Annotated in this window: 50 protein-coding genes (1 of these 50 running past the window's edge); 43 read left to right on the top strand and 7 right to left on the bottom strand. The window is 34.8% G+C overall.

The features are described from left to right. Nucleotides 1-1,986: the 5' portion of a glycine--tRNA ligase subunit beta gene (gene glyS, locus Q0358_RS03755; RefSeq protein WP_299547416.1), read on the bottom strand. 66 nt of this gene lie to the left of the window's left edge; the window shows 1,986 of its 2,052 coding nt (coding positions 1-1,986); the start codon lies at nucleotides 1,984-1,986; the stop codon falls past the left edge of the window. Between the two features lie 123 nt (nucleotides 1,987-2,109). On the opposite strand from glyS, the gene Q0358_RS03750 reads away from it, so the two are divergent. The 24 genes from Q0358_RS03750 to Q0358_RS03635 all read left to right on the top strand — a co-directional run bounded on the left by Q0358_RS03750 (nucleotide 2,110) and on the right by Q0358_RS03635 (nucleotide 34,092). Further along, nucleotides 2,110-3,492: a PAS domain-containing sensor histidine kinase gene (locus Q0358_RS03750; protein WP_299547413.1), complete on the top strand. Its 1,383-nt coding sequence runs from the start codon at nucleotides 2,110-2,112 to the stop codon at nucleotides 3,490-3,492. A gap of 86 nt (nucleotides 3,493-3,578) precedes the next feature. Further along, nucleotides 3,579-5,168, top strand: coding sequence for a methyl-accepting chemotaxis protein (locus Q0358_RS03745; RefSeq protein ID WP_299547410.1), 1,590 nt, complete (start codon nucleotides 3,579-3,581; stop codon nucleotides 5,166-5,168). Nucleotides 5,169-5,304: 136 nt separating this feature from the next. Next, entirely contained in the window at nucleotides 5,305-6,429 is a 1,125-nt protein-coding gene (locus tag Q0358_RS03740) for an efflux RND transporter periplasmic adaptor subunit (protein ID WP_299547407.1), read from the top strand. A 10-nt stretch (nucleotides 6,430-6,439) separates the two neighbouring features. Further along, nucleotides 6,440-9,568 carry a multidrug efflux RND transporter permease subunit gene (locus tag Q0358_RS03735; RefSeq protein ID WP_299547404.1) on the top strand — a complete coding sequence of 1,043 codons (3,129 nt, stop codon included), beginning with the start codon at nucleotides 6,440-6,442 and terminating at the stop codon, nucleotides 9,566-9,568. Next, nucleotides 9,558-10,982 (top strand): efflux transporter outer membrane subunit, encoded by a 1,425-nt coding sequence (locus Q0358_RS03730; protein ID WP_299547401.1) that lies wholly within the window; start codon nucleotides 9,558-9,560, stop codon nucleotides 10,980-10,982. Before Q0358_RS03735 ends, Q0358_RS03730 begins: the two co-directional genes overlap by 11 nt. A gap of 100 nt (nucleotides 10,983-11,082) precedes the next feature. Continuing rightward, the gene (gene fumC, locus Q0358_RS03725) at nucleotides 11,083-12,480 is read left to right on the top strand and encodes a class II fumarate hydratase (RefSeq protein WP_299547398.1); all 1,398 of its coding nucleotides are present in this window, start codon (nucleotides 11,083-11,085) and stop codon (nucleotides 12,478-12,480) included. A gap of 221 nt (nucleotides 12,481-12,701) precedes the next feature. Continuing rightward, nucleotides 12,702-14,042, top strand: coding sequence for an Asp-tRNA(Asn)/Glu-tRNA(Gln) amidotransferase subunit GatA (gene gatA / locus Q0358_RS03720; RefSeq protein WP_299548184.1), 1,341 nt, complete (start codon nucleotides 12,702-12,704; stop codon nucleotides 14,040-14,042). Nucleotides 14,043-14,051: 9 nt separating this feature from the next. Beyond that, nucleotides 14,052-15,503, top strand: a complete 1,452-nt coding sequence (gene guaB / locus Q0358_RS03715) for an IMP dehydrogenase (protein WP_299547395.1) — start codon at nucleotides 14,052-14,054, stop codon at nucleotides 15,501-15,503. Nucleotides 15,504-15,522: 19 nt separating this feature from the next. Next, nucleotides 15,523-16,959: a type I glutamate--ammonia ligase gene (glnA, locus tag Q0358_RS03710; protein ID WP_299547391.1), complete on the top strand. Its 1,437-nt coding sequence runs from the start codon at nucleotides 15,523-15,525 to the stop codon at nucleotides 16,957-16,959. A gap of 128 nt (nucleotides 16,960-17,087) precedes the next feature. Next, complete coding sequence (yajC, locus tag Q0358_RS03705; RefSeq protein WP_299547388.1) at nucleotides 17,088-17,360, top strand: preprotein translocase subunit YajC; 273 nt, start codon at nucleotides 17,088-17,090, stop codon at nucleotides 17,358-17,360. Between the two features lie 5 nt (nucleotides 17,361-17,365). Continuing rightward, on the top strand, nucleotides 17,366-18,943 hold the full coding sequence (secD, locus tag Q0358_RS03700; protein ID WP_299547385.1) for a protein translocase subunit SecD: 1,578 nt from the start codon (nucleotides 17,366-17,368) through the stop codon (nucleotides 18,941-18,943). Nucleotides 18,944-18,951: 8 nt separating this feature from the next. Beyond that, nucleotides 18,952-19,923 carry a protein translocase subunit SecF gene (gene secF / locus Q0358_RS03695; protein WP_299547382.1) on the top strand — a complete coding sequence of 324 codons (972 nt, stop codon included), beginning with the start codon at nucleotides 18,952-18,954 and terminating at the stop codon, nucleotides 19,921-19,923. Further along, nucleotides 19,923-20,264, top strand: coding sequence for a DUF6394 family protein (locus Q0358_RS03690; RefSeq protein WP_299547379.1), 342 nt, complete (start codon nucleotides 19,923-19,925; stop codon nucleotides 20,262-20,264). Before secF ends, Q0358_RS03690 begins: the two co-directional genes overlap by 1 nt. Before the next feature lie 9 nt (nucleotides 20,265-20,273). Next, nucleotides 20,274-22,718: a leucine--tRNA ligase gene (leuS, locus tag Q0358_RS03685; RefSeq protein ID WP_299547376.1), complete on the top strand. Its 2,445-nt coding sequence runs from the start codon at nucleotides 20,274-20,276 to the stop codon at nucleotides 22,716-22,718. Next, nucleotides 22,718-23,218, top strand: coding sequence for an LPS assembly lipoprotein LptE (lptE, locus tag Q0358_RS03680; protein ID WP_299547373.1), 501 nt, complete (start codon nucleotides 22,718-22,720; stop codon nucleotides 23,216-23,218). Before leuS ends, lptE begins: the two co-directional genes overlap by 1 nt. After that, nucleotides 23,218-24,426, top strand: coding sequence for a diguanylate cyclase (locus Q0358_RS03675; protein WP_299547370.1), 1,209 nt, complete (start codon nucleotides 23,218-23,220; stop codon nucleotides 24,424-24,426). The genes lptE and Q0358_RS03675 overlap by 1 nt, the downstream gene beginning before the upstream one ends. Nucleotides 24,427-24,433: 7 nt before the next feature. After that, nucleotides 24,434-25,624, top strand: coding sequence for a Mur ligase family protein (locus Q0358_RS03670; protein ID WP_299547367.1), 1,191 nt, complete (start codon nucleotides 24,434-24,436; stop codon nucleotides 25,622-25,624). After that, nucleotides 25,625-26,557 (top strand): M23 family metallopeptidase, encoded by a 933-nt coding sequence (locus Q0358_RS03665; protein WP_299547364.1) that lies wholly within the window; start codon nucleotides 25,625-25,627, stop codon nucleotides 26,555-26,557. A gap of 8 nt (nucleotides 26,558-26,565) precedes the next feature. Continuing rightward, nucleotides 26,566-26,922, top strand: coding sequence for a polymer-forming cytoskeletal protein (locus Q0358_RS03660; RefSeq protein ID WP_299547361.1), 357 nt, complete (start codon nucleotides 26,566-26,568; stop codon nucleotides 26,920-26,922). Continuing rightward, on the top strand, nucleotides 26,909-29,953 hold the full coding sequence (gene mfd / locus Q0358_RS03655) for a transcription-repair coupling factor (RefSeq protein WP_299547358.1): 3,045 nt from the start codon (nucleotides 26,909-26,911) through the stop codon (nucleotides 29,951-29,953). The genes Q0358_RS03660 and mfd overlap by 14 nt, the downstream gene beginning before the upstream one ends. Then, the gene (locus tag Q0358_RS03650; protein WP_299547355.1) at nucleotides 29,953-30,768 is read left to right on the top strand and encodes a TIGR00282 family metallophosphoesterase; all 816 of its coding nucleotides are present in this window, start codon (nucleotides 29,953-29,955) and stop codon (nucleotides 30,766-30,768) included. The genes mfd and Q0358_RS03650 overlap by 1 nt, the downstream gene beginning before the upstream one ends. Nucleotides 30,769-30,777: 9 nt before the next feature. Continuing rightward, entirely contained in the window at nucleotides 30,778-32,658 is a 1,881-nt protein-coding gene (locus Q0358_RS03645; RefSeq protein WP_299547352.1) for a menaquinone biosynthesis decarboxylase, read from the top strand. 55 nt (nucleotides 32,659-32,713) lie between these two features. Beyond that, nucleotides 32,714-33,265 (top strand): hypothetical protein, encoded by a 552-nt coding sequence (locus Q0358_RS03640; RefSeq protein WP_299547349.1) that lies wholly within the window; start codon nucleotides 32,714-32,716, stop codon nucleotides 33,263-33,265. Beyond that, a complete protein-coding gene (locus tag Q0358_RS03635) occupies nucleotides 33,262-34,092 on the top strand; it encodes a S1-like domain-containing RNA-binding protein (RefSeq protein WP_299547346.1) in 831 nt (276 codons plus the stop codon). Before Q0358_RS03640 ends, Q0358_RS03635 begins: the two co-directional genes overlap by 4 nt. Here Q0358_RS03635 and Q0358_RS03630 read toward each other — a convergent pair whose 3' ends face one another. Further along, a complete protein-coding gene (locus tag Q0358_RS03630) occupies nucleotides 34,093-36,231 on the bottom strand; it encodes a WD40 repeat domain-containing protein (RefSeq protein ID WP_299547341.1) in 2,139 nt (712 codons plus the stop codon). A 203-nt stretch (nucleotides 36,232-36,434) separates the two neighbouring features. On the opposite strand from Q0358_RS03630, the gene Q0358_RS03625 reads away from it, so the two are divergent. From Q0358_RS03625 to Q0358_RS03580, 10 genes are read left to right on the top strand one after another with little or no spacing between them, the layout of a single operon-like run. Then, the gene (locus Q0358_RS03625) at nucleotides 36,435-37,250 is read left to right on the top strand and encodes a peptidyl-prolyl cis-trans isomerase (protein WP_299547337.1); all 816 of its coding nucleotides are present in this window, start codon (nucleotides 36,435-36,437) and stop codon (nucleotides 37,248-37,250) included. Between the two features lie 9 nt (nucleotides 37,251-37,259). Then, the gene (locus tag Q0358_RS03620; RefSeq protein WP_299547334.1) at nucleotides 37,260-38,183 is read left to right on the top strand and encodes a class II fructose-bisphosphate aldolase; all 924 of its coding nucleotides are present in this window, start codon (nucleotides 37,260-37,262) and stop codon (nucleotides 38,181-38,183) included. 12 nt (nucleotides 38,184-38,195) lie between these two features. Further along, nucleotides 38,196-38,759 (top strand): elongation factor P, encoded by a 564-nt coding sequence (gene efp / locus Q0358_RS03615; protein ID WP_299547331.1) that lies wholly within the window; start codon nucleotides 38,196-38,198, stop codon nucleotides 38,757-38,759. Nucleotides 38,760-38,766: 7 nt separating this feature from the next. Further along, on the top strand, nucleotides 38,767-39,354 hold the full coding sequence (locus Q0358_RS03610) for a DJ-1 family glyoxalase III (protein ID WP_299547329.1): 588 nt from the start codon (nucleotides 38,767-38,769) through the stop codon (nucleotides 39,352-39,354). After that, nucleotides 39,351-40,583: a murein transglycosylase domain-containing protein gene (locus Q0358_RS03605; protein WP_299547326.1), complete on the top strand. Its 1,233-nt coding sequence runs from the start codon at nucleotides 39,351-39,353 to the stop codon at nucleotides 40,581-40,583. The genes Q0358_RS03610 and Q0358_RS03605 overlap by 4 nt, the downstream gene beginning before the upstream one ends. Further along, the gene (locus tag Q0358_RS03600) at nucleotides 40,583-41,296 is read left to right on the top strand and encodes an arginyltransferase (protein WP_299547323.1); all 714 of its coding nucleotides are present in this window, start codon (nucleotides 40,583-40,585) and stop codon (nucleotides 41,294-41,296) included. The genes Q0358_RS03605 and Q0358_RS03600 overlap by 1 nt, the downstream gene beginning before the upstream one ends. Nucleotides 41,297-41,298: 2 nt before the next feature. Further along, nucleotides 41,299-42,129 (top strand): phosphatidylserine decarboxylase, encoded by an 831-nt coding sequence (locus tag Q0358_RS03595; protein ID WP_299547320.1) that lies wholly within the window; start codon nucleotides 41,299-41,301, stop codon nucleotides 42,127-42,129. Further along, nucleotides 42,113-43,108 carry a quinolinate synthase NadA gene (gene nadA, locus Q0358_RS03590; RefSeq protein ID WP_299548181.1) on the top strand — a complete coding sequence of 332 codons (996 nt, stop codon included), beginning with the start codon at nucleotides 42,113-42,115 and terminating at the stop codon, nucleotides 43,106-43,108. The genes Q0358_RS03595 and nadA overlap by 17 nt, the downstream gene beginning before the upstream one ends. A 13-nt stretch (nucleotides 43,109-43,121) precedes the next feature. Next, nucleotides 43,122-43,949 carry a carboxylating nicotinate-nucleotide diphosphorylase gene (gene nadC, locus Q0358_RS03585; protein WP_299547317.1) on the top strand — a complete coding sequence of 276 codons (828 nt, stop codon included), beginning with the start codon at nucleotides 43,122-43,124 and terminating at the stop codon, nucleotides 43,947-43,949. Further along, a complete protein-coding gene (locus tag Q0358_RS03580; protein ID WP_299547314.1) occupies nucleotides 43,949-44,830 on the top strand; it encodes a thiamine-phosphate kinase in 882 nt (293 codons plus the stop codon). The genes nadC and Q0358_RS03580 overlap by 1 nt, the downstream gene beginning before the upstream one ends. A gap of 17 nt (nucleotides 44,831-44,847) precedes the next feature. On the opposite strand, the gene Q0358_RS03575 is transcribed toward Q0358_RS03580, so the two are convergent. From Q0358_RS03575 to folD, 5 genes are read right to left on the bottom strand one after another with little or no spacing between them, the layout of a single operon-like run. Next, nucleotides 44,848-45,186, bottom strand: coding sequence for a hypothetical protein (locus Q0358_RS03575; protein ID WP_006803200.1), 339 nt, complete (start codon nucleotides 45,184-45,186; stop codon nucleotides 44,848-44,850). Between the two features lie 9 nt (nucleotides 45,187-45,195). Further along, complete coding sequence (gene rpiB, locus Q0358_RS03570) at nucleotides 45,196-45,621, bottom strand: ribose 5-phosphate isomerase B (RefSeq protein WP_299547306.1); 426 nt, start codon at nucleotides 45,619-45,621, stop codon at nucleotides 45,196-45,198. A gap of 8 nt (nucleotides 45,622-45,629) precedes the next feature. After that, nucleotides 45,630-46,307, bottom strand: a complete 678-nt coding sequence (locus Q0358_RS03565) for a site-2 protease family protein (RefSeq protein ID WP_299547303.1) — start codon at nucleotides 46,305-46,307, stop codon at nucleotides 45,630-45,632. Continuing rightward, nucleotides 46,308-47,123, bottom strand: a complete 816-nt coding sequence (gene lepB, locus Q0358_RS03560; protein WP_299547300.1) for a signal peptidase I — start codon at nucleotides 47,121-47,123, stop codon at nucleotides 46,308-46,310. Nucleotides 47,124-47,126: 3 nt separating this feature from the next. Further along, on the bottom strand, nucleotides 47,127-47,981 hold the full coding sequence (folD, locus tag Q0358_RS03555; RefSeq protein WP_299547297.1) for a bifunctional methylenetetrahydrofolate dehydrogenase/methenyltetrahydrofolate cyclohydrolase FolD: 855 nt from the start codon (nucleotides 47,979-47,981) through the stop codon (nucleotides 47,127-47,129). A gap of 145 nt (nucleotides 47,982-48,126) precedes the next feature. Here folD and Q0358_RS03550 point away from each other — a divergent pair, with 145 nt between their 5' ends. The 9 genes from Q0358_RS03550 to Q0358_RS03510 all read left to right on the top strand — a co-directional run. Next, complete coding sequence (locus Q0358_RS03550; RefSeq protein WP_299547294.1) at nucleotides 48,127-48,462, top strand: cytochrome c; 336 nt, start codon at nucleotides 48,127-48,129, stop codon at nucleotides 48,460-48,462. A 168-nt stretch (nucleotides 48,463-48,630) separates the two neighbouring features. Beyond that, on the top strand, nucleotides 48,631-50,199 hold the full coding sequence (locus Q0358_RS03545) for a 4Fe-4S binding protein (RefSeq protein WP_299547291.1): 1,569 nt from the start codon (nucleotides 48,631-48,633) through the stop codon (nucleotides 50,197-50,199). Continuing rightward, entirely contained in the window at nucleotides 50,192-50,794 is a 603-nt protein-coding gene (locus tag Q0358_RS03540) for a molecular chaperone TorD family protein (protein ID WP_299547288.1), read from the top strand. The genes Q0358_RS03545 and Q0358_RS03540 overlap by 8 nt, the downstream gene beginning before the upstream one ends. A 69-nt stretch (nucleotides 50,795-50,863) precedes the next feature. Further along, nucleotides 50,864-51,058 (top strand): twin-arginine translocation signal domain-containing protein, encoded by a 195-nt coding sequence (locus tag Q0358_RS03535; RefSeq protein ID WP_299547285.1) that lies wholly within the window; start codon nucleotides 50,864-50,866, stop codon nucleotides 51,056-51,058. A gap of 18 nt (nucleotides 51,059-51,076) precedes the next feature. Then, nucleotides 51,077-53,914: a molybdopterin-dependent oxidoreductase gene (locus tag Q0358_RS03530; RefSeq protein WP_299547282.1), complete on the top strand. Its 2,838-nt coding sequence runs from the start codon at nucleotides 51,077-51,079 to the stop codon at nucleotides 53,912-53,914. 10 nt (nucleotides 53,915-53,924) lie between these two features. Further along, nucleotides 53,925-54,554 carry a formate dehydrogenase FDH3 subunit beta gene (gene fdh3B, locus Q0358_RS03525; RefSeq protein WP_299547279.1) on the top strand — a complete coding sequence of 210 codons (630 nt, stop codon included), beginning with the start codon at nucleotides 53,925-53,927 and terminating at the stop codon, nucleotides 54,552-54,554. 10 nt (nucleotides 54,555-54,564) lie between these two features. Then, nucleotides 54,565-55,518 carry a formate dehydrogenase subunit gamma gene (locus tag Q0358_RS03520; protein WP_299547276.1) on the top strand — a complete coding sequence of 318 codons (954 nt, stop codon included), beginning with the start codon at nucleotides 54,565-54,567 and terminating at the stop codon, nucleotides 55,516-55,518. After that, nucleotides 55,518-56,306: a formate dehydrogenase accessory sulfurtransferase FdhD gene (fdhD, locus tag Q0358_RS03515; protein ID WP_299547273.1), complete on the top strand. Its 789-nt coding sequence runs from the start codon at nucleotides 55,518-55,520 to the stop codon at nucleotides 56,304-56,306. Before Q0358_RS03520 ends, fdhD begins: the two co-directional genes overlap by 1 nt. Nucleotides 56,307-56,529: 223 nt before the next feature. After that, on the top strand, nucleotides 56,530-57,671 hold a 1,142-nt coding region (locus Q0358_RS03510; protein ID WP_299547271.1), incomplete at its 3' end, for a Cache 3/Cache 2 fusion domain-containing protein.

Here is a 57,671-nt window from a genome sequence, read left to right as displayed (position 1 = left end):
TTTGCGGTTATTTTTAAAATCTTCGTCAGGAGCATTTACAAGCACTTTATCGAAAAAGCGTTCTAAAATTGGACTTAAGCTTAGAAGAGATTCTAAGTGTTTTGTATAATCATTGCTTTTGCAGAGTTTAAAACTATTGTAGAGTTCTATTTCTTCACTAGCTAGAAGTTTGTCTTCTTTGATGGGGAGTTCTCCTGTTAAATCAACTTCTTTTGTAATGTTGGCTAGGCGTTTAAAAGTTTGCGTTAAAAGTTGTTTATCTTGATTTTTTAATGCAGAATCTAAAGCTACTAATTTTTGAAAAATCTGCACTAAATCGCGTTCATTTGTGGCTAAAACAGCACGCAAGAGTGATGGATTGAATTCTAATGTGGAATCTAAACGCTCTAAAATAAAGTTTTCTAGCGTGTCTATATCAAAATCTTTGTAAGATTTTTTAAGGGTTTGTAAAACTTCTCTTAAGTGAAAAGGCAAACGGAAATGCAAGACGATTTTAATGATTCCATTTGCGGCACGGCGCAAAGCAAAAGGATCGCGTGAGCCACTTGGGATTTTGCCAACGCTAAAGAGTCCTAAAAGATTATCAAGCTTATAAGCAAGCGCGATAATGGCACTTGTGAGATTTGATGGCAAAGCACTTTCTTCAGAGTTTGGTAGATATTGTTCTTTGATTGCAAGTGCAACGCGATCTTCATAGCGCAGTGCTTTAGCATAGTAATATCCCATAATTCCTTGTAATTCTGTAAATTCATAGACCATTTCACTCATTAAATCGGCTTTGCTAAGTAAGCTTGCTTGATCTAAGATCTCAAAAGTTAATCCTAGATTTTGCTCTTCTTTTTGTAGATTCTCTTTAAATAAATCTCCTAAAACCCTAACAATTAAGCGTTCTCTCTCAGTTTTATCCCACATTGAGCCTAAGCCCTCTACAAAAGTTACTTCTTTTAATTTTTCTGGCATAAAACCATTTTTTAAGTCATTGTGGTAGAAAAATAGTGCATCTTCTAAGCGTGCGCGTAAAACTTTAATATTGCCTGCGATGATTTCTTTTGGGTTTTTGCTCAAAGTGTTTGAAACTAGGATAAATCCGTGGTGAAGCTTGTTGTTTTTATAGGTTGCAAAATAGCGTTGATTGACTTTCATTGAAGTGATAATGCAAGGAGCCGGGAGCTCTAAGAAGTGTGCGCTAAACTCTCCAAAAAGTGCAGTAGGATATTCTGTAATTGCTACAACTTCATTGAGTAAATCTTGATCAATTTCTACTTGGAGATTTTGGGTTTTTTCAATTTCTGTGATCGCCTTTAAAATTCTATTTTTGCGTGCATTTTGATCTAAAATAACTCCATTGTCTTCTAAGGTTTGTAAATAAGACTCTAAAGAGCTTACATCAAAAGGTTCAAAGCTTATATTGCGATGCACATAAGTTTGTGCTTTTGCTTCTATGCCATAGAGTTTTAAGGGGGTGAGTTTGGAATCTAAAAGACATAAAATCCAAGAAATAGGGCGAATGAAAGATTCTTTTAGGCTTCCCCATCGCATTGTTTTTCCGAAATTTAGCGATTCTAAAAATTCTTTCACGATTGCTTCTAATAGTGCGCTAGAAGAGAGTTGTTCTGCGTTTTTTTGGCAATAAAGAATTTCCTTTCCGTCTTTTTGTATAATTTGTGCATTCTTAGGATCTATCCCACATTTTTTAAAAAATCCTAATGCAGCTTGTGTTGGTGCATTATCTTTGTAAGCAATACTTAAAGGCGGTCCGAAAAACTCTAAAGTTTCAGCACTTTGAAGATTTGGAAATTCTTTTGCAATAATAACCAAGCGGCGCGGCGTGTAATAAAACTCAAATGCGCAATTTAAGCGGTTCGCTTCTAAAATTTTTTGAAATTTATTTTTAATATTTGGCAATTCTGCTAAAAATGGAATTGCTGGTAATTCTTCTGTGCCAATTTCAAGCAAAAGTGGGCAAGTCTGTAACGCAGTTGTCATTTTCTACCTTCTAAAAAAATTCCAAAATTGTAACAAAACAAAAGCTAAAAAACCCTAAAAGTGATTAAAAACTGCATTTGGTGTTGTATAATTTTAAAGAAGTGAAAATAGGGGGGGGTATCAATGGAGTGGCTGACACAATGGAATGAGAATTACTCTCTTGGAGTATTGTTTTTTGGCGTGTTGATTTGTTTAGTTTGGGGGGTGATTTATTTTGCAAGTCAGTACAGACAATTAAGAGGTGCGTTAAATAAAAGTCAAAAACTTGTCAGCGAACTTCAAAGTAAAAGAGAAGCGGTTGAGATTTTAAGTAAAGAACTTGCATTTCAAATTGAACAAGAAGTAGCACAGCGTTTAAAGAGTGATTATACATATGATTATTTGTTTGAGAGTAGCTTAAATGCTATCATTATTGCTGAAGATGAAGATTTAAAAATCATTAAATATAATGGTTCTGCATCTAATCTTTTTGGGATTGAGATGCTAAATTATAATGTTTTAGAGCTTTTTAAAGAAGCAGAATGTAAGCGTTTTATTTTAGAAAAAATTGATCGATTAAAACAGAGTAAGGGACGTCAAAATTTTCGTATGCATTTGCAGACAATCAATGCGATAATACCAGTGATGATATCAATCAATTTCTTAGAGTTTGCGCAAAAGACAACTTTGTATTTTACTTTTATTGACATCTCGGATATAGAAAAATTAGAAGAAGAGTTACAAAATAAACATTTAATGCTTGCACAAAAAACCAAAGATGAAGAAATGGGCAGAATGTTAGGTAATGTTGCTCATCAGTGGAAGCAGCCGTTAAATGCGCTTTATTTAGTGTGTCAAAACTTAAAAGAAATGCGTTCTTTAGGAATGCTTAATGATGTTGAGTTTGAGAAGTATTTGCAAATTATGATAGAACAAATCAAATTTATGTCAAATACTATTGATGCATTTCGCTCCTTCTATATTCCTTCTAAAGAGAAAGAAGAGTTTGAAGTCTGTTCTGTGATTCAAAATACTTTAGATTTATTTTATAGTATTTTGGATAATAATATTTCTATAAAATTTTTATCCTGTAAGGATAAAAAACATTTAAAGGTTAATATTATTAAAAGCGAATTTCAAAATATCATTATTATATTAATAGATAATGCAATTGAAGCAATTAAGGATAGGTTAAAGAAAAAAGAGATTAAAGAAGGAAAGATTACAATCCGTTGTGCATTGGAAGAAAATATCGCTGGTTCAAAGGTTTGTGTGCTTTATATAAAGGATAATGGTGGTGGAATCCATACGGATATTGCAAGAAAAGTGTTTGATAAGTTTTTTACAACAAAGAAGAGCGGAACAGGGATTGGACTTTATATGGTGCAAATGTTTTTAGATTCTATGCAAGGCAGAATCTCTTTTATTAATGAAAAAGATGGAGCAGAGTTTAAGGTGGAACTACCATTAAATTATAAAAATAAGAAAGATAAAGCTTACAAAAACGATAGAAATGATGTTTTTTAACAAGCATTTTAGTGGAGTTAATTTACAATCTCATAATTGTTTAGAGACGATATTGTAATTTTCAGATTTCAAATCAGGAGAGAATAATGCTAAAGACTATCCATTCTAAAATTATTGTGATGATTGTTGGTTTTTTGTTGGTTTTGCTAGCAATGGTTTATTACAATTTACAAAATGGATTTAGTAGTATTGCAAAAAGTAGCTCTACAAGGGAATTACATCAGCTCAATGCAATGCTGACAGAGGGACTAAAGGTTGCAATGAATACAGGAGATCCAGTTGTGATTGGAGATTTTATTCAGGGCTCTAAAAAGGTTAATGGAATCGCAAATTTAGAAATTTTTCCAGCACAAAATGTGATTGAATTAATGGGGTTACAAAAAGAATTAACAACAAGGACGGAAATTTTAAAGGTTTTTGAAAGCAAAAAGGAGCTCATTAGAACCTACAAAAAAAATGATGATGAGGGTTTTTTGATGGCAAAGCCGATTTTGGCAGAAGAGGCGTGTGTGATGTGTCACGCGACTTCACAAGTTGGTGATGTGCTTGGAGTATCAGAAATGCAAATTTCAACAAAGGAGTTAATGCAAGATTCTAATACTGTGCGTAATAACATCATTTTTTTAATGGCAGGAGTTGGAGTTGTTGCGTTATTTTTGCTACTTTTATTGTTTAATCGTTGGGTATTTTATCCCATTTCAAATCTAACAAAAGTTGCATTTGATTTAGCGCAAGGAGATGGAGATTTAACGAAGCGTTTGCCTGTAAAAAATGAAGATGAAATTGCAAAAGCAAGTGCATATATTAATCGCTTTATTCAAAAAATTGGAAGCACAGTGTGTAGCGCAAAGGATATTAGTCATCAAAATATTACACAATCTCATCAGCTTTTTAGTGCTTCAAATGAGATTGATTTACGCATTAATCGTTCTGTTGAAGTTGCAAGAGATAGTGCACATCTCGGTAAAGAAATAGAAGAAATGCTAAATGCTGCAAAAGATTTAGTGCAACTTAGTGCAAAAGATATTCAAGAATCTTCTATACAACTTGCTGAGACGAAAAAGCTTTTATTGAAAGTGGCAAATAATGTGCAAGAAAATGTGAGTGTTGAGCATAATATTGCAGAACATTTGGAGCAAAGTGCGCAAGAAACAGATAAAATTAAAGATGTTTTAACTATTATTGCAGAAATTGCCGATCAAACAAGTTTGCTAGCTCTTAATGCAAATATTGAAGCAGCGCGTGCAGGTGAGGCTGGTCGTGGTTTTGCTGTGGTGGCTGATGAAGTAAGAAAGCTTGCTGAACGCACACAAAAAAGTTTAGGAGAAATTAATGCTGTGGTTAATATGATTATTCAATCTATCACAGATGCAAATAATGCAATGCGCGCAAATATTCAGAAAATCGTTAGTGTTGCTGATGATTCAATAGAGGGGACAGAAATTTTAGAAACTAGTACACAATCTCTTGAAGCAGCAGTAAAAGCTTCTGTTGAAGCTTTAGAAAAGACAAATACGCTTTTTAATGCAATGCAAACCGTGCTAAAACAAATCGGTGAGGTTGATAAACTTACAAATGATAATAGTGAGGCTGTGCATATGATTAGTGCAATTTCAAAAGAAATGGCAGAAAAAGCAAAATTATTAAATACACAGCTTGATTCTTTTAAGTGCTGATTGAATATTTGTGTAATTTTGCTTATGTGGCTTAATTTTAAGTTAATGTTAGTTAGAATTTCACACTTTTATGTGTAATTATAATTACAACTTTGTAATTATTGATTAAAAAGCTGATTTTTAGATAAGGAAAACAATGAAAAAAACACATGCAATATTTTCTAAAACACTTTTAGGTTTAATGTGTGGTGCATTGCTTCTAACAGCTTGTTCTAAAGAAGAAAACGCACAAGCAATGCAGAAAAATGTAGTAATTCCAGTTAGCACCTATAACGTTAAAACTGCTGATATTCCTGTAAGTTTTGAGTTTCCAGCAAAACTTGAAAGTTTGCAAAGTGTGGATATTTATGCGCGAGTAGAAGGGACATTGCTTGAACAGCATTTTATAGAAGGTGGGATTGTGAAGCAGGGAGATAAACTTTTTAAAATTGATCCTTCTAAGTATCAAGCAACTTATAATATGGCGCAAGCGCAACTTCTCTCTGCGCAAGCAACTTTTAGAGCAGCAAGTCGTGATTGGAAGCGTGCGCAAAAACTCTTTAAAGAAAAAGCACTTAGCCCCAAAGAATACGATTCTGCACAATCTGCATTTGAAAATGCAAATGCAGCAGTTGCAAACGCAAGAGCAAGTTTAAATATAGCTAAGATTGATCTAGACTACACAGATGTGCTAGCAACTGCTAGTGGAAAAATTAGTATGAAACGCTATGATATTGGGGATTTAGTAGGAGTGGTTGGTAGTAATAATGTGCTAACAACTATTACACAGCTTGATCCAATTCACGCGGAATTCTCAATTCCAAGCAATGATTATTATTTTGTGCGCACGCTTAATCAAGAAAATGTAAGTGTGCATTATATTTTACCTGATGGGAGCAAATATGCAAAAGAAGGCAAAATTGACTTTATTGATAGTGTGATCGACTCTACAACTGCTACAATTAAGGCGCGTGCATTAGTGGAGAATCCAGATCATTTATTAATCCCCGGAGAGTTTTCGCGCATTAAGCTAGAAGGATTTGTTTTGGAGGATTCTATTGTGATTCCACAAAATGCTTTAATGCAAGATGCTAAGGGAAGTTATGTATTTAAAATTGTTGAAGGTAAAGCGCAGACAGCTTATATTACTATTGGACATACTATAGGAAATAATGTGGTGGTTAAAAGTGGATTAAGTGATAATGATGTGATAATTACAAGTCAACTTATTAAATTGCGTCCGGGTGCATTAGTTGCGCCAATGCAGCAAAATGTTCAATAAGGAATTGTAAATGTTTTCAAAATTCTTTATTAATCGTCCTGTTTTAGCGATGGTAATGTCTATTATTATTGTAATTGCAGGCTCGCTGTCAATTTTCTCTCTTGCAGTAGAAGAATATCCACAAGTTACTCCACCACAAGTTGTTGTGCAAGCAACTTATCCCGGAGCTAGCGCAGAGGTGATTTCAACAGGTGTAGCAAGTGTTTTAGAGAATAGCATTAATGGAGTTGAAGGAATGTTGTATATGCAATCTACCGCAACTTCTAGTGGTGCATTATCCATTAATATTTATTTTACAAACGAAACAGATCCTGATCAAGCAACGATTAATGTTAATAACAGAGTACAAGGAGTTTTAAGTCAGTTACCCCAAGAAGTGCAGAGAATGGGAGTTACTGTTGAGAAGCGTTCTTCCACAATTCTTGCAGTGTATTCACTCTCATCAGATACTCCAAGTCACGATGCAATCTTTATTGCGAATTATGCAATGATTAATATTTTGGACGAGTTGAAGAGAATCCCAGGTGTTGGTGATGCATCGCTTTTTAGTCGTTCAGAATATTCTATGCGTATTTGGCTTGCTCCTGATAAACTTACGAAGTATAATTTGACTCCTGCTGAAGTGATTGCTACAATCCAAGAACAAAACTCTCAATTTGCAGTGGGTGCATTTGGACAAGAACCTACAAGAAAAGATTTGGATTTTACTTATTCTGTAACAACACAAGGACGTTTTACGAGCGCGGAAGAATTTGGGGAGATTTTAATTCGCACAAATCCCGATGGTTCATCGTTGCGCTTAAAGGATGTCGCTAAGGTATCTTTGGGTGCGGAGGATTATAGTGTCAATGCTTTTTATAATGGCAAGCCAGCAGTTGCTTTTGGTGTGTTTTTGCAACCTGGAGCAAATGCGCTTAATGTTGCAGAAAATGTGAGTGCAAAACTAGAAGAATTGTCTAAAAACTTCCCTGATGGATTGGAATATGCAATCCCTTATGATACAACGGCATTTGTTGATGTTTCTGTAAAAGAAGTGATTAAGACTTTTATTGAAGCCATTGTTTTAGTTGTAATTGTAATTTATTTCTTTTTGCAAAATTTTAGGGCGACAATTATCCCAGTGTTAGCTGTACCCGTATCTATTATTGGTGCATTTGCGGGAATGTATCTTTTGGGATTTTCTATTAATCTTTTAACGCTTTTTGGTTTGATTCTTGCTATTGGAATTGTTGTTGATGATGCGATTATTGTGATTGAAAATGTTGAGCGGTTAATTCACGATGAAAAACTCTCTGTGAAAGAAGCAACAACAAAGGCTATGGAAGAGATTGCAAGTCCTGTAATTGCAATTGTTTTGGTATTATCAGCAGTATTTATTCCTGTGGCATTTATTGGTGGATTTGCAGGAGAAATTTATAAACAATTTGCAATTACGATTGTCATTTCCGTTGTGATTTCTGGTTTTGTAGCATTAACGCTTACTCCGGCTTTGTGTGTTTCTTTGCTTGAAGCACGAGAACCTAAGCCATTTTGGCTTGTAAAAAAATTTAATGTTTTCTTTGATTGGCTAACTTATCAATTTACTCAAAAAGTTGCACACGCAATTCGTCGTGGGACATTATATGTTATTTTATTTGTAGGTCTTATTGGAATTACCTATGGATTATTTACACGTGTTCCAACTGGTCTTGTTCCTTCAGAGGATAAGGGAGTTTTATTGATTTCTATGAAACTTCCACCAGCAACAGCGCTTAGCAAGACAACAGATGTTGCTTCTTTTATGGAACAAACGGTCAGAAATCATCCTGATACTGAAGCAATTATGGCTCTTGCAGGATATGATTTGCTTTCAAGTGCAGTTAGAACATTTGGGGGAGCAGCTTTTGTGAAGTTAAAAGATTGGGATTTGCGCAAAGAAGACAATCAACATTCACAAGAAATTGCAAATTCGCTAACAGGGCAATTAATGCGGAATCCTAATGCAATTATTTTTGCCCTTAATCCTCCGCCTATTATGGGGCTTAGCCTAACAGATGGTTTTGAGATGTATGTGCAAGATAGAACGGGAGGTTCTATTGAAAATTTACAAAAATATACGCAAGAGATTTTACAAAAAGCATCGCAAAGGCAAGAGCTAACAAGTATTAGAACAACGCTAAGTGCTGATGTGCCACAATATAATGTGCAACTTGATAGAGAAAAAGCTAAGTCTTTAGGGGTTAATATTAATGATGTATTTTCAACGCTACAAGCAACCTTTGGTTCTTATTATGTTAATGATTTTAATCTTTATGGGAGAACTTATAAGGTTAATGTGCAATCTGATGGTGCTTTTAGAGAGAGTCCAGAGGATTTGCGTAATGTCTATGTGCGTTCAGAAAATGGAGAGTTGGTGCCAATTAGTGCGCTTGTAACCTTCAAGAGAATTGTTGCCCCAGATATTTTAGAACGTTTTAATCTCTTTCCAGCGGCGAAATTAATGGGAGATGCAGCACCTGGATATTCTTCAGGAGATGCTTTAAAAGCGATTGAAGAAGTGGCAAAAGAAGTTTTACCAGAGGGTTATACGATTGCTTGGTCTGGAACTTCTTATCAAGAAAAAGCAAGTAGCAATACAGGTTCTCTTGCCTTTATTTTTGGCTTGATTTTTGTCTTTTTGATTTTAGCAGCACAATATGAGAGATGGCTTATGCCTATGGCTGTTTTAACGGCTGTTCCTTTTGCAGTTTTTGGAGCGATTTTAGCAACTTGGCTTAGGGGTTTAAGTGCAGATATTTATTTTAATATCGGACTTGTAATGCTAATTGCACTTGCTGCGAAAAATGCAATTTTAATTATTGAATTTGCAATGCAAGCTAGAGAAGTGGAGGGTAAAGATATTTATGATTCTGCTATTGAAGCGGCGCGTCTTAGATTTCGCCCTATTGTGATGACTTCTTTGGCATTTACCATTGGAGTATTACCGCTCGCTGTTAGCACAGGTGCAGGAGCAGCGAGTCGCCACGCCATAGGTACAGGCGTGATTGGAGGAATGCTTGCAGCAACCTTTATTGCAACTTTCTTTATCCCTTTGTTTTATACTTATTTTGCGCGTTTTAGTGAATTTATTGCAAATTTAAGGAGAAAAAATGCATCCTAAAATTTACAAAATTGGTTTAAGTTTTGTTGCACTTTTAGCGTTAGGTTTTAGCGGTTGTTCGCTGTCTCCTAAATATTCACAGCCTATTACAAATCTCCCAGATTCCAAAGAATCCTTACAAAAATCTCAAAATTTTGAGATTAAAGAGAAGTGGTGGGAAGATTTTGGGGATACGCAGTTAAATGCTTTTGTAGAAGAAGCGTTGGTAAATAATTATGATTTACTTATTGCAATGGAGCGTATAGAGCAAGCACGCGCACAATGGGGGTATGCAAGAAGTGATCGTTATCCTAGTTTAGATGTTAAAGGGGAGGCAACACGGAATCGTAAAAATTTAAATTTAGGACAAAGAGAAAATTATAATAATTTTTCTTTAAGTGCAGTGCTTAGTTTTGAGCTTGATTTGTGGGGAAGAGCTAGAGATGCAGATAGAAGTGCTTTGGCGAAATTGCTTGCAATTAAGGCAAATGGAGATATGGTGCGTTTAAGCTTGATTGCAAATGTAATGCAGAGCTATTTTGGTGTTTTAACGCTTAATAATCAGGTGCAAATTTCTCAAAATACATTAAAGAGTCGCACGCAAAATTATGAATACCGCAAAAAAGAATTTGAAGCAGGAAAGATTTCAGAGATTGATATGCAGCAAGCAAAATCTGAAATGGCAAGTGTTCAAGCGCAATTACAGAGCCTTTTAATGGAGCAAAATTCTGCACAAAGTGCATTTTTAATCCTTTTAGGACGCGATGGTAAAGGGGTGTTTGAAAATGCGATTCCAACTTCACCGCAAACTTTAGTAGATACTCCAAGCATACAAGCAGGTTTGCCATCAAGTATTTTGCAAAAACGCCCGGATATTGAAGCAGCAGAGCAGAATCTAAAGGCGGCAAATTTTTCTATTGGTGTTGCGCGTAGTGCGTATTTCCCAACGATTTCTTTAACGGGACTTCTAGGTTATGCAAGCCCAGAATTAAATGAGCTTGTAAGAACTTCAAATTCTACTTGGAATTTTGGTGGGAATTTCATAGGGAATCTTTTGGATTTTGGTAGAACAAGATCAAATGTAAAACTGGCAAAATCACAATATAAAGAGATGTTATTTATTTATGGAAAGACCTTACAGACAGCATTTGGAGAAGTTAGGGAAAGTTTGTTTAATGTGCAAATGACACGGGAGCGATTAAATAGCTTAAAGGATCAGGTTGAAGCATTAAGACGCACGCTAGAGCTTGCAAGCTTGCGTTATGAGGAAGGTTATACAAATTATCTTGAAGTTTTAAGCACGCAAAGTGCGTTGTTTGCTGCAGAACTAGAACAAGAGGGAGCAAGATTGGAATCTCTAAGCGCAACGATTGGTTTATATAAGGCATTTGGCGGAGGATGGGATAAAAGGAAATTTGAAGAATCCAAAAATTGATCGTGGATTAAAACAGAATCCAAGATCTATTATAAGCAAAAATTATAGATTTTTAGGTTAAATTTCTACCTCTCAAATCTCAAAGAGAAAGGATGAAGTTATGGAGCAAAAGTTTAGGATTGAACACGATACAATGGGTGAAGTCAAAGTCCCTGATGAGAGATATTGGGGTGCGCAAACAGAGCGAAGTTTTGAGAATTTTAAGATTGGGATTGAAAAAATGCCAAGAGTTTTAATCTATGCTTTTGCAAATCTTAAGAAATCTCTAGCAATCGTTAATCATAGTCTAGGCAAGCTTGATGAAGCGCGCAAAAATGCAATTGTGCAAGCTTGCGATGAGATTGTAGCAGGCAAGTTTGATGATAATTTCCCTCTTGCAATTTGGCAGACAGGTTCTGGCACGCAAAGCAATATGAATATGAACGAAGTTATTGCAAATCGCGCCACAGAGATTGCAGGATATGATTTTAGAAAAGAGAAGTTTATTCATCCAAACGATCATGTTAATATGTCACAAAGCTCTAATGATACATTTCCAACGGCAATGAGTATTGTTGCAGTAGAGCAGGTTGTTAATAAGTTGATTCCATCACTTGAAAAATTAAGTGCAACTTTAGGTAAAAAAGCACAAGACTTTAGAGAAATTATTAAAATTGGACGCACACATTTACAAGATGCAACACCTTTGACGCTAGGGCAGGAGTTTAGTGGATACCATTCTATGTTAGAACATTCCAAAGAGCAAATTTTAGCAAGTTTGCCTACATTAAGGGAGTTGGCTATTGGTGGAACAGCGGTAGGAACAGGCTTAAATGCGCATCCGCAACTTAGTGAGAAAGTGAGTGCAGAATTAACAAAAATGCTAGGCATTGAATTTGTTTCAAGTCCTAATAAATTCCACGCATTAACAAGCCACGATGCTATTACTTTTACGCACGGAGCAATGAAAGGTTTGGCGGCAAATTTAATGAAAATTGCAAATGATATTAGATGGCTTGCAAGTGGTCCTAGATGTGGTCTTGGTGAGCTTAGGATTCCAGAAAATGAACCTGGAAGTTCTATTATGCCCGGCAAGGTTAATCCTACGCAATGTGAAGCTTTGACAATGGTAGCTGTGCAGGTTATGGGAAATGATACAGCAATTGGAATTGCTGCAAGTCAAGGAAATTTTGAATTAAATGTTTTTAAGCCAGTAATTATTTATAACTTTTTGCAAAGTTTAGATTTACTTGCTGATGCAATGCATTCTTTTAATATCCATTGCGCAGAAGGTATTGAGCCAGAGTTGGAAAAAATTGATTATAATTTACATCATTCATTAATGCTTGTAACTGCTTTAAATCCGCATATTGGCTATGAAAATGCTGCAAAAATTGCTAAAAACGCACACAAAAAGAAAATCTCTCTAAAAGAAAGTGCATTGGAGTTAGGCTTAGTTAGTGAAGAAGACTATAATAAGTGGATTGATCCTAGTAAAATGATTGGACCAAAAGCTTAAAAGTAGAATCCAAAAGGGTTTTTGCCCTTTTGTTAAAATCCGATTCCAACTTTTAAAATTAATCTAAAAATTTTCTTAAAGTTGGAATCCATTTTTAGGTTGTTTTTAGAAAGTTTCTTTAAATTTTATAAAAACTACAAAAATACAATTTTTTTAACCCTTCTATTAATAAAACTTCCTTATAATTTCAAAATTTTTAAACATTTGGAGTTTTTATGTCTATTCCAACATTGCAAGAAGCACTCAAATTTGATAAAGATGGTATTCAAGCATTAAAAAATACATTAAGAGAAAATATTGAAGCAAGCGATTTAAACGCTTATGTAGGCACACTAGAAGATAGTGATACTAGTCTTTTACCTATTGCTATTAAGGATAATATTAATGTTAAAGATTGGGAAATCACTTGTGGAAGCAAAATTTTAAAAGGATACATCGCACCTTATGATGCCACAGTTGTTGAAAATCTAAAGTGCAAGGGCTTTGCGCCTTTTGGACGCACAAATATGGACGAATTTGCAATGGGTAGCACAACAGCTAGTAGTTGCTATGGCAAAACGCTAAATCCTAGAAATAAAGACAAAGTTCCAGGTGGCAGTAGTGGTGGAAGTGCAGCAGCAGTCGCAGGTGGAATTGCGCTTGCAGCACTTGGAAGTGATACAGGTGGGAGCATTAGACAGCCTGCTAGTTTTTGTGGTTGTGTGGGTTTAAAGCCAACTTATGGAAGAGTGAGTCGTTATGGGCTTGTTGCATATAGCTCAAGTTTAGATCAAATTGGACCTATCACACAAAATGTAACGGATTGCGCATTGCTTTTTGACGCAATTGCAGGTTATGATAAAATGGATTCCACAAGCGCAAATTTGGAATCTCCAAAAACTTTTTCGAATTTAAATCCACAAAGAAAACTGAAAATTGCAATTTTGCCGGAGTTTTTAAAAGATGCAGATTCTAATATTCAAAATACCTATCAAAAAACCATTAGCGTGTTAAGTCAAAATGGGCATACAATCCTTGAAAAACAAATGTTAGATACTAGTTATATGATCGCTGCATATTATGTGATTTGTACGGCTGAAGCAAGTTCAAACTTGGCGCGTTTTGATGGGGTGCGTTATGGAAGAAGAGCAAAGGATTTAAGCAATCTTAAAGAATTATATCTTAAAACGCGCTCAGAAGGTTTTGGAGATGAAGTTAAGCGCAGAATTTTGCTTGGTTCTTTTGTGCTAAGTAGCGGATATTATGATGCTTATTACATTAAAGCACAAAAGGTGCGCACACTAATTGCTAAACAATACAATGCAATTTTACAAGATTGCGATGTGATTTTATCTCCTGTTGCGCCAAGTGTTGCTTTTGGATTTGATGCGTGCAAGACGCCATTGCAAATGTATCTAGAAGATATTTATACCATTGGTGTAAATTTAGCTGGTTTGCCTGCAATCTCTTTGCCTGTGGATAGTGATGCGGGCTTGCCTATTGGAATGCAATTGATTGGAAAGGCTTTTGATGAGCAGACACTTTTGGATATTGCATTGCATTTAGAAAATACATTAAAATAAGGAGTTTTTATGAGAATTAGAGCGCGCGCATTAACTTTTGAAGATGTTTTATTGGTCCCTGCATATTCTGAAATTCTACCTAAAGAAGTTTCTTTGCAAACAAAATTTTCGCGTAATATTACCTTAAATGCCCCTCTTGTTTCTGCAGCAATGGATACAGTAACAGAAGAAAGAACTGCTATTGCAATGGCGAGACTTGGAGGGATTGGAATTATCCATAAAAATATGGATATTCAAACACAAGTGGCACTCATTAAAAAAGTGAAAAAAAGTGAAAGTGGAGTGATCATTGATCCAATTTATATTTCGCCAAATTCCACTCTTGCCGATGCAAAAGAAATTACAGATAATTATAAAATTTCAGGTGTTCCAGTTGTTGATGAACACGGGAGTTTAATTGGAATCCTAACAAATCGCGATATGCGTTTTGAAACAGATTTAACGCGTCCTGTTAAAGATGTGATGACAAAAGCTCCATTAATCACAGGGCAAGTTGGAACGAGTTTAGAAGAAGCTCGCAATATTATGAATAAAAATAAAATTGAAAAGCTTCCTATTGTTAATGAAAAAGGAATCTTAAAAGGACTAATTACAATTAAAGATATTCAAAAACGCATTGAGTATCCAAACTCTAATAAAGATGATTTTGGGCGTTTGCGTGTGGGTGCTGCTATTGGAGTGTTTCAATATGATCGCGCTAGAGCTCTTGTGGATGCTGGAGTTGATGTTTTGGTTTTGGATTCTGCACACGGGCATAGTAAGGGGATTTTAGAGACAATTAAAACAATTAAAAAGGATTTAGTCGTGGATATTGTTGCAGGAAATGTTGCAACAGGAGAAGGAGCGCAAGCACTTATTGAAGCAGGAGCAGATGGTGTTAAAGTTGGCATTGGTCCTGGAAGTATTTGCACAACAAGAATTGTTGCAGGTGTGGGTGTGCCTCAAATTACAGCTATTGATGACGTAGCAAAAGTGTGCCAAAAAGCTAAGATTCCAGTGATTGCTGATGGTGGGATTAAATATTCTGGGGATATTGCAAAGGCTTTAGCTGTGGGTGCTTCTAGTGTGATGATAGGAAGTATGCTAGCAGGGACAGAAGAATCTCCTGGAGAAACAATTATTTATCAAGGTAGGCAATATAAAACTTATCGTGGAATGGGAAGCTTAGGGGCGATGAATCGCGGAAGTGCAGATCGGTATTTCCAAGAAGGAACAGCACAAGAAAAACTTGTCCCAGAAGGCATTGAGGGACGTGTCCCATATCGTGGAAGAATTGTTGATGTGATTCACCAAATGCTTGGTGGATTACGCTCATCAATGGGATATTTAGGGGCAAAAGATATTCCAGCACTTTGGGAGAGAGCGGAATTTGTTGAAATTACACAAAGTGGCTTAAGAGAATCTCATGTGCATGATGTGATGATTACTAAAGAAGCACCAAACTATCATATTAATCATTAATTTTTGAAAAGGAATTAAAATGCAAAGACCGGTGGCAGATAAAAAAGCAGTTGAAGGGTTTTTTAACTATTGCAAAGAAAATGAAGTAGAATTTGTTGATTTTCGTTTTACGGACATTAAAGGGGTTTGGCATCATTTTTCATTTGATGCTAATGTGATTGATGAAAGTAGCTTTGAGGGGATTCCTTTTGATGGAAGTTCGCTTCCTGCGTGGCAACCTGTTGATAAATCTGATATGGTGTTAATCCCAGATCCTGTGCGTTATTTCATTGATCCTTTTACAGCAGATACAACAATTGTTGTGTTTTGTGATGTGTGGGATATTTATAAAGATGAGCCTTATGAAAAATGTCCGCGTTCTATTATTAAGCGTGCTATGCATTATCTTAAAGAAACAGGAATCGGAGATGTGGCGTATTTTGGACCAGAAAATGAATTTTTCGTGTTTGATTCTATTAAGATTAAGGATTCTGTGAATTGTCAATATTATGAGCTTGATACAGAAGAGGGAGAATGGAACCGCAATAAAGAATTTGAGGGTGTAAATTTTGGACATCGCCCTGGAACTAAAGGAGGATATTTCCCTGTTGCTCCTGTAGATTCTATGGTGGATTTACGCGCAGAGATGGTTAAGGTGCTAAAGCAAGTAGGATTAGAAACTTTTGTCGTGCATCACGAGGTAGCGCAAGGACAGGGAGAAATTGGTGTGAAATTTGGGGATATGCTTGAAGCGGCGGACAATGTGCAAAAATTGAAATATATTGTGAAAATGGTTGCACATTTAAATGGTAAAACAGCGACTTTTATGCCAAAACCTTTGTATGGTGATAATGGAAGTGGGATGCATGTGCATATTAGCATTTGGAAGGATAATAAGAATCTTTTTGCAGGGAATTCCTATCAAGGATTAAGTCAAATGGCATTACATTTTTTAGGAGGGGTGTTAAAACACGCAAGGGCATTAGCAGCTTTTACAAATCCTAGTACAAATTCTTATAAACGCTTAATTCCTGGCTTTGAAGCACCTAGCATTTTAACTTATTCTGCGCAAAATAGAAGTGCTAGTATTAGGATTCCTTATAATAGTGGAGAAAAGGCAAAAAGAATGGAGTTTAGATTTCCAGACAGCTCAAGTAATCCATATTTAGCGTTTTCATCGCTTCTTATGGCGGGAATTGATGGGATTAAAAATGCTATTGAACCAGGTGAGCCTATGGAGATTAATCTTTTTGAATTACATTTAGATGAAATTCGCGAAAAAGGTATCAAGCAACTTCCGCATACACTTCGTCATGCTATTGAAGAAATGTTGTTAGATCGTGCTTACTTAAAAGAAGGTGGAGTGTTTAGTGAAGAGTTTATTCAAGCTTATAAAACATATAAGTTTGAAACTGAAATTTGGCCTTGGGAAGCGCGCCCACATCCTTTTGAATTTATTACAACTTATAGTTGTTAATACGTTTGGATTCCATATTTTAGACAGATATGGAATCTCATTGAAGTTTTAGAATCCATATTTAAACATTTAATTAGTAAAGCAGTGGTAGAATCCGCAAATTTATTTCACTTCAAAAGGGTTTAACTATGGAAAATGCTGGAAATATCTTTACGCAACTGCTTCCATTGATTGTATTAATTGCGATTTTTTATTTTTTAATTATTCGTCCGCAACAAACACAAGCAAAACGCCACAGAGAGATGATTGCTAGCCTTGATAAAGGGGACAAAGTTGTAACAAGTGGCGGATTTATCGTAGAAATTGTCAAAAGAGAAGAAGGGTTTTTTATGGTGCGTTTAAATGATGATACGCTTGTAAAGCTTTCTAAAGATTATGTTGCTAAAAAAATTGAACAATAATTCCTATGAAAAAAACCTTTAACACAAAGTTGCTGTTTTTTATTTTTGCAACACTTTTTGGGATTGTTTTATCTGTGCCATCAATCTTTCAAACACAGGGTCCTAAGATTACTTTAGGATTGGATTTGCAAGGTGGGTTGAATTTGTTGTTGGGCGTTAAAACAGAAGATGCAATAAAAACGCGTTATGGCTCTCTTGCAGCGCAGATTAACTATTACGCACTTGATGAACAAATTTTGTTAGATGGATTAAATGCGCGCGAAGATAGTGTGAATTTTGAGCTTTTAGATTCCAATGAAAAAGCGAAGGTGGATGCGTATTTAAAAACAATTGTTGGTTTAAATGTTGCAGAGAATAATTTACACTATACAATTTCTTTTACAGAGACTGAAATCATTAATCTTAAGAATTTTGCTATTGAGCAAGCTATTGGAAATATTAGAAATCGCTTGGATCAGTTTGGATTATCTGAACCCAGTGTAACTAAGCAAGGAGAAGACGCAATTTTGGTGCAATTGCCCGGTATTAAAACGCAAGAAGATGAGCAGCGTGCCTTAGAGCTTATCTCAAAAGGTGGGCATTTACAAATGATGGCAGTTGATGAGGCGCGCAATGCTAGAGTTTCATCAATGACAGAATTAGAAGCAGAATCTTATGGTGATGTGATTTTGCCTTTTGTAGAAGATGAAAAGCAAAAGATTTTATTAAAAGCAATCCCGATTTTAGATGGTGCAATGCTCACAGATGCAAGAGCGGCGTATGATCAAAATGGACAGCCAGTAATTAATTTCACGCTTAATGCACAAGGTGGCAAGATTTTTGGTGATTTTTCAGGCAAAAATGTTGGCAATCGTATGGCAATCGTGCTAGATGGCAAAGTGTATTCTGCTCCTGTAATTAGAGAGAGAATTGGTGGTGGCAGTGGGCAAATTAGCGGTGGTTTTAGCGTGCAACAAGCAAGTGATATTGCAATTGCTCTAAGAAGTGGTGCATTGCCAGCTCCTATAACTTTACTAGAAAAACGCAGTGTTGGTCCATCACTTGGTGCTGATAGTATTAAAGCTTCAATGATTGCACTGATTACAGGTGCGATTTTGGTTGTTGTGTTTATGGTGTTTTACTATGGAATCGCAGGTATTATTGCAGATATTGCAATGATTGTGAATATCTTGCTAGTGATTGCAGTAATGGCTCTTTTTGGTGCTACTTTAACACTTCCGGGTATGGCTGGGATTATCTTAACTGTTGGTATGGCAGTAGATGCAAATGTGATTATAAATGAGCGTATTCGCGAAGGATTCCGCGCAAAAGAGAGCTTTATAAAATCAATGGAAAACGGATATGCAAATGCTTCTAGGGCAATTTTTGATTCTAACTTGACTTCTTTGATTGCCGCGGTATTGCTTTATATGTGTGGGACTGGAGCAATTAAGGGTTTTGCAATTACAATGAGTATTGGAATCTTAGCGTCTATTATTACGGCAATTGTTGGAACACACGGCGTGTTTAGAATGTTTCAGAATCGTATTATAAAATCAGGAAATTACGCGCTGTGGTTTGGTTACAAAAATAGAAGCAAATAAGGATTAAGATGGATTTTTTTAAACACAATAGAGTTTATGATTTTGTAAAAATGTCTAGTTATGGAATCATATTTTCTTTGATTTTATTTATAGGTTCTTTGATTTTATTTATCAAGCCCGGTTTTAGCCTTGGTGTGGATTTTGCAGGTGGAACGATTGTTCAAGTGCAGTATGAAAAGCCAGCACCTTTGGCGTTGATTAGAAAAACACTAGAGGAAATGCAAACATATAATGGAGTGCAAGTGAGTGAGTTTGGCTCACCAGAAGAGATTTTGATTAAGCTTCCAACTGCTTCATCAAGTGTAAATCAAGATGTAGGGCAAGAAGTTGCAAATGTGTTAAAAAATACCGGAAACCTTAGTGTGCGTCGTGTGGATATTGTAGGTCCAAAAGTGGGTGATGAACTTAAAGAAAAAGGCACTCTAGCTTTAATTTTAGCTTTAATAAGCATTATGATTTATGTTTCTTATCGTTATGAGTGGAGATTTGCACTTGCGGCGGTTCTTGCTTTGTTGCATGATATTGTGATTGCAACAGGGGCTGTTATTCTATTTGATATTGATTTAAGTTTGGAAGTGATTGCCGCACTTTTAACGCTCATTGGTTATTCTATTAATGATACGATTATCATTTTTGATAGAATTCGTGAAACGATTGGAATCCGTGTTAATGATACTTTAGAAAATGTCGTTAATGAAGCATTATCAGCCACTTTATCAAGAACTGTTTTAACTTCTCTTACCGTGTTTTTTACGGTTTTTACACTTTATGCTTTTGGTGGGGAAATCATTAAAGGCTTTAGTTTGCCGATGTTAGTTGGATCTATTGTCGGAAGTTATAGTTCAATTTTTGTAGCAAGCAAACTTGTAATTTTATTTAAATTTGATTTGAAAAAATATTATCAAAAGGTTGTAGAGGCGGAGCGGAAGGCATTAGAAAAGAAAAAATTGCGCGAAATGTACGAGAGAGGGAGAATGTAATGGATTGGGGAAAGGTAACTTTTGTATTTTTTATTTTAATGAGTTTAACTTCTACAGTTGGTTTTTTATATGAACAAAATTTGATAATGCTTTTTATAGCAGGAGGTGTTAATCTTCTTTCTACAATTTTAAAAATTGGAGTGAGAAGTTTTATGTCAGCAGAGCTTATGGCGGCATCTTTAGTGGCAGATTTACATCTGATTCCTTCGTTTATTTATATGCAAGTTTTTAATAATGTAAATGTTGCAGTAGCATTAGCACTCGGTGCATTGGTTGCAAATATTGTATCTATTGTGTTTATTGCTATTGAAAGTATTAAGAGCTATAACAACTATAATTAGGGGTAGGGTATGGAATACAATCCTAAGGTTATTGAGAAAAAATGGCAGAAGTTTTGGGAAGAAAGTGGTGCTTATGAGCCAAAAGAAGATAAGAATCTCCTTAAAAAATACATTTTAAGTATGTTTCCTTATCCTAGTGGAAATATTCATATGGGACATGTTAGAAATTATTGTATTAGTGATGCAATTGCTAGAAAATTTCGCAAAGAAGGCTATAATGTTTTACATCCTATTGGCTGGGACGCTTTTGGAATGCCAGCAGAAAATGCAGCAATTAAACATAAAACTCACCCAAAAAAATGGACTTATTCTAATATTGAAAATATGAAATCCCAGCTTTATAGTCTTGGATTTTCTTTTTCAAAAACGCGTGAGTTTGCTACTTGTGATGCAGTTTATTCTAAATGGGAGCAAAGTTTTTTTATTGCAATGTGGGAAAAAGGGCTAATTTATCGTAAGAAAGGATTGCTAAATTGGTGTCCAAACGATCAGACTGTGCTTGCAAATGAACAGGTTATTGAGGGAAAATGTTGGCGTTGTGATACGCCTGTTGTGCAAAAAGAAATGTATCAATATTATATTAAAATCACAGATTATGCAGAAGAACTATTAAAAGACTTAAAGATATTAGAAGGGAAGTGGCCAAATCAAGTTTTAACAATGCAGAAAAATTGGATTGGCAAATCAGAGGGTTTGAGTTTTGCCTTTGATTTAGAAAAAAATATTGGTGAGATTTCTAATTTAGAAGTTTTTACAACACGCCCTGATACGATTTTTGGAGTAAGTTATTGTGCGCTTGCTCCTGAACATCCATTAGTTAAAGCAGTGTTAGAAAATGCAGAAATTTATGGAATCTCAAAAGATGCAATAAAACAAATTCAAACAATGCAAAACACAAGCGAAAGAGAACGCTCTCAACAAGAAAAACTTGGGATTCCGCTTGGGATTTATGCAATACACCCATTGAGCCAAAAAAAGATTCCATTATGGGTAGCAAATTTTGTTTTAATGGGATATGGGAGTGGTGCTGTAATGAGCGTCCCAGCACACGATGAAAGAGATTTTGATTTTGCTAAAAAATATAATTTGCCCATCATTCCTGTGATTCAGCCAAAAGATTCTATTCCCCAAGAGCTTTATACAGAAGATGGAGTGTTAATGAATTCTGAAGAATATGATGGCTTAGATAATGAAGAGGCAAAGAAAAAAATCATTGCGTATTTTGAACGTCATCAAAAAGGCAAGGCTGTTGTAAATTACAAACTTCGTGATTGGGGAATCTCAAGACAGAGATATTGGGGGACCCCGATTCCTTTGATTCATTGTGAGTTTTGTGGAATTGTGCCTGAATCTTTAGATAAATTACCTGTTGCATTGCCTGAAGATGTAAGTATTAATGGGGAGGGAAATCCATTGGATAAGCACCCTAGCTGGAAGCATTGTGCTTGTCCAAAATGTGGAAAAAATGCCCTTAGAGAAACAGATACCCTAGATACTTTTATGGAATCTAGCTGGTATTTTTTGCGCTATACGACTCCACAAAATTTACGTGATGATGAAGCAATTAGTGCAAAAGAAGCGCAATATTGGATGGATGTAGATGAATATGTTGGCGGGATTGAACACGCAATTTTGCATTTATTGTATGCACGCTTTTTTACAAAAGTTCTAAAAACGCTAGGCTACACGGAATCTAATGAACCTTTTTCTCATCTTCTAACACAAGGAATGGTTACAAAAGATGGTGCTAAGATGAGTAAATCTAAGGGCAATGTTGTAGATCCTAGTGAAATTATTGAGAAATTTGGTGCAGACACTGCAAGACTTTTTATTCTCTTTGCTGCTCCGCCTATGCGTGAGCTAGAGTGGAATGATTCTGCGGTGGAAGGTTCTTTTCGCTTTATTAAACGCTTATGTGCAAAAATTGAAAAAGCGCAGAAAATTACAGCCTTGCCAAAAATTACAGCAGAAAATTTAAGTGAAGCGGAAAAATATGCACGCAAAAAAGTCTATGAAGCACTTAAAAAATCTTATGAAACCTTTACTCACGAGAGTGGGTATGCTTTTAACACATTAATTGCAGCTTGTATGGAGGCGTTAAATGCGCTTAATGAGCAAGAAAATATAGAAGTATGGAGTGAGGGTTATTTTATTTTGCTAAATATCTTGGAACCGATTATTCCTCATATTTGTTGGGAGTTAAGTAAAGAGTATTTTGAACTTGCAAATTTTGCTTCAATTTGTGTAGATGAAAATGCGTTAAAAGAAGATTCTATTACGATGGCAATTACAATAAATGGTAAGCGTAGAGGGGAGATTAAAGTGGCTACAAATGCAAACAATGCAGAAGTTTTAGCTCTTGCAAAAGTGGCTGTTGAAAAGTGGATTGCGGATTTGACAATTCTTAAAGAAATTGTTGTGCCAAATAAACTTGTAAATTTTGTGGTGAAATAATGTATAATTTTTTTTTAATTGCTTTTTTAATCTTTAGTCTTAGTGCTTGTGGCTATAAGCCTTTGGCGCACAACACACAAAAAACACTTGGCGATAAAATCTACATAGAAGTAAAGATTGATCCTAGAGATCCCCAAAATAGTGTCACGCTAAAGGATGAACTCTCCAAGAGTATTTTTGAACGCCTACACGCAAATGTTGTCAGCAAAGAAGAAGCAACTTCTATTGTAGAAGTGCAACTGCGTTCAGTAGATTTTAATTCTCTTGCAGAGAATCGCACAGGTTTTGCAACATTTTATCGTTGTGAAGTGATTGTAGAGTTTAAATATATTAATAATTTAAATCAAAAAATGCGTGTGTTTAATAAAAAAGGATTTTATAATTTTTCACTAAATGAGAGTTCTATCATCACAGATTCTATTCGCCTTGAAGCGATTAATCGTGCAACGATGCAAGCATTAGATGGGTTTATCTCTCAAGCAGGAATTGATGGGTATTAATGCAAAATACGCAAAATATCGCTAGAGAAGCATTAAGAGAATTATTAAAAGAAGGAAAAGATCCAACTCCAGAGGCTTATACGCAAGCTTATTATGCAGCAGCTAAAAAAATGGGTGTTAAGGTGGAAGTAGAGTTTAGCACTGAAAAAGTTCTTGAAATGTTAGAAGCTGAAGCAAAAGAAAATTTGCCTAACAAAAAATTTAAGCATAAAAATGAGCTTTTTGTGGCATTAACAAAAGCAATCAATCACTTAAACTTTTCTAAAAAAAATTTCAGCACTTCATTGGAAACATTAAAATTGCTCTTACGCTTGCTTGCAACACACCCACAAAAAGAAGTCAGCACACTTGCAAAAGGACATTTAATAGAGATTGATAAATTAAACTCTAAGTCAATGCAAAATTGGCGTGAGCGTTGGATGGAGCAGATTAAAAAAATCCCAGAATTTGATTTTTTAGATTCTTTAAAGGTATTAGAGATTTTAAGTAATTTTAAGATTCCATATCTTGGAATTCAAAAATGGCAGGATAATGTTAGAGATTTACTTAAAACACAAAAACCCAATAAAGAAGCACAGGTAAAATTACTAAAAAGTTTGGAATTAGAGATTTTAGCTTTACAAAAACCTACACAAGAAATCCCACCAAGCAAACAAGAAAAAAAGGGTTCCATAATAGTAAATCCCCCTAAAAAGCCATTAGAGTTTAAAGATACAATGGCATTGCCTATTGATGCAGCTACTAGTTTAATGACTAAGGCAGGAATGCAAGAAGTGTTGAATTATGCAGAAGATGCGTTTGTGCATCAAGGAGACAATTATGCAGTGATTGTTTTTGGGATTGCAAATTATGAAAACATCAAATCTCACTATGGAATAGAAGCCGCAAAACGTATTTTAGCGACACTTGGAAGATTATTAAAACAATATAGCAATACAAAAGATTTAATTGCTTATTATGGAGATGAAGAGTTTTTGGCTTGCTTGCTTGGAAGAGAAAAAAAAGAAGCAATCGCTTTTATTTGTAATTTAGATAAAATTGTAAGCAATAGCAAATTTATGTTTCAGCAAACGCGTATTGCAATTTCTTTAAGCGCACAGGCTTCACATCGTGTGGAAACAAAAGATTTAGAAACAATGCTTAAGATGAGTATTGAAGAGTTTATTAAGCATAAAGATTCACAAGGAATCATTAAATATGAATCTTAAGGATTTTTTGGAACAAAAAGGAGCAGAATATGCAGCCTTTGATCCAAGTCGCGCTCCAGAACTTTTAAAAAAATTAAATTTAAATTTTAATAAAAATCAAGTAATTATTCAAGTTATAGGAACAAATGGAAAGGGTAGCACAGGCAGATTCTTAGCTTTAATGCTTAAGTTTTTAGGTGTAAAAGTTGGACATTTTACTTCTCCGCATTTACTTTCTTTGTGTGAGAGATTTTGGATTGATGGTGAAAATATTGCAGAATCTGTGCTAGAAAGTGCCTTTATGAGTTTAAATAGAGAAATTTTAAACAAAGCAAGTTATTTTGAAATTTTGACATTTTTAGCATTTAGGATTTTTAAAGATTGTGAAGTGGTAGTTTTAGAAGCAGGGCTTGGTGGGGAATATGATTCCACAACAACTTGTTGTGTTTCACAACTCACGCTTTTTACAAGCATTGGAATAGATCATAAAGAGTTCCTTGGTGCAAATCTTAAAGAAATTGCCACAACAAAACTAAAAGCTATGGCAAAACTTGCTGTGATAGGGCTTCAAAGAGAAGGAGAAGTCATAAAGTTTGCAGAGCAGATTGCTAAAGAAAAAGGCGCAGAGTTGGTGCAGGTAAAAGCTATCCCACAAGAAATTGCAAAAATAATTAAAAAGCGTGATTATCCAAACTATCAAGCACAAAATTTAGCACTTGCTTGGCAGGGATTGATTGTGGCGATAAAAAAGATTCCAAATTTAAAAAAAATAGAATCCAAAATTGCATTAGATTTTAATCTTGCTCTAAAATCCATTTTACAAGCACTCCCTCCTATTGATTTACAAGGAAGATTTCAGCGGCTAACGCCAAAGATTACTTTAGATGTGTTGCATAATGCAGATGGTGCAAGGGCATTATTGGAGCATTATGTAAGTGAGAATAAAACTATTTTTATTTATAATTCCTATTTTGATAAGGATATTCGAGCGATTTTATCACTTTTAAAGCCTATAATCCAGCGTGTGGAGATTTTTGAAGTTAGGAATTCGCGTGTGGTTGCAAAGAGCAAACTAGAACAGATTTTGCGAGAACTTTTGATTCCTTATTGTGATTTTACTTGTTTAAATAAGGAATCGCAATATCTTGTTTGTGGTTCTTTTAGCGTGGTGGAGAAATTTTTAAGAGATTTTAAAGTGGGAAAAATAAAAGAAAAATAGATGAAAAATCGTTTTGTAGTTACAATTACCGATGTTAATGGTTCTAAGCAGTATAACATTCATCAATATGTGAAACAAATTGTGTTGTATGTGATTTTACTTGTTGTTGTGATTTTTTTCTTTAGTTTTATTTCTATTCAGTTATTATTAAAAGAAGTGCGTCAAATTGAAGTTAAACGTGATTTAATGCAAGAAGAATATCTAAAAATTAATGAAAAAAATGAAGAATTACAAGCACTCATTGATGAAAAAACAGAAGAGCTTGTTAAGGTGTCCGATAGAATTGAAGACTTAGAAGGGATTGTAGGATTAAGCGATCAAATTGTGGAATCTCAGGATTTAAGTTTGATTGAAAGGGTGGATTTAGCGAGTATTACAGGAGCGCAAAAAGCCTTTGTTATGCAGCTAATTCCAAATGGTGTGCCTTTACGTGGAAATTATCGTATTACATCTGAATGGGGGACGAGGGTTAATCCTGTATTGCGTCGCACGCACTTACATACTGGAATTGATTTTGGTATACCTGTTGGAACTCCTATTTATGCTCCAGCTGATGGTGTGGCATATTTTGCAAATAATAGCTATAATGGCGGTTATGGAATTATGGTCAAACTTGAACATTCCTTTGGCTTTAGCACTTTTTATGCGCATTTAAGTAAAATTGTCGTTCAAAAAGGGGATTTTGTAAAGCGCGGACAATTGATTGCTTATTCTGGTAATAGTGGAAGAAGCACAGGTCCGCATTTGCATTATGAAATCCGCTATTTAAGCCAAGATTTAAATCCACGCCCATTTATTGAATGGACAATGCGGGATTACACCAAAATTTTTGAAAAGGAGAAAAGTGTCAAATGGCAATCTTTGCTAACAATGATAAATCAACTAGTGGAAATTCGGGAAACACCAGCATTATCGCGCAGGGAACAAAAATAAAGGGTGATATGTATAGTGAGTGTAGCTTACATATTGATGGGGATTTGGAAGGAAATATTGTTGCAAAAACAAATGTTGTAATTGGTAAAACAGGAAATATAGATGGCAGCATTGACGCGGAGCATTTAGTTGTTAGTGGAAAACTTATGGGAAATTGCACTTGTAGTATTGTTGAGATTTTGCCACAAGGTAGAATTGATGGTAGCATTGTCGCAAAAGAACTAATTATTGAAAAAGGTGGTGAATTTGTGGGACAAAGTGTTGTGCATAAAAATAATGAATACAAAACAAATCAAGCAGATTTAAAAGCACCAAAATCCATTTCATTAAACCAAAAAACAGAGGAAGGCGTTGCATCAAAGTAGTGTTTATACATTTTTAAAAGCGCACAAGGGGGGGGTTAAAGCGCGCTTTAAAGATGGGCTTATTATTCTTTGTGAAGATAGGCAAAAATCTCTATCGTGTGGAGATGTAGCGAAATTTTTAGGATTTAAAACATTTGTATTGCCAGATTTTAGGGCAACTTTTGGCGATGATTTACGTAGTTATCAAGAAGAGTTGAGTGTGTTATTTCAGGCTTTAAGAGAGTTTTATGCGTGCAGGGAAAATAAAATTTTATTATCACCATTACACACACTTTTGCATTGTATGCCAGATGCGCAATCTCTTTGTGCAATCCAGTTAAAAGTGGGAGATGTTTTAGATCTTAAAAGTTTTAAAGAGAAGTTGTTTTACTTTGGTTATGAATTTGTGGATTTAGTTGAGCTTGGCGGAGAAGTTTCAATGCGTGGGGATATTATTGACCTATTAACTCCAAATAGTGAAAAACCCTATCGTATTACGCTTTTTGACAATGAAGTTGAAAGTGTACGTTGCTTTGATCTCCAAACACAATTATGCTCTAAAGAATTTTTGGAATCTTTAGAAATTCCTCCAGCATTTTTAAATCTTGATATGCAAACTTACGCAGCATTAGAAAATGCTATTAAAGAGTTACCACAAAAGCAGAGTATTTTGGACTTAAATGGTAGTGGAGAGATTTTAGGGCTTGGATTTTGGTGTTTGGAAAAAGTTGGAATTGCAAAAAATTTCTTAAAGGAGTTTCCTTTTGTTGTTCTCCCAAGTGTTAAGGAATTAGCGCAAGAAATCCTAGAGTTTAAAGAGTATAACACAGAGCAGTTACAATGTGTGATTAATGGAGAGATTTTAGAACTCACAAAAGAATATGAGGATTTTAATTATAATTTTAATCATTTGCAAGATTTCTTAGAATTTCACAAACAAAAAGCTATCACAATCATTGCTAAAAGTGAAGCACAAGTACGTCAAGCTGGGATTGCATTGGATGCTCCTTATACATTTAGGCTTGGTGTGGATTATGCGATTAATATTTTAGGGAAAGAAAGCTTAATTCTTTCTCTTAATGCTCCACAAAAATCAACAAAGCGCACTAAGGCAAAAATTTTGCTTGATGAATTAAATGTAGGTGATTATGTTGTGCATAGTGATTATGGAATCGCAATTTTTAGTGGAATCACGCAGACAAATATTTTTGGAGCAACACGCGATTTTATTACATTGCGCTATTTGGGGGAAGATAAGCTTCTTTTGCCAGTAGAAAATTTAGATAGAATAGATCGTTATATTGCAGATAGTGGTGGGATTCCATTATTGGATCGTTTAGGTAAAGGTTCTTTTGCGAAACTTAAAGAGAAAGTCAAAGAAAAGCTTTTTGTGATTGCGAATGCTATTGTTGCACTTGCTGCAAAGCGTGAATTGCTTGATGGAGCAGTGCTTGATGTGCAAAAAGAAGAAATATTAGTTTTTCAAAACAAAAGTGGATTCCATTATACAGAGGATCAACAGCAGGCAGTTTCTGCTATTTTTAAAGATTTGAGCAGTGGGCGTGTAATGGATAGACTGCTTAGTGGGGATGTGGGATTTGGAAAAACTGAGATTGCAATGAATGCAATGTTTGTTGCGTTTTTAAGCGGATTTCAATCTGCGATGATTGCACCAACAACTTTGCTAACCTATCAGCATTTTAACACGCTTAAAAAGAGATTTGCACCTTTTGGGCTTAAACTTGCGCGTTTAGATAGATATGTTAGCACAAAAGAAAAAAAGCAGATTTTAAGCGATTTAAAAAGTGGAGCATTAAATGCAGTTGTTGGCACACACGCACTTTTAGGGGTGGAGTTTAAAAATCTTGCGTTAATAATTGTTGATGAAGAGCATAAATTTGGAGTCAAGCAAAAAGAAAAAATTAAGGATTTAAGTCAAAATATCCATCTACTCTCAATGTCAGCCACTCCGATACCAAGAACACTAAATATGGCACTTTCACATATTAAAGGGTTAAGTGAGCTAAAAACTCCGCCAAGTGAGCGTCAAGCAACGCGAACTTTTATTAAAAGCCTTGATGATACACTTTTAAAAGAAGTGATTATGCGTGAAATGCGTCGCGGTGGGCAAGTGTTTTATATTCATAATAATATTGCTACAATTTGTCAAAAAAAAGAAGAGATTTTGCGTGTTTTGCCTAATCTTAGAATTGCAATCTTGCATTCACAAGTCCCAGCACAACAAGCAGAAGATATTGTGCTAGATTTTGCTAAGGGAGCTTATGAGATTTTGCTTTGCACAAGCATTGTGGAATCTGGTATTCATTTGCCAAATGCAAACACCATTTTAGTAGATCACGCAAATTGCTTTGGAATTGCAGATTTACATCAGTTGCGTGGGCGTGTTGGGAGAGGGAGTAGAGAAGGGTTTTGTTATTTATTAGTAGAAGATTTTAATTCTATTACAGAAGACGCTAAAAAGCGTTTATTAGCTTTAGAAAAAAATTCTTTTTTAGGTAGTGGTGGGGCATTAGCCTATCATGATTTAGAAATTAGAGGTGGAGGAAATTTATTAGGAGAAGCGCAAAGTGGGCATATTAAAAACATCGGCTATTCACTTTATCTTAGAATGCTTGAAGATGCAATTTTTACTCTAAGTGGCGATGTGCAGCAAAAAGAAGCGAATATAGAGGTTAAGCTTGGTATCACAGCATTCTTAAATGCAGAGTTGATAGAATCAGAACGCTTGCGTTTAGAGATTTATCGAAGATTATCTAAGTGCAAAGAAGAAAAGGCTGCATTTGGGATTGAGAGTGAGATTGAAGAAAGATTTGGGCGTTTAGATGTTTATACAAGACAGTTTTTAGATTTAATCCGCATTAAAATTATTGCAAGGGAATGTGGGATTGTTAATATTATGAATTATCAGCAAAACATTACTTTCACAAAACTAAGTGGAGAAAAAATTAATATTAAAGCAAGCAGTAAAGATGAAGATGATGTGCTAAAGGCTGTTTTTGGGTTTCTAAGCAAATTACAAAAAGGGCAATAATGCGCTTTGGATTTATTGGTGATATTGTAGGGAAGATTGGGAGATCGCAGGTTGCGCACTATGTAAAAGAAGCAAAAAGTTTTTATCATCTAGATAGAGTGATTGCAAATGGAGAAAATGCAAGCCACGGATTTGGGCTTGGGGCAAAAAGCATACAAGAGTTACAAGTATCAGGGGTGGATATTTTTACGGGCGGAAATCACACTTGGGATAAGAGAGAAATTACTGCATTTTTAGCACTTGAAAATTCTAATGTATTGCGTCCGCATAATTATCCTAAGGGAGTTGTTGGCAGTGGGATTTATCGAGGAAATGTGGAGGGAGAAACATTTGCTGTGGTAAATTTAATGGGGCATTTTGGAATGCCACAATGTGATAATGCCTTTATTTGCGCAAAAGATACAATAGAGATGCTACATAATGAAGGGATAAAAAATATTATTGTGGATTTTCATGCAGAAGCCACAAGTGAAAAGCGGGCAATGTTTATGATGTTAAAAGGGAGAATTGCCGCAATATTTGGCACGCATACACATATAGGAACAGATGATTTGGAGATTTTTGAAGACACATTTGGGGTAAGTGATGTAGGAATGAGTGGAGCTAGAGAGAGTGTTATAGGGATGGAATGTGAAGAACCAATTCATCGCTTTTTAACAGGAGTTCCTAATCGCTTAAGTGTGCCAGAAAAAGTTGGAATTCCTAGTATTTTTCAAATGATTGTGTGTGAAGTTAAAGACGGAAAGTGTGTGGAAGCCTTCAAGCTAAAGGCAATAGATAATGGAGTTTTGAAAAAAACATTGATTGCAAAATAAGGAGTTTAAATGCGACAGACTATTGACAAACTAAAAGCAAATAATGCCCTAAGAGTAATTAGTGAGCCTTTAGATGTGGAATTAGAGATTCCACATTTGGCGTATTTAGAAGTCAAGCGTAAAGATTCTAAGGCTTTATTATTTATAAATCCCGTGGATAAAAAACGCGGGATCCATTATGAAACACCGGTGTTAATGAATGTATTTGGAAATTTTAAGCTTGTAGAATTACTAGTTGGAGATGTAGAAAAACAAGCAAGTGAGATTGTAAAACTTCTTAAATTAAAACCTCCTAGAAGCTTTAAAGAAGTTTTAGTATTACTTCCAAATCTTTTAAATTTGCGCTATTTATCCCCTAAAGTTTTTAAAGGAAAGGGATTGTGCCAAGAAGTGATTAAGCAAGGGAGTGCAGTGGATTTAGGTGAAATACCTGTGCTTAAAACTTGGAGTGAAGATGGAGGAAGATTTATTACAATGGGGCAGTGTTATACACAGAGCCTTGATGGAAGTGTGCGCAATCTTGGAATGTATCGCTTGCAAGTGTATGATAAAAATCATTTAGGTGTGCATTGGCAAATCCATAAAGATAGTATGCATTTACTAGAAGAATACCAAAAAACAGGGCAAAAAATGCCTGTTAGCATTGCTATTGGTGGAGATCCGCTTTATACTTGGTGTGCAACTGCACCTTTGCCTTATGGACTTTATGAGTTAATGCTTTATGGTTTTATTAAAAAGCAAAAACCAAAGCTTGTGCGTTGTATAAGCAATACATTATGTGTGCCTTATGATGCGGATTTTGTGATTGAAGGATTTGTGGATCCTAAAGTTATGCGCGATGAAGGGAGATTTGGAGATCACACGGGATTTTATACTCCTATTGAACCTTATCCTGTGATGGAAGTTAGCGCAATCACTTCTAAAAAAAATCCTGTGTATCTAGCAACTGTTGTGGGTAAGCCACCTTTAGAAGATAAATATTTAGGTTATCCCACAGAAAGAATTTTTCTTCCACTTTTACAAACAACAACGCCAGATTTAGTAGATTATTATATGCCAGAAAATGGAGTGTTTCATAATTTGATTTTAGCAAAAATTAAAGCGCGTTTTCCTAGCATTGCAAAACAGAGTATGCACGCATTTTGGGGAGTTGGACAAATGAGTTTTGTTAAGCACGCGATTTTTGTTGATGAAAATGCTCCAAGATTGCAAGATTTAGAAATTATCCCTTATGTGTTAAATCGTTTTAGCCCTAAGGCTTGCTTGCTAAGTGATGGAGTGTGTGATGCATTAGATCACGCTTCGCCTGAATTTGCGCAAGGTGGGAAGCTTGGAGTGGATTGCACACAAGATTACGCAAAGGATTTACAAGAGTGTGATATCTTAGATGATGAAGCATTACAAGAAATTTTGGCAAATGTTTTTCAAAGTGAAGTAAAATGTATCAGACAGATTTACACACAAACAAAAAACCCTATTACACTAATAGGGATTCACAAAAAAGATTCCATAACTAAAGAGATTTTAGAGACAAAGTTGGAATCTCACAATAATCTAGCATTTGATGCTATCCAAAAACTTCAAAAACACGCACGCATTGTGGTGATTGTAGATAGTGCAAAAAATGATTTAGAAAATTTATATATGCTACTTTGGCGCGTGGTGAATAATATTGATGCAAAACGCGATGTGGTGATTTTGGATTCTATTGTTTTTATTGATGCGACAGATAAAGATAAACGCGATGGGTATTTAAGGGAATGGCCTAAAGAAACGGATTGTTCTTTAGAAGTCTTAAAAGATTTAGAAGTAAAAGGACTTTTAAAGGATTTTGGAGATTTAAAGAAATTTTATAAAGCATTTCATATTGATAAATCTTATAATTGTTAAGAAGATTTTGACAAATTTAAGGCAGAATTTTAGCATTTTATTAAAAGGGGCTTATATGAAAAATAAACCTAAAACGCGTAAAATTTGGCTTAAAGATCTAAGATCTGAAATTATGGAATTGCGTCATCAAAATTTAAGTGATCAAGAAATTAAACGAAAAATGCGTCTAGAATTACACAATCATTCCACTAAGTTAGAAGTGGCGATGGGTTTTGTGTTTTGGTTTATTGTTTTGGCATTGGTTGGATTTGGAATACATATTGGATATGCAATATTGATGTGGGAAGCACATTTATATGAATTTAGTGTGTATTTTTCACCTTATACTTCAATGCTTATTTTTATGCTTTTGTGTGTTGTGCTATGTGGAGTTTTGATTGTGTGGTTTGGATACTTTGTAGATTGTTTTAGATTCCATAAAGTCCTTGATAATACTTTAGAAGAGCAGTTTTATTTAAAGCTTTTTAAAATGCTGTTATTACTAGGACTAGTTGGATTTGTGGTGTTTATGGTAGTGGTGTTTTTTGTTGCTCTTCAAATTTCAGAGTTTTATGGAATTCCACTTGGCAGAAGTTTATTTGAAACATTAATGGAGATAATTGATTGAGTGGTATAGGATTGATTAAAACATTAAAAATTGTGCGTTTTGCAAATCCAGGAGCATATTTGCTTGAAGGGATGAGTGAAGTGTTGTTGCCTAATGCTTATGTGCCAAAGGAAGCAAAAATTGGTGATGTATTAGAAGTATTTTTATATACAGATTCTAGTGATAGACCTGTGGCAACAACACTTCAACCAAAAGCGCAAAGAGGAGAAATTGCACTTTTAAAAGTAGTGGATAAAAATTCATTGGGTTGTTTTTTGGACTTAGGGATTGCAAAAGATATTTTTATGCCAACAAAGATTCCACAAAATTATCCTATTGGGAGTGAAGTTGCGGTATTTTTGACACTAGATAGAGAAAATCGCTTGCTTGCAAAAGAGAATATCAAACCATATCTATGTAATTTTCAAACAAATTTACAAAATGCTAAGGTTGGAGATAAGGTTAAGATTATACCCTTTAGAAAGACTCCATTAGGCTTTGAATGTGTGATTAATGGAGAGAATTTAGGTTTGCTTTATCATAATGAAATTTTTGAAAAATTTACTCTTTATGAAGAAAAAGAAGCCTATATTAAAAGGCTTTACAAAAATGGAAAATGTGATTTAAGTCTTAAAAATCCTTTCTTAAAAAAGGACAAAAAGTTGGAATCTAAAATGCTTTTAGAGTTTTTAGAACACCAAAAAGTGTTAGAGTTAAACTATGATAGTGAGCCTAGTGCAATCTATCAGCAATGTAATATGAGCAAAAAGGCTTTTAAGCGTGCCTTGAGTGAATTAATCACTCAGGGTAAAGTGGTGCTTGAAAAAGGAAGGATTAAAAGAATATAATTAATCCTTTAAGATCAGCAAGGATTTTGCCATAGGTTCTATTAATGAGCATTGCAATCCGTCATTAAAATGCTCCAAGATATGTTCTAAAAGTTCGTTTAAGCCTAATTCTTTAGCGACTTTTGCAAGATCTTCATCTCTCCCATAACGCTTAATGTATTGATTAAAACTGCTAATCCAGTCAATGTTTTTGACGACTTTTTTAGGATTGTTAAATTGAAATTCTCTTAAATACGCAGCTTTTAGAATTGTAGAAATTTTTGTTTTTAAGCTACTAATAGTTGTGTAATCTTTTAAAAGTTCTAATACAACTTTTGGCTCTCCTTTTGTTGCTGCTTTAAATGCTTGTTCAAAGATTGCTAAGAACTGATTATAAAGGATTCTAAATTCTTTGGAATTTTTTAATACAATGCTTTCTTCTGCTAAGTTAAAGGCTTCTTTAATATTGTTGCTCTCACAAGCTGTTAGAAATTGTTTTTTGAGTTTTAAATAAGAGAGTTTAATCTTTGAAGTTTCCTTAAAAAGTGGAATATTAATAAGGTATTCACATAGTTTTAATGCCTGATCTATATTGTTTTCTTTTTCAAGCAAGTTAATTTGTTTAAGCAGATTTTTGCTTGCATAAAGTGCTTTTTTGTAAGTGTTTGTTTCTTTTAAAAAATGAAATTTTTCACACAAAGAAAAATAGGCAACTATATTTTTATCTTTATAAGCTTTTTCTGCTTCTAAAAAAATATTCGCATTATCCAGTAAAGATTGTATGTCTTCTTTTTTGGAATCCACATTATTAAAGGCTCTTAAAAGATCTTTTGCTTTTTTAATGTTTAGTGCAGCATCTTCCATAAGAAGAGTTTGGCAGGTTTGAAAAACTTTTTGCCAAAATTTTTCCATATTTTCATAGGCGAAGGTGTTTTTGACAAAAGAATGTTTTTCTGTAATTGCATAAGCTTTGACGTAGTTTTTTTCTTCGGCAGCATCAATAAATTCTGCAATAAAGTGGATTTGTTCTAAGCAAGTGTTAAACTCCTGCTTTTTTTCTATATCACGCATAAAAGGAGCAGTTAAGTTGATTGCTTCTTTGATGGAGTTTTTGGACAATAAAATAACAGCCTCCTTTAAAGCATCCTTCCAAAGTATATCAAGTTTTTCTTTGTAAGTTTTTAGAGTGCATAAAAAAATATTGTGTTCATAAAACATTGCAGTAATTTCATTTAAGTTACCAGTTTCTAGAATTTTTAAAAAAGATTCCATTTGAAATGCAGTATCATAAGATTCAATTATTCCATTGCTATATCCTATAAACAAAAAGTTTTCATAGAAATGCAAAGTTGTGATTCCATAATGTCTAAGTCTTAAGGTTTCTACAAATTTGTTCGTGGAGATTCTTATTAAAAATAAGAGATTATCCCTAGAGCCAACAAGAGCAAAATCAGTGTTTGGAATCCTTTTGCAAAAAGTCATCCAAGTATTTTTAAAATGATTTTTGCTAAGAATTTTGTTTTCTACTAAATCATAAAGAATTGTTTCTCCATCACGCGTAACACAAAAGATTCTTGTGTTATCTTTATCAAAAAGAGCATCTTCAACTACGCTATCAAAAGTGATTTTAGCAATAATTTTATCATATGGTATATCCACAACAACAAGCTCTCCACTAAAGCTAGCTCCTAGCGCATAAATCTCATCTTCGCTAAAGGCTATTGTAGAAACAGTATCAGAAAAAGGAGCAGAACTTAGTAAGAAATTATAATTATCTCCGTAATAGACAATAACTCTTCCACATTCTCCACCTGTTGCTAGATAGGTATCATTAGGAGAAAAAATTGTTTTAGTGATTTCTTTTTTTTGCCAAGTTAGTGGCTCTAGTTCTTTGATTTGATCTAAGCTAATGATAGAACCTTTATTAGAACCATTGAAACCTATTGCAAAACATTTTTTCTTGTTGGCAAACCCCACTGCTTTACTAAATTCAAAAAGCGGTTGAAAGTTTTGTAAGGCTGCTGTTTTTTCTAAAATTTTATTTTGACGTAAGAATATATAAGTATTGTAGTGATTATCCACAGCATAAATTCTTTCTTTATCAGCACTAATTCCTAAAACACTATTTGTAAGAGAAAAAGTATCCTTTAGTGGAAGCATTGTATATCCTTAAATCATCTATTTTATAATTCTTAAAAATATAAGCACACTTATATAGTAAAGATTATTAATAAGTAATAAAATGGTAATAAAATCAAAAGAATCCGATTCTAAAAAATGTTGAATTAAAAAATATAACCCATTAATTAAACATTTAAAAATTTAAGGTAGAATTTCAGAGAATTTCAAAAAAAGGTTAAATAATGAAAAAAGTTCTAGCAAGTTCAGTGATTGCATTTGCATTATTGCAAGGCATAAGTTTTGCAAAAACTTATGCAGAAGTTAATGGTTCTGAGGTTACAGAAAGAGATATTGCAGCTTTAATGCGTGCAATGCCAGGTGTTGCTTTTGATCAACTTCCACAAGAAGCAAAAACACAAATTATTAATCAAGCTATTGAAAGAAAGCTTTTAATTGATCAAGCTAAAAAAGAAAGAGTGCAAAACTCAAAAGAATATAAAGAAGCAATTGCAAATGTTGAAGAAGACTTAATGCTTGAAGTTTGGATGCGCAAACAAATGGAAAAAGTAAAAGTTTCTAATTCTGAGATTGAAAAGTTTTATAATGAAAATAAAAGCAAGTTTGTTCAACCTGAAACAGTTAAAGCAAGTCACATTTTAGTTAGCAGTGAAAATGAAGCAAAAGCAGTAATTGCAGAGCTTAAAAAAGCAGGTAAAAATGTCGTAAGCAAATTTGATGCTCTAGCAAAAGAAAAATCTAAAGATGCTTCTGCGCAAAATGGTGGAGAATTAGGTTATATTGCAAAAAATCAAGTTGTCCCTGAATTTGCAAATGCTGCTTTTAAGCTTAAAAAAGGCTCATATACAACAACTCCTGTTAAATCACAATTTGGTTATCATATTATCTTAGTAGAAGATAAAAAACCAGCAGGAACAATTGCTCTAAAAGATATTAAAGGGCAAATTGAACAAAATCTAAAACTTCAAAAATTTCAACAAGAAGTTAAAAAAGAAGGTGAAGAACTACGCAAAAAAGCTAAAATTGAATTATCAAAATAAGGAAATTTTATGCTAGTTTGTGGAAATACAATCTTAGATAAGGCAAATAAAGAAAATTACGGAGTTGGGGCTTTCAACTTCGTAAATTATGAGATGTTGAGTGCAATTTTTGAAGCTGCAAATTTAAAAAATTCTCCCATTATTGTTCAAGCTAGTGAAGGTGCGATTAAGTATATGGGAATTGATATGGCTGTAGGAATGGTGGAGATTCTATCTAAGAGATATTCTCATATCCCAGTGGCATTGCATTTAGATCATGGAACTAGCTTTGAGTCTTGTGTGAAGGCAATCCGTGCGGGCTTTACTTCTGTAATGATTGATGCAAGTCATCATCCCTTTGAAGAAAATCTAGCAGAAACAAAAAAAGTTGTTGAGGTAGCACATATTGTAGGAGTTAGTGTAGAAGCGGAACTTGGGCGTTTAATGGGGATTGAAGATAATATCTCTGTGGATGAGAAAGATGCTTGTTTGGTAAATCCAAAAGAAGCAGAAGAATTTGTAAAGATCTCTAAAGTTGATTTTCTAGCTCCAGCTATTGGCACAAGCCACGGCGCATTTAAGTTTAAAGGAGAGCCAAAGCTTGATTTTGAACGCTTAATTGAAGTCAAAAAACGCACACAGATTCCACTTGTTTTGCACGGAGCAAGTGCGATTCCGCAAAATGTAAGTGATGCGTTTTTGGCAAGTGGTGGCGATTTGAAAGGGAGCAAGGGCGTGCCTTTTGATTTCCTAAGAGAAGCAGTAAAGGGCGGGATTAATAAGATTAATACGGATACAGATTTAAGAATTGCATTTATGTCTGAAGTGCGTCGTGTGGCAAATGAAGATAAAACGCAATTTGATTTAAGAAAATTTTTCGCCCCTGCAAAAGAATTTATGATAAAAGTTATTGCAGAGAGAATGGATATTTTAGGTAGTTCCAATAAGATTTAAAAAAGGAAAATTATGGCGTATGCAATGGGAGATTTAAAAAAAGGTTTGAAAGTTGAGCTAGAAGGGGTTCCTTATAGAATCACAGAATATCAACATGTAAAACCGGGTAAAGGTGCGGCATTTGTGCGTGTAAAAATGAAGTCATTTTTAGACGGTAGAGTGCTTGAAAAAACTTTTCACGCTGGAGATAAGTGTGAAGAGCCAAATTTACAAGAGCGTTCTATGCAGTTTTTGTATCACGATGGCGATCATTTTCAATTTATGGATAATGAAAATTATGAACAAATTGGTCTAAGTGATGATCAAGTTGGTGATGTTGCGAAATGGATGATTGATGGAATGGCAGTTAGTATTATGTTTCATAATGGTAAGGCAATTACGGTAAGTGTGCCACAAACCGTTGAGCTTAAAGTTACAGAAACTCCACCAAATTTTAAGGGAGATACAACAAGTGCAGGCAAAAAGCCAGCCACACTTGAAACAGGTGCTGTTGTGCAAGTGCCTTATCATGTATTAGAAGGTGATTTGATTCGCGTAAATACAGAAACAGGCGATTATTTAGATAAAGTTAAGTAGGGCGGTTATGACGGTAAATGTTCTTGTTGTGCTAGCAAAAGGATTTGAAGATCTTGAAGCAATCAGTGTCATTGATGTGTTAAGACGCGTAGGCTGTAATGTAGTTGTAGCTAAAGTGGAGTCGGAGTTGGAATCTAAAAATGATGTTTTGGATTCTAGCTTGATTGTAGAATCACAAAAAGGTGTAAAAATCGTTGCAGATAGGATTCTAAATGAAGTTGATTGTAATCAATTAGATGGAATCGTATTTCCCGGTGGTTGGGAAGGGACGCAAAATCTCATTGCTTCAAATCATTTAAAAACAATCTTGGACTTCTTAAACGAAAAAGAAAAAATCATTGCAGCGATTTGTGCTGCGCCTTTAGCACTTTTTAAACACGGAATCTTAAAAGAACAAGCATTTACTTGCTATCCTAGTATTGAAAAAATGATTGAAAATTCAAACTATAAAACTGATTCTAATGTGATTAGAGATGGAAATCTCATTACTTCAAAAGGTCCTGCGACTGCTTTAGAATTTGCCTTCTATTTAGCAAGTGTTTTTGTAGGTGAGCAAAAAACAAGAGAAATTCAAAACGAAATGTTAGCCCTTTGAAGTTTGAAATACTGAAAGTTTTTGGCATTTGTGTTGCTTGTGCCGCTTTTTTAGGTGGCTGTTTAATGGGATATAAGGATTTAATTTATAATCCTAGTGTTTTAACAAATGGAATCTCAAAAGAACAAGTGATTAAAAAGGCGGTTAGTTACGCGTTAAATCCAGAGCAGCTTGAAAAAGATATTGCAAATTTACGAGTAAATTTTAAAAAAGTTGTTGTGGCTTTAACGCAAAATGCTTCTAAAAAATGGGGGGAAAATAATACTCCAACTGCTTCACAAGATGTCTATGTAAAATATACAGATTCTTATCTTTCACGTGCGCAGGTGGATTTTACTAAAGGTGTGATTTCTGTTGCGACTTTGGATACAAACAATCCAAAAGCATCTCTTAAAAAAGCTATTGTAGCAACACTGTTAACTCCAGAAGATCCAGAGCAAGTGGATTTGTATTCTGATAAAGAGATCGCCTTTAAAGGTAAGCCTTATTTAGCGGATTTGGTTAAGGATAATGAAGATAAAGTTGTGTTGTATCCTTGGCGCGCAAATCGCTATGCAGATTATTTAATTGAAAATAAGCTGCAAACCACTCAAATCACGGAAAAAGGAGAGAGTAAAAAGGTTTATTATGTGCAGTTTAATATGGTTAAAGATCACGAAATTAAAAGCGAACATAAGTATGGTGAGTATGTTGCGCTTTATGCAAGGGAATATAATTTAGAGCAAGCATTGATTTTTGCAATTATTAAAACAGAGAGCAGTTTTAATCCTTATGCTGTTAGTCATATCCCAGCTTATGGACTTATGCAAGTTGTCCCTGGAAGTGCTGGAAGAGATGTTTATAGGGCATTAAACAATAAAGATGGAATCCCAACTAAAGAAATGCTTTTTACTCCAAAAACAAATATTCAATATGGTTCAGCATATTTAGATATTCTCTTTAAGCGTTATATTAAGGGTGTAAATAATGCGCTTTCTCACGAATATTGTGTGATTGCTGCATACAATACAGGCAGCGGAAATGTGCTTAGTGTGTTTGATAAGGATAGAACAAAAGCGGTAAAAATCATTAATTCTATGACTTCAGCAGAAGTATATAGAAAGTTACGCACTTCTTTAAAATATGAGGAAGCTAGAAATTATCTCCATAAAGTTACAAATGCAAAAAAAGACTTTCAAAAAAGCGCGCCTATTGCGCAAAATGCAGGGTTAAGCATTAGTTTAAAATAATGGAAGTTTATGAATTAGTTCAAGAGCCGCGTCCTTGCAGTTATCTTTCAAACTTGGAAGCAAGATTTCATTATTTTTATATAAAAGATTGTGCGATCCCTTTTTATGTGCATTTACTAGAGCGTGGTTGGAGGCGTTTTGGAAATTATTTTTTTGTCCCCATTTGCAAGAGTTGTGAAGCTTGCATTTCTATTCGACAAGATTGCGGGAGATTTGTGTTTTCAAAATCTCATAAACGCATTTTAAAAAATCCCATAACTTTGCAAATCAAGCGTCCTTGGGTGAGTGAAGCGCATTTGGCTCTTTATGACAAATATCATCAAAAAATGCAAAACAAAAAGGGCTGGGAATATCACAAAATTACACTAGAAGCTTATTATGATACTTTTGTGCAAGGTTTTTTGGACTTTGGCTATGAATTTGATTATTACTTAGAAGATAAACTTATTGGAGTTGCGTATGTGGATATAATGGCGCAGGCAATTTCAGCGGTGTATTGCTTTTATGATCACGATTTTGCACAATATTCCATTGGGACATATTCTATTCTTAAACAAATAGAAATTGCAAAAGAGTATAATATCAAGTATCTTTATCCGGGCTATTGGATACAAAATCACGCATCAATGGGCTATAAAGAACGCTTTAAGCCTTTTGAAATTTTATGTAATCGCCCAAATTTAGAAGAGATTCCACTTTGGATTAAGGAGTAATTTTGCACTATACAAATTTCATTTCTTGCTTGTTTGAAAAGTTTGCTTCTTATGCCTTTCCACCATTGATTCAAAATTTCATCAATCGTGTTTATGTTAGAATTTTTGCAATTCAACTTGATGAGTTTGATACACTTGCAAGTTATCCTACGCTTAATGCGCTCTTTATGCGATCATTAGTAAAAATGAGAAGTTTTGATAAGATAGAATCTCATATGATAGCACCTTGTGATTCCGTGATTATGGAGTTTGGAGAATGTAAGGACAATGTTGCAATGCAAATTAAGGGTAAGCGTTATTTTGTAAGTGATTTCATAAAGACAAAACTAGAAGAAGGTTTTACTTATGTCAATTTTTATCTTTCTCCTAGGGATTATCATCGCTTTCACTCTCCGCTTAATCTAAAAATAAAACGTTTAGAATTTATCTCTGGAGTGCTTTTGAGTGTAAGCGAAAAGGCTCTTTTAAGGCACGAAGAAGTTTTTACAAAAAATAAGCGTGTTGTGTTGGAGTGTGAAGATGATTTTGGAGAGAGTTTGTATTTTGTTGCTATTGGCGCATTAAATGTAGGCAGAATCCAAATGAATTTTGCCCCAGAAGTTGTAGAGTTTAAGGAGTCTAAAACGCTAAATTTTGACACTCCTATTGTTGTGCAAAAGGGCGAAGAACTTGGGAGTTTTTTAATGGGTTCAACAATTGTTTTATTAAGTAAAAATTGGGAGTATGACTTAAAGATTAAAGAAAAAGTTTATTTTGGGCAGTGCATTGCAAAGGCAAAAAAGTTGGAATCCAAAAACTCTACTAAGGAGATTGATGATGAAAATGCGTATTAAAGAGTTATTAAAAGATCTTGATGCACTGCTTGTGGCGCATTATTATCAGCGTGATGAAGTAGTGGAGATTGCTGATTTAATAGGGGATAGTTTGGAGCTTGCACGCAAGGCAAGTGAGAGCCAAAAATCTAAAATTATCTTTTGTGGAGTTGGGTTTATGGGGCAGAGTGTTAAAATATTGGCCCCTAAAAAGCGTGTTTTTATGCCTAAAATTGCGTGCTGTTCTATGGCTAGAATGATTGATGATAGTTATTTTGATGCTTCTATTGCGCAACTTAAAGAATATGGTATTACAGAGATTTTGCCAATTACTTATATTAATTCTAATGCCGAAGTGAAGGCGAAAGTAGCAGAGCTTGGCGGAATAGTTTGCACAAGTGCAAATGCTTCTAAGATTTTACAATATGCTTTAAAGCAAAATCAAAAAATTTTCTTCCTGCCGGATTTTTGTTTGGGGCAGAATCTTGCGCGCCAAAATGGCTTAAAAAGCGCAATTTTAGGAGTGGATAGTGTAGAGAAAGTTAAGGAGGCTGATGTGATTTGTTATTATGGATTTTGTTCTGTGCATCAACTCTTTACTCCAAAAGATATTGATTTTTATCGCTCTAAGTATCCTGATATTTTGATTGCTGTGCATCCAGAATGCCAACCTAAAGTTGTGGAAAAAGCTGATTTTGTAGGTTCAACAAGTCAAATCATGCAATTTGTGCAAGGCTTAGACTCTAAGCAAAAAGTTGCTGTTGGGACAGAGTTTAACTTAATAAATCGTTTAAGAAAACCTATTAATGGAATCCAAAATACCTTTGTGCTAAGTTCTACAAAACCAGAATGTCCAACGATGAATGAAACAGGACTTGAAGATGTATTAAAGTGCTTAGAATCTATTAAAGAAAATCAACCCATTAATGAGATTTTACTAGAAGAAAATATTGCAAAAAAAGCAAAAAAAGCATTGGATAAAATGTTAGAATTATCTTAAAAAAGGAGAAAAAATGCATAAAATTTTATTGGATGATTTTTTAAAAGAAGTGCTTAAAGAAGATATTGGGCGTGGGGATTTGTATATGCGTATGCAAAATAATATTGAAATAGAAGCCTATATTTTGGCAAGAGAAGATGGAATCTTATCTGGAAAAATGTATGTAGAACGCTTGTGTGAGCTGTTAGGAATTGAATGCGATTTTACTTTCGAAGATGCAATGCCCTTTAGAAAAAATGAAAAACTTGCAACTTTTAAAGGGAAAATGTCAGAAATTTTAAGTGCAGAACGCACAATTTTGAATCTCCTAGAACATTCTAGCGGGATTGCAACACTTACACGCAAATATGCACAAAAGATAGAAGGCACGAATTGTATGTTGCTTGATACGCGAAAAACGCGTCCTTTGCTTAGAGATTTTGAAAAATATTCTACGCGCAATGGTGGCGCTATTAACCATCGCTTGGGATTAGATGATTGTTTAATGTTAAAAGACACACATTTAACAAGGATTTTAGCACTCAATAAATTTGTTAAAGATATTCGTTCTAAGATTCCATTTACTGCAAAGATTGAAGTAGAATGTGAAAACCTTTTGCAAGCAAAAGAAGCATTGGAATCTGATATTGATATTCTAATGTGCGATAATATGGATATTGAAACAATTAAAAATGTCGTTAAAATGCGCAATGCAATAGCACCAAATGTGCTTTTAGAAGCAAGTGGAAATATTACTTTAGAAAATATCTTAGAGTATGCAAAAAGTGGCGTAGATGCAATTTCATCAGGAGCAATTATCCATCAAGCAGTTTGGGTGGATTTGAGTATGAAAATTGATTAATGCAAGATAGAGAAAAAGCGTTTATTCGCGCTTTGATAAAAAGTGGTGCAACAGAAGGGATTGGCGATGATGGGGTTATGATTGCAGATGCTTGCGCCTTTGTAACTGCAAGTGATGCATTTTTTGAAGATGTGCATTTTAAGCGTGCTTGGGGAAATTTGGAATTGCTTGTGGAAAAGTGTTTTGTTGTTAATCTCTCTGATATTTATGCGATGAATGCGATTCCAACTTTTTGCCTTTTGACGCTTGCCTTACCAAAAGATTTTAAAGAAGTCAGCAAGCTTGCTAAGATTATTGGAGATTGTGCTTTAAGACATAGAGTTAAAATTGTTGGTGGAGATACGATTGTTGGGGATAAATTACACTTTTCTCTTACGCTTTTAGGCAAGGTGCAGCACAATAAAATTTTAACGAGAACAGGCATTAAAAAAGGGGATATTTTAGGTTATATTAGTCCAAATAGTGTGCTAACACATTGCAAAACACAGGCTTTTGGTAGAAATGTTAGAGAATTAAAATTAGCATTAAGATCTCATAAAAGCACAAAAATACAAGGCAACACACGCTTTTTAAAACCAATTTTATATCCTAAAATGCTTTTGAGGTTAAATCTTATTGCAAGGGCTGGAATGGATATATCAGATGGAATCTTTATGGAGCTCCCACGCTTAAGTCGTCTAAATCATTTAAGTTTTAAGATTATAAAACACAAAAAAGAGTGGTTTTATTCTCCAGAAGAATATCAAATGCTCTATGCTATCCCTAAAACAAAGTTAAAAATTATGCAAAATACAGCTAAAAAATACCGCCATATCTTTATCCCCTTTGCAAAAGCGGTGCGTGGAAAATTTATGGAATCTAAAAAGAGTTGGCACGCTTAAATTTTAGATTCTAGCTTTTATAAGAGAGCTTCTATTTTTTGTTCTAAATCTTTAATTTTGCTTTTGTATTTTTCGCTTTCTACGCGGTATTGAGAGTTGCGCTGTTTTAGAGCTTTAACTTCATTGCGTAATGCAGTGATTTCATCGGTTAAAATATCAATATTTCCTAAGGCTCTTTGGAGTTGGAGTTGATGCTTGCGAATTAAAATCTCTGCTTCTTGTAAAGTGAGTTTCATTACAGCACTATTTTTTTCTTCCTTTTGGGCAATGCTTTTGTAAAAGAAAGTTTTGACAACCATAAACAAAACAAAAAGAATAAAGGCTGTTAGAAAAAGCCATTGCGTAAATTGTGCCATAAAGATTCCTTATTGTAATTTTCCTATGCGGCAAGCGTGGCGACCGCCTTCAAAAACTCCCTCGCAAAAGCTTTTTAAAATACTTTCTACCATTCCAATCCCAACAACGCGCGCACCAAGACATAGCACATTAGCATCATTATGTGTGCGACTCATTACTGCACTATAAGGTTCTGCACATAAAGCAGCACGAATGCCTTTATGGCGATTAGCAGCAATACTCATTCCAATTCCGCTTCCACAAATCAAAACCCCAAAACTTCCTTCATTTTCTAACACTTTTTCACATAAAGCATTTGCAAAATCCGGATAATCCACACGCTCTGCATCTATTGGTCCTAAATCAGTAACTTTATGTCCCATTTGTTCTAAAATCCCAAGAACAGAACCTTTTAGTGTGAAACCTGCGTGATCACTTGCAATAAAAAAACGCATAAATCCTCCTATAAAAGTAAGTTGATAATAAATTGCACTGGAATAAAGATGAAATTAGATAATGGTGTGCTTAGAATAATAATAAGCACCAACATTCCAGCCATTGGCGGAATTTTATTAAAAAGATTTGCAAACAAATTGTTTTTAAATATTAATCCAAAATATGCTAGCGCATTTGCACCATCTAAAGGGGGAATTGGAATTAAATTAAACACCGCTAACACAACATTGTAAATAAGTAGTTGCAAGAAAAAATATAATAATAAGATGATAAAATTTCCATTTTCTGACGCGCTAATTTCATTAAGGATTCCACTTTCTAATCCATAAATACAAAGGCTTGCAAAAATAGCTAATGCAAAATTATATGCCACTCCCGCTACTGAAACACTAAACGCCCCAAAGTATCCGCCATTATATACAACCCGATCAATCCGCACAGGCACAGGTTTTGCCCAACCAAATAAAAACGGAGCATTGATTAAAAATAAAGTTGCAGGGATTAAAATAGAGCCGATCAAGTCAATATGAATCACAGGGTTTAAGCTAAGGCGTCCTTCATCACGCGCAGTTGTATCTCCGAATTTTAATGCAGTGTATCCGTGCATAATCTCATGTCCAATAATCGCAACTAAAAGCGCAATTATCATTATGGGGATTTTATAAGTGAGTGGGATTTCAAACATTTATGATTCCAACTTTGCCTTTAATGCTTGCCTTTCTAGGCTCTCTACGCTTTTTCCGATACGCTCCCAGCGGATATTAAAAGAGTCATCCCAGCTAAAGTAAATAAACCAAGGTTTGCCAACAATAAACCTATAAGGCACAGCCCCCCAAAAGCGCGAGTCGCTAGAATTATTGCGATTATCTCCCATCATAAAATATTCATCTTCCTTTATAATAGCGTGAAACCCTAAAGTGCCATTTTCTAAACGCACAGGCTCCATTGCGATTTTCTCTCCATTATGAGAGAGAATTTTGAGTTGCTCAAAAGCACTTAGTTTTTCATCTGTGTATTGCACACCAGCGTGATGTTTTGCATAAGGCTCATAGTAAAAGGTTTTTCCGCCAAATGTTAGGGATTTTGCATTTGTATCTTTATAGTTGGAATCACTGCTAAAATATACCCATAAACCTTCTTTTGTATAAAGAACTTCATCATTGCTAATTGCGACATTGCGTTTAACAAAATGGATTTTTGGTGCATTAGGATCGCGAAAAATTACAATATCTCCGCGTTTTGGACGCTCTCCTTCAATGAGATGTCCATTTTTGTTGAAATCTGGTAAAACTTGAATTTCAAGCCAAGGGATTGTGGGGGTTGGGATTCCATAAGAAAACTTTTTAACAAAAAGATTATCCCCAATAAGTAGTGTGTTTAGCATACTTCCGCTTGGGATAACAAAAGCTTGTGCTAAAAAGAAAATAATGCCTAAAACAATAATAATCGTGCCAACCCAACTATTAATAAAAGCATAAAGTTTAAGAAGAATATTTTTCATTAACTAACCTTGTTTTGTGTTGCGAAATTTTGCTGCTTTTAGCGTATTTTGCAATAAAGAAGCAATTGTCATAGGTCCTACACCTCCAGGAACGGGCGTGATAAAACTACAACAAGAAGAAACATTAAGAAAATCCACATCTCCAACAATCCTACCATCATCTAGCTTACTAATGCCTATATCTACGATAATTGCGCCTTCTTTTACCATTTCTTTTGTGATGAGATTTGGCTTGCCCACAGCTACACATAAAATATCTGCCGCTTTGGTGTGTTTAATTAAATCTTGTGTGTAGATATGACAAAGAGTAATGGTTGCATTTTCGTTTAAAAAAAGCGCACCTAATGGCTTGCCAACAATATTGCTAGCACCAACTATAACGACATTTTTGCCTTGTAGTGGGATTTGATAGTGTTTTAAAAGAGTGATGACTCCCATTGGTGTTGCAGGGACAAAGCCATCAAGATTTGCAAAAACGCGCCCCATATTAAAAGGGTGGAATCCATCAACATCTTTATGTGGAGCAATGGCTTCTAAAACAGCAGTTGTGTCAATGTGTTTAGGCAAGGGGAGTTGCACTAAGATTCCATCAATATTTGGGTTTTGATTAAGCATTGCAATGGTTTGCAAGAGAGAATCTTGTTGGATATTTTCTGGCATTTCGTGTGTGATAGAGTAGATTCCAGTGCGCTTACAGGCTTTTGCTTTCATATTGACATAACTTTGTGAAGCAGGATCGTTGCCAACTAAAATCACTGCAAGACCGGGAGTAATCCCATTTTTATTAAGAGATTGAACTTCTTGTTGAATAGTGTTTTCAATGTCTTGTGCGAGTGCTTTTCCATCTAAAATTTGCATTGCAAAACCCTTAAAAACTAATTTTAAAGGAGTAATTATAGTAAAAGAAAGTTTTTGATACCTTTAAGTTTTGTTAGATTTTGTTAGAAGTGTGTTTAAAACGAAAATTTGTTATGATTTCGCAAAAATTTTAAGGAACCTTTAATTGCGTTTTGTGTTTGTTTTTGGATTTGTATTGATGGTTTTAAAAGCTGAGGAGAGTTTTATTACTCCATTAGAGTATGGAAAAATGCTCTATGAAAATCCGCGTGGGATTAGTTGTTTAGAGTGCCACGGACAATACGGAGAAGGCAATAAGGTTGCGAATTACACACATAAAAAGCAAGTTAAATCTATTCACGCTCCGCGTATTAATAATTTGGATTTTAATACTTTTAAAAAGGCATTGCAAAAAGGAAAGCGTGTGATGCCAAAATATTATTTAACTGCTGATGAAATTGAAGCAATTTACAAATATTTGCAAAGTTTTAAACAAAATTAATATGATATTTTGAATTTCAAAAATCCCTCAATTGATAGGAAGGAGATTTTACATCTATATAAAAATAAGTATAACCAAAAAGTTAAAAATTATTGACTTTTTTATTTTTAAGGGGGTAAAATTACTGCCAAAGATAATAGTTTATTATTAAAGTTATTGTGAGGCACAATGCAAGTTATGAATGCTCCTATTTCACACTCGTTACCCCTTGGTCATATTTTGTTAGACAAAAACGCACAAGAATACCATACAAAATTGACTTTATTAAATCGCGCTCAAGAAGTTTTAGATGATTTTATCCTAGATTCTAAAAATCATTGTCTTATTGGTTCAAAGCTTGCCATTGTGTATGCAAATGATGAAGAGAATGGCGAAATCCCACAATTTGTGCAAAAGTTTGCAGAGTTAGCACAAAATTTTTTTGAGGTTTCTTTGTTAGATATTGCGCTTTTGGAGAATTTTAGCGGAAGTTTTGGAAGCTTTAGTGCGCGTTTTAGCGGTGGTAATGTGGTAGAGTTTGCGCAAGCTGCAATGTTTGTGTATGAAGAGGAATTGTTGCGTTTTAAAGGTGTGTTTAGTGTTGCTGATTTTGAAAGTGCAGATGTACTTTTAGAAGTTTTGCGTAAGAATTTAGGGGAATATAGTTATAAAGATATCATTAGCTACAAAGAAGATTTGTGTCAGTATCATCATAGACGACAAAAGCACTGCGCAAAATGCACAGATGTGTGTCCTACCTTTGGTGTAGGAGCAAATGATTCTTTAATGGAACTTGCTTTTTCAATGGTGGATTGCGTGAGTTGTGGAGCTTGTGTTGGAGTGTGTCCTACAAATTGCTTAGAATATGAAGAGTTGCCAAAAGAGGGTTTAGAAGAAATTATAGAATTTTATAAGGGGCAAAAGATTTTTTTATGTGCTTTTAGTGATTATGAAAAACTTTGCACACAAAATGCGATTTTACCAGAAGCCCTAACGCCTATGGTGCTTCCAAACCTTTTAATGCTTAATGAGAATGATCTTCTTACAATGTTGCAAACAAGCGGTAATGGAATCCTTGTATATGGAGAGAGTTTAAGTTCACCTATGGAATTTTTAAATAATATTACTCAGCAAATTTACAAAAAAGATTCTGTTTTTTTAGTAAAAAATATGGAATCTGTTTTTGAGATTTCACAAAAATTGCCATCAATAGAATCGTATTTATATAAAAATCGCTATAACAAGCCTTTTAGAGAGTCTTTTGCGCAACGCTTGCAATATATGATAAAAGACAATGATTTTGGGCTTGCTGCAAGTGTAGTAAAAGAGAGTGGCGCACCAGTGTTTTATGGAGATATAAAGATTAATGCCGCTCAATGCACGCTTTGTTTGTCCTGTGTGGGGGCTTGCAATGTTAATGCGCTATTTGCAAGAAGTGATGATTTTTCTCTGCGTTTTAATGCTTCTTTATGCACGACCTGTGGATACTGCATCACTTCTTGCCCAGAAAATGTAATGGAGTTAAGCTGCGAAGGAATTGCCTTAAATGCTGGATATTTTAAAAGTAGAGAAGTTGCTAAGGACACTCCATTTTTATGTGTGGAGTGCGGCAAGGCTTTTTCAACACAAAAATCCATAGAAAAAGTAATGGGAATGCTAAGTCCTGCATTTAGTTCTGATTCTAAAAAGCTAAAAACAATTCAATGTTGCCCAGATTGTAAAGTTAAAGTAATGTTTGGAGGGGGAGAAAATGCTTGAGAATCTAAGTCCTAAAGAAGTGCAAGATCTCAAAAATGCGCGTTTGCTGTATTATGATTTCTTCTATGGATTATTTGTTTTTGAGCTTTTAGATGAGCGTGTGGAATTAGCCAAAAAACAATTAGAAATTTTGCAAAATGCTCCTTTGAACGAAAGGTCGGAAGCTAGTATTTTGCTCTTAAGACAAGAATTGCAAAATAATGGAATTCAAAATTTAAAAGAAGAGTTCTCCCGCCTTTTCGCCTTGCCTTTTGGAGGAAAACAAGTTGGAATGCATTTATCACATTATTATGAAAATTGCATTGGTGCAGAGTCGCTTCTTAAAATGCGTGCTTTATTAAAGAAAAGTGATGTGCGCGTGGAAACTAAGGAATTTAAAGAAAGTGAGGAGCATTTAGGATTTTTATTTGGATTTATGCGACATTTAATTGAGAGTGAAAATACAGAGTTTGCAGAAGAGGTTTTTGCTTTTATTAAAGATGCGTATAGTGGATTAATTTGTGAGATTAGAGACAGAGAAGATGCGCAATATTATCTTGCTCTAGCTGATATTCTAGAAGGATTTATGGAGTTTGAAAGAAATCTTTATGCGTAATCCCACTAGGGTTTTTTAAAGAAAAAGTCCTAGTGGGATTATCCCAAATCTCAACACAAAGGAGCCGATATGGAAAAAAGTAGGCGTGAGTTTTTAAAAACCACCGCTAAAAGTTCCGTCGCTGTTGCAGGTGTGAGTATTGCACTGGCAGGTTGCGGCAAAAAAGGCACAAGTGAGAATCTTGTCCGTGGAAAATCTCCAAAGACAGAGATTCTTTATCAAAAAAGCAAGCAATGGGAATTGTATTATTCTGTTGCAAAATAAAAGAAGTGAGGCAAAATTATGAGCGAAGCAATCAAAAGACGCCAAACTAGACGTGCGTTTTTGAAAATGACAGCTCTTGGAAGTCTAGCTGGTGCTAGCGTAGCTTTAGGTAATGATAGCCAAAAGACTATGCGTCAAGCAACTGCGCAAGAGCTAAAAGACAGGTATCCAAATTCTCAAAAAATCAAAACCATTTGTACGCATTGTTCAGTGGGTTGTGGAATTGTGGCAGAAGTTGTTGATGGTGTATGGGTGCGCCAAGAAGTTGCACAAGATCATCCAGTTTCTCAAGGAGGGCATTGCTGTAAAGGTGCTGACTTGATTGATAGAGCAAGAAGCGAAACAAGATTACGCTATCCTTTAGAGAAAAAAGATGGCAAGTGGGCGCGTTTAAAATATGATGAAGCAATGGATAAAATTGCAACGCAGCTTAAGCAAATCCGTGAGGAGAGCGGTCCTGATGCGGTTATGTTTTTAGGAAGTGCAAAATGTTCTAACGAGCAAAGTTACTATATTAGAAAATTTGCGGCATTTTTTGGAACAAATAATATAGATCATTGTGCTAGAGTTTGACACAGCCCAACAGTTGCCGGTGTGGCAAATACATTTGGGTATGGTGGTATGACAAACCATCTTGGCGATATGATGTTTTCTAAATATATCCTTGTTATTGGAGCTAATCCAGCTGTAAATCACCCAGTATCTATGGTGCATATTTTGCGCGCTAAAGAAAATGGAGCAAAACTTGTTTGTATTGATCCTCGTTTTACAAAAACTGCGGCAAAATGTGATGAATATCACAGAATTAGAAGTGGGACAGATATCGCGTTTGCTTATGGATTGCTAAATCATATTATTGAAAAAAAACTTTATGATGAGCAATTTTTAAAAGAGCGTGTGTATGGCTATGAAGAGATTATGGAAGAAGCTAAGAAGTTTCCACCCGAAGTTGCAGCTGATGTGTGTGGAATTTCAGCAGATATGATTCGCCATATTGCTGAAGAGATGGCAGCAGCAAAGCCGGCAAGTTTAATTTGGAATCAAGGTTTAACACAACACACAGTAGGGACAGGAAATACCAGAATTATGCCAATTTTACAAATGTTCTTAGGAAATATTGGTAAAAATGGTGGTGGTGTAAATATCTTACGCGGACATGATAATGTTCAGGGTGCTTCAGATATGAATAATTTAGCGGATTCTCTTCCGGGCTATTATGGACTAGGTGAGCCAGCTTGGAGGCATTTCTGTAAGCATTGGGGTGTGGATTATGAATGGATGCTTAGTCGTTTCAAAGATAAAGAAATGATGGGTAAAATTGGATTTGCACATTCTACCTGGAAATTTGGTGTTTTAGAGGAAGAAAATATTGAAAATAATGGTGGAACGAAGCTTAGAGCATTGATTGTAATCGGTTCTGGCATGACAACTGTTTCTTTGCTGGATTTGCAAAAAAAGGCAATGGATAAGCTTGATTTAGTTGTTTTTGTAGATCCTTATGTTAATGATTTAGCAATTTATAGCGATAGAACAGATAATCTCTTTATGCTTCCAGCGGCTTCACAAATGGAAACAGCAGGTTCAGTTGCTGCAACAAATCGAAGTTATCAATGGCGTAGTAAGGTGATGGAGCCATTATTTGAGTGTCGCCCAGATGAAGAGTTCTTATTTGGTTTAGCAGATCGTTTAGGATTCTTAGATAAGCTACAATGGAGATTGTATGATATTGCAAAATCCAAAGGTAGAGAAAAGTTTATTTGGCCAGATGATGCAACTACAGAATTAACACAAAGCATTAGAAGTATCGGCTTGCAAGGTATGAGTCCAGAGCGTTTAAAAGCACATCAAGAAAATTGGCATATGTTTGATAAAGTAACACTAAGAGGAACTGGTCCATTTAAAAACGACTATTATGGTTTGCCTTGGCCTTGCTGGAGTGATAAGCACCCAGGAACTCCTGTGATGTATAATGATAGTATTCCAGTTATGGAGGGCGGTATGGGATTCCGTGTAAATTGGGGAGTAACAAGCCCTGATGGTAAGTCTATGCTAACTTCTAGAACCTTGCCGGATTCTGTGCATCAAGGAGGACACGCAGCTGTAACAGCAGCAAACGCGGAGTCTTTAGGGATTAAGCTCACAGAAGCAGAAAAAGAAGCTGTTGCAGGTTCTACATTTGCGCTAGGAATTGGTAACAATATTCTAGTGGAGAAAGCACTAGAGGCTGGAATCTGTCCTTATGGAAATGGAAAAGCTAGAGCTAAAGTGTGGAATTGGTATGATCAAATCCCATTGCATAGAGAGCCTTTGCATTCTGTAAGAGGAGATTTGGTGGATAAGTATCCAAGTTTCCCTGATAAAAAGAATCTTTTTAGAGCAAATGTAAAATACAGAAGTCGTCAAAAAGAGTTAGGGGAGAATAAAAATTGGGTGGATGAATTCCCTGTTAATATGCTTAGTGGAAGACTTGTTGCGCATATGGGAACAGGTGCTGAAACAAGAAGTGCGAAGTATTTGGCTGAAGTTGAAGGTGAAATGTTTGTAGAAATTCACCCTGATAAAGCAGCGGAGCTTAATATTGTTAATGGCGATATGGTATGGATATATGGCACAATGGATACTAAAATTTTAGTGAAAGCAAAGCTTTCTACTAGAGTAGATTATAATAGTATTTGGTTGCCACAGAACTTCTCAGGTTTAGATCAAGGTAAATCAAGACTAGATCAATATCCAGAAGGCACAAAGCCTTATGTGATTGGTGAATCAGCAAATATGATTTCAAGTTATGGATTTGATTATAATTCTGCTTGTCCAGAGACAAAATGCGGTTTGTGCCGTATTGAAAAAGCACAATAGGAGATAGAAAATGAGTAATATAATTCCTACAAATCTTGAAGATTTTTCAAGAATTAAATTCTATTGTGATACTAATCGTTGTATTGAGTGCCACGGCTGTGATGTTGCTTGTAAAGAAGCACATCATTTACCAGTGGGTGTAAATCGTCGTAGAGTTGTTGTGTTAAATGAAGGACAAGTTGGCAAAGAGAGTGCTGTTTCTGTGGCTTGTATGCATTGTGCGGATGCACCTTGTGCGCAAGTTTGCCCAGTAGATTGCTTCTATATTCGAGCAGATGGGGTTGTATTGCACGATAAAAAAACTTGCATTGGTTGTGGGTATTGTTTATATGCGTGTCCATTTGGTGCACCACAATTCCCAAAAAATGGTGTTTTTGAAAGTCGTGGAGCAATGGATAAATGCACATTTTGTGCCGGTGGTCCTGAAGAAACAAATAGCGAAGAAGAATATATGCTATATGGGCAAAATAGAATCGCAGAAGGTAAAGTGCCTATGTGTGCAAGTATGTGTTCTACAAAAGCACTTTTGGCAGGAAGTAGTGAAGAAGTTTCTAATATTATCACGCATCGTGCAACAATGCGCGGAGAAAATATTCCAAATGCCGTTCCAAATGTGTGGAAGACAGCGTATGGAAACTAAGGGGGATTCTATGAGAAATTTATTGAAATTCTTTAGAATCTTTATGTTTGCTGCCTTTGCAAGCACTCTTGCATTTGCAGCAAACCCTAGTGTCCCACAAGAAGGTGGCAAGCAGTATGCTGAAGTAATTTCAGGCAATAACGCACTCTTTAGCAAAGATGATCTTGCTAATCCTTATTTATATGGTGGTCCAGAAGTTGAAGCTATTAAAAGTTGGGGTTTAAATGTCCCAGATGCTAGTGGTTTTGGAGAATTATTTACAATCTTGCAAGGACATTATTTTGCAACAATTTTTGCAATTTTAATCGTGCTTGTTCCTTTAGCGTTTTTAGGACATTTTGTAATTGTAGGTCAAAAGAAGTTTTCACACGGAAAAAAGATTCGTGTGTTCTCTAACTATAATATTTTTGTGCATTGGGCAGCTGCGATTCCATTTGTATTAATTTGTCTAACAGGGCTTGTAATGGTCTTTGGGGATCAATTAGGAGGTGGAGCATTTGTGCGTTTTGCGCGCGATACGCACGGAATCGCAACGATTTTATTTGTGATTTTTGGCGTGCTAATGTTCTTGATGTGGGTTAAAGATGCTCTTCCAAAGGCTTATGATATTCAATGGCTAATGATTTTAGGCGGATATTTAAGTAAAGAGAAAAAGCCAGTCCCTGCTGGGAAATTCAACGCTGGACAGAAAATGTGGTTTTGGGTTTGCACCATTGGCGGATTTGTAATGGCAATTTCTGGTGCATATATGTTCTTTCAGTTTGCAGATATTGAAACATTGCGTTTAATGGCATTGGTGCATAATATTTTAGGATTCCTTATTATTGCATTGCTAATTACGCATATTTATATGGCTGTTTTTGCAATTGAGGGTGCATTGCATTCTATTATAGATGGAAATATGGGTGAAGAAGAGATTGCGATTTTGCATAGCTATTATTATAAAGAGCTAACAAACGCATAATGGAATCTTTTTTTAAAACATTACAAATTGAAAAAATCTCCCCTTCTGGTTTTTTAGAAGGGGGGAATGTTGAAGATTGTGTTGTTTCAGAAGAGCGTATTGCATTTTATCTGAATGGTAAAAAGCTGCTTTCAGTTATGAGTATCCCAAGAGAGCAAGACTTTCATTTTGTTGGGTTTTTGATAAGTGAAGGCGTGATTAGCGATGTTGAGCAAATTCAGCATTTAGAAATTGCAAAAGATGGTAAAAGTGTGTGGATGGAGGCTGGGATTCACACAGAAAATTTGCAGAATCTTTTTAGAGAAAAAACGCTCACTTCAGGTTGTTGTGTGGGTGTGGCTGGAAATTTAGAAGGACATATTGTAGAGAGATTTGTAGAATCTGATTTTAAATTTAGTTCAAAAATGCTTTTTGAGCATTTAAGGGCGTTTGAGATTCCAAGTATTTTGTTTAGTAAAACAGGCTGTGTGCATAAAGCAATGCTAGTTTTGGGAGATAAAACACTAATTAGTGAAGATATAGGACGACATAATGCTATTGACAAAGTAATGGGAAAAGCGCGTATGCAAGGACTTAATACCAAAGATTGCGTGTTGTATGTAAGTGGGAGATTGTCGCTTGAAATGGTTATTAAAGCAGTTATGCATAATATTCCTATTGTAATTTCAAAAGCAGCTACTACACTAATGGGGGTTAAAGCCGCACAAGAGACAGGGGTTACTCTTGTTGGGTTTGCTAGAGGTGAAGTGGCAAATATTTATACGCATAGTGGCAGAATCCAAGTATAAATTAAAATATTTCATAATGTATTGATTTTTGTGCTATTTCAGCTATAATTCTTTCCAGCTTAATTTTAATTGATACATTAATATTAAAATTCTAATTTAAGAGGGTAATTTATGTTGAATTCAAAAAATACTACTACATCATTTGGTTGGCGAAGTTTTTCTTTAGGCAAAAAATTCGCAAGTCTTCAAATTTTACTTTCTGTTGTTTTGTTGGGTGTTTTTTTTGACAATTTTTCATTTTATTATGAATGATTTTACAGATACACAACTCAATAGAAGAATTGCACAAAATAATAAAATTGTTAATAATTTTTTATTGGAAAAAGTTGCTGATGATACAAGCAGTTTATCAAATATTTTAAAAGCAGATTTGTCTATGCATTTTGGAGAGATTAAGCCGCAGAGTTTTGCGATACAAGGACAAACTTCGCTTTTTAAAGAGGGTGGAGTTATATCTGTGCCAAATCTTGTGTTAAATGGCACAGAAATGGCAAATAATTTTTTAGCAATTGATGAATTTGCAGCTCTTACAAATGCGGAAGCTACAATTTTTGTTAAGACAAATAATGAAGATTTTATCAGGGTTTCTACTTCTTTAAAAAATGAAGAAGGAGAGAGATTAATAGGAACAAAGATTGATGCAACACATCCTGCACATCGTAAAGTTTTAAAAAATGAAAGCTTTTATGGTAGAGTAGAGTTGTTTGAGAAGGATTATGTATCTGTGTATGAGCCGATTGTTAATGCTAACAATGAAGTTATTGGAATCTTATTTGTAGCTTATAGACTTGATCGTGTGTATAATCTTATTCGCTCTAGTATGGATGGAATTAAGGTTGGAGAAAATGGTTCTATTGTGATTTTGGATAAAAAATATAATAAGTTTGTTTTAGGATATGAAGGACAGATTAATAATTTTGACTTTTATGCTAATTTAAAAGAATCTGGGATTGTGGAGTTTAGCCATAATGGAGGTATTTATCGCTCTTACTATAATTACAATCAACCTTTGGATATTTATGTTATTACACAATCTTTTAAAGAAGATTTTACAAAAGCAAATAGTAGTTTAGAAAAACTTTCTATTGCGGCAATCGTTGTTCTTTTAGCAAGTATGATTATCCTTTCTTTGGTTGCGATTAAAGGAATTGTTATTAAGCAACTTGATAATGTTTCAAAAATGATTTTTGAGTTTTTGGCGTATATTGATCACACTAGAAAAGACGCTCCAAAAATAAAGGAAGTTGTTGGAAATGATGAAGTTGCTAAGCTTTCAAGGGCAATTAATGAAGCAATTATTGGAATCCAAAAAGGCTTAAAACAAGATTCTTTAGCAATTGCACAATCCGCACAAACAGCTAAAGC

The sequence above is a fragment of the uncultured Helicobacter sp. genome (assembly GCF_937893305.1).
Taxonomy (GTDB): domain Bacteria; phylum Campylobacterota; class Campylobacteria; order Campylobacterales; family Helicobacteraceae; genus Helicobacter_D.
Note: the sequence above shows the minus strand (reverse complement) of the source record. Positions and strands in the feature narration are given on the sequence as shown.

What these genes read in the sequence shown, in the direction of transcription:
- Q0358_RS03750 (WP_299547413.1), top strand. Translation starts at nt 2,110, where the DNA reads ATGGAGTGGCTGACACAATGGAATGAGAATTACTCTCTTGGAGTATTG.
- Q0358_RS03745 (WP_299547410.1), top strand. Translation starts at nt 3,579, where the DNA reads ATGCTAAAGACTATCCATTCTAAAATTATTGTGATGATTGTTGGTTTT.
- Q0358_RS03740 (WP_299547407.1), top strand. Translation starts at nt 5,305, where the DNA reads ATGAAAAAAACACATGCAATATTTTCTAAAACACTTTTAGGTTTAATG.
- Q0358_RS03735 (WP_299547404.1), top strand. Translation starts at nt 6,440, where the DNA reads ATGTTTTCAAAATTCTTTATTAATCGTCCTGTTTTAGCGATGGTAATG.
- Q0358_RS03730 (WP_299547401.1), top strand. Translation starts at nt 9,558, where the DNA reads ATGCATCCTAAAATTTACAAAATTGGTTTAAGTTTTGTTGCACTTTTA.
- fumC (WP_299547398.1), top strand. Translation starts at nt 11,083, where the DNA reads ATGGAGCAAAAGTTTAGGATTGAACACGATACAATGGGTGAAGTCAAA.
- guaB (WP_299547395.1), top strand. Translation starts at nt 14,052, where the DNA reads ATGAGAATTAGAGCGCGCGCATTAACTTTTGAAGATGTTTTATTGGTC.
- glnA (WP_299547391.1), top strand. Translation starts at nt 15,523, where the DNA reads ATGCAAAGACCGGTGGCAGATAAAAAAGCAGTTGAAGGGTTTTTTAAC.
- yajC (WP_299547388.1), top strand. Translation starts at nt 17,088, where the DNA reads ATGGAAAATGCTGGAAATATCTTTACGCAACTGCTTCCATTGATTGTA.
- secD (WP_299547385.1), top strand. Translation starts at nt 17,366, where the DNA reads ATGAAAAAAACCTTTAACACAAAGTTGCTGTTTTTTATTTTTGCAACA.
- secF (WP_299547382.1), top strand. Translation starts at nt 18,952, where the DNA reads ATGGATTTTTTTAAACACAATAGAGTTTATGATTTTGTAAAAATGTCT.
- Q0358_RS03690 (WP_299547379.1), top strand. Translation starts at nt 19,923, where the DNA reads ATGGATTGGGGAAAGGTAACTTTTGTATTTTTTATTTTAATGAGTTTA.
- leuS (WP_299547376.1), top strand. Translation starts at nt 20,274, where the DNA reads ATGGAATACAATCCTAAGGTTATTGAGAAAAAATGGCAGAAGTTTTGG.
- lptE (WP_299547373.1), top strand. Translation starts at nt 22,718, where the DNA reads ATGTATAATTTTTTTTTAATTGCTTTTTTAATCTTTAGTCTTAGTGCT.
- Q0358_RS03675 (WP_299547370.1), top strand. Translation starts at nt 23,218, where the DNA reads ATGCAAAATACGCAAAATATCGCTAGAGAAGCATTAAGAGAATTATTA.
- Q0358_RS03665 (WP_299547364.1), top strand. Translation starts at nt 25,625, where the DNA reads ATGAAAAATCGTTTTGTAGTTACAATTACCGATGTTAATGGTTCTAAG.
- Q0358_RS03660 (WP_299547361.1), top strand. Translation starts at nt 26,566, where the DNA reads ATGTATAGTGAGTGTAGCTTACATATTGATGGGGATTTGGAAGGAAAT.
- Q0358_RS03650 (WP_299547355.1), top strand. Translation starts at nt 29,953, where the DNA reads ATGCGCTTTGGATTTATTGGTGATATTGTAGGGAAGATTGGGAGATCG.
- Q0358_RS03645 (WP_299547352.1), top strand. Translation starts at nt 30,778, where the DNA reads ATGCGACAGACTATTGACAAACTAAAAGCAAATAATGCCCTAAGAGTA.
- Q0358_RS03640 (WP_299547349.1), top strand. Translation starts at nt 32,714, where the DNA reads ATGAAAAATAAACCTAAAACGCGTAAAATTTGGCTTAAAGATCTAAGA.
- Q0358_RS03630 (WP_299547341.1), bottom strand. Translation starts at nt 36,231, where the DNA reads ATGCTTCCACTAAAGGATACTTTTTCTCTTACAAATAGTGTTTTAGGA.
- Q0358_RS03625 (WP_299547337.1), top strand. Translation starts at nt 36,435, where the DNA reads ATGAAAAAAGTTCTAGCAAGTTCAGTGATTGCATTTGCATTATTGCAA.
- Q0358_RS03620 (WP_299547334.1), top strand. Translation starts at nt 37,260, where the DNA reads ATGCTAGTTTGTGGAAATACAATCTTAGATAAGGCAAATAAAGAAAAT.
- efp (WP_299547331.1), top strand. Translation starts at nt 38,196, where the DNA reads ATGGCGTATGCAATGGGAGATTTAAAAAAAGGTTTGAAAGTTGAGCTA.
- Q0358_RS03610 (WP_299547329.1), top strand. Translation starts at nt 38,767, where the DNA reads ATGACGGTAAATGTTCTTGTTGTGCTAGCAAAAGGATTTGAAGATCTT.
- Q0358_RS03600 (WP_299547323.1), top strand. Translation starts at nt 40,583, where the DNA reads ATGGAAGTTTATGAATTAGTTCAAGAGCCGCGTCCTTGCAGTTATCTT.
- nadA (WP_299548181.1), top strand. Translation starts at nt 42,113, where the DNA reads ATGAAAATGCGTATTAAAGAGTTATTAAAAGATCTTGATGCACTGCTT.
- nadC (WP_299547317.1), top strand. Translation starts at nt 43,122, where the DNA reads ATGCATAAAATTTTATTGGATGATTTTTTAAAAGAAGTGCTTAAAGAA.
- Q0358_RS03580 (WP_299547314.1), top strand. Translation starts at nt 43,949, where the DNA reads ATGCAAGATAGAGAAAAAGCGTTTATTCGCGCTTTGATAAAAAGTGGT.
- Q0358_RS03575 (WP_006803200.1), bottom strand. Translation starts at nt 45,186, where the DNA reads ATGGCACAATTTACGCAATGGCTTTTTCTAACAGCCTTTATTCTTTTT.
- rpiB (WP_299547306.1), bottom strand. Translation starts at nt 45,621, where the DNA reads ATGCGTTTTTTTATTGCAAGTGATCACGCAGGTTTCACACTAAAAGGT.
- Q0358_RS03565 (WP_299547303.1), bottom strand. Translation starts at nt 46,307, where the DNA reads ATGTTTGAAATCCCACTCACTTATAAAATCCCCATAATGATAATTGCG.
- lepB (WP_299547300.1), bottom strand. Translation starts at nt 47,123, where the DNA reads ATGAAAAATATTCTTCTTAAACTTTATGCTTTTATTAATAGTTGGGTT.
- folD (WP_299547297.1), bottom strand. Translation starts at nt 47,981, where the DNA reads ATGCAAATTTTAGATGGAAAAGCACTCGCACAAGACATTGAAAACACT.
- Q0358_RS03545 (WP_299547291.1), top strand. Translation starts at nt 48,631, where the DNA reads ATGCAAGTTATGAATGCTCCTATTTCACACTCGTTACCCCTTGGTCAT.
- Q0358_RS03540 (WP_299547288.1), top strand. Translation starts at nt 50,192, where the DNA reads ATGCTTGAGAATCTAAGTCCTAAAGAAGTGCAAGATCTCAAAAATGCG.
- Q0358_RS03535 (WP_299547285.1), top strand. Translation starts at nt 50,864, where the DNA reads ATGGAAAAAAGTAGGCGTGAGTTTTTAAAAACCACCGCTAAAAGTTCC.
- fdh3B (WP_299547279.1), top strand. Translation starts at nt 53,925, where the DNA reads ATGAGTAATATAATTCCTACAAATCTTGAAGATTTTTCAAGAATTAAA.
- Q0358_RS03520 (WP_299547276.1), top strand. Translation starts at nt 54,565, where the DNA reads ATGAGAAATTTATTGAAATTCTTTAGAATCTTTATGTTTGCTGCCTTT.
- fdhD (WP_299547273.1), top strand. Translation starts at nt 55,518, where the DNA reads ATGGAATCTTTTTTTAAAACATTACAAATTGAAAAAATCTCCCCTTCT.